The organism is Burkholderia sp. HI2714, assembly GCF_002223085.1.
Classification (GTDB): domain Bacteria; phylum Pseudomonadota; class Gammaproteobacteria; order Burkholderiales; family Burkholderiaceae; genus Burkholderia; species Burkholderia lata_D.
The window spans coordinates 345,367-400,821 of record NZ_NKFM01000067.1 but is presented as its reverse complement, the minus strand read 5'-3'; the positions used below and the strand labels follow the sequence as shown (position 1 = coordinate 400,821).

53 protein-coding genes and 1 pseudogene (1 of these 54 only partly in view) are annotated in these 55,455 nt (G+C 67.6%); 24 read left to right on the top strand and 30 right to left on the bottom strand.

Annotation, left to right across the window (positions count from 1 at the left end):
* Positions 1–4 precede the first annotated feature (4 nt).
* The 10 genes from CFB82_RS38420 to CFB82_RS38375 all read left to right on the top strand — a co-directional run bounded on the left by CFB82_RS38420 (position 5) and on the right by CFB82_RS38375 (position 9,202).
* Entirely contained in the window at positions 5–193 is a 189-nt protein-coding gene (locus CFB82_RS38420) for a DUF3008 family protein (protein ID WP_069250317.1), read from the top strand.
* Positions 194–239: 46 nt separating this feature from the next.
* Positions 240–401, top strand: coding sequence for a DUF1328 family protein (locus CFB82_RS38415; RefSeq protein ID WP_006767422.1), 162 nt, complete (start codon positions 240–242; stop codon positions 399–401).
* Positions 398–784 carry a DUF3022 domain-containing protein gene (locus tag CFB82_RS38410; protein ID WP_089487483.1) on the top strand — a complete coding sequence of 129 codons (387 nt, stop codon included), beginning with the start codon at positions 398–400 and terminating at the stop codon, positions 782–784. Before CFB82_RS38415 ends, CFB82_RS38410 begins: the two co-directional genes overlap by 4 nt.
* Positions 785–877: 93 nt before the next feature.
* Positions 878–3,022, top strand: coding sequence for a catalase HPII (gene katE / locus CFB82_RS38405; protein ID WP_089487482.1), 2,145 nt, complete (start codon positions 878–880; stop codon positions 3,020–3,022).
* Positions 3,023–3,034: 12 nt separating this feature from the next.
* On the top strand, positions 3,035–3,538 hold the full coding sequence (locus tag CFB82_RS38400; protein WP_069250016.1) for a DUF421 domain-containing protein: 504 nt from the start codon (positions 3,035–3,037) through the stop codon (positions 3,536–3,538).
* A gap of 39 nt (positions 3,539–3,577) precedes the next feature.
* A complete protein-coding gene (gene ku, locus CFB82_RS38395) occupies positions 3,578–4,570 on the top strand; it encodes a non-homologous end joining protein Ku (protein ID WP_089449150.1) in 993 nt (330 codons plus the stop codon).
* Between the two features lie 24 nt (positions 4,571–4,594).
* Complete coding sequence (ligD, locus tag CFB82_RS38390) at positions 4,595–7,342, top strand: DNA ligase D (protein WP_089487481.1); 2,748 nt, start codon at positions 4,595–4,597, stop codon at positions 7,340–7,342.
* A gap of 179 nt (positions 7,343–7,521) precedes the next feature.
* Complete coding sequence (locus CFB82_RS38385; RefSeq protein ID WP_089487480.1) at positions 7,522–7,950, top strand: hypothetical protein; 429 nt, start codon at positions 7,522–7,524, stop codon at positions 7,948–7,950.
* Positions 7,951–8,019: 69 nt separating this feature from the next.
* Positions 8,020–8,385 carry a DUF3022 domain-containing protein gene (locus tag CFB82_RS38380; protein WP_089487479.1) on the top strand — a complete coding sequence of 122 codons (366 nt, stop codon included), beginning with the start codon at positions 8,020–8,022 and terminating at the stop codon, positions 8,383–8,385.
* Between the two features lie 268 nt (positions 8,386–8,653).
* Positions 8,654–9,202: a type 1 glutamine amidotransferase domain-containing protein gene (locus CFB82_RS38375; RefSeq protein ID WP_069250318.1), complete on the top strand. Its 549-nt coding sequence runs from the start codon at positions 8,654–8,656 to the stop codon at positions 9,200–9,202.
* 135 nt (positions 9,203–9,337) lie between these two features.
* Here CFB82_RS38375 and CFB82_RS38370 read toward each other — a convergent pair whose 3' ends face one another.
* Complete coding sequence (locus CFB82_RS38370) at positions 9,338–10,585, bottom strand: phosphatidylserine decarboxylase family protein (RefSeq protein WP_089487478.1); 1,248 nt, start codon at positions 10,583–10,585, stop codon at positions 9,338–9,340.
* 110 nt (positions 10,586–10,695) lie between these two features.
* On the opposite strand from CFB82_RS38370, the gene CFB82_RS38365 reads away from it, so the two are divergent.
* The gene (locus CFB82_RS38365) at positions 10,696–10,941 is read left to right on the top strand and encodes a hypothetical protein (protein ID WP_089449155.1); all 246 of its coding nucleotides are present in this window, start codon (positions 10,696–10,698) and stop codon (positions 10,939–10,941) included.
* 192 nt (positions 10,942–11,133) lie between these two features.
* Here CFB82_RS38365 and CFB82_RS38360 read toward each other — a convergent pair whose 3' ends face one another.
* The 4 genes from CFB82_RS38360 to CFB82_RS38345 are packed head-to-tail and all read right to left on the bottom strand — an operon-like array spanning position 11,134 to position 14,604.
* Positions 11,134–11,943 (bottom strand): endonuclease/exonuclease/phosphatase family protein, encoded by an 810-nt coding sequence (locus CFB82_RS38360; protein ID WP_089487477.1) that lies wholly within the window; start codon positions 11,941–11,943, stop codon positions 11,134–11,136.
* The gene (locus CFB82_RS38355; protein WP_089487476.1) at positions 11,934–14,132 is read right to left on the bottom strand and encodes a VTT domain-containing protein; all 2,199 of its coding nucleotides are present in this window, start codon (positions 14,130–14,132) and stop codon (positions 11,934–11,936) included. Before CFB82_RS38355 ends, CFB82_RS38360 begins: the two co-directional genes overlap by 10 nt.
* Entirely contained in the window at positions 14,129–14,467 is a 339-nt protein-coding gene (locus CFB82_RS38350; RefSeq protein ID WP_089487475.1) for a hypothetical protein, read from the bottom strand. Before CFB82_RS38350 ends, CFB82_RS38355 begins: the two co-directional genes overlap by 4 nt.
* Complete coding sequence (locus tag CFB82_RS38345; RefSeq protein ID WP_420480867.1) at positions 14,464–14,604, bottom strand: hypothetical protein; 141 nt, start codon at positions 14,602–14,604, stop codon at positions 14,464–14,466. The genes CFB82_RS38350 and CFB82_RS38345 overlap by 4 nt, the downstream gene beginning before the upstream one ends.
* Positions 14,605–14,780: 176 nt before the next feature.
* Here CFB82_RS38345 and CFB82_RS38340 point away from each other — a divergent pair, with 176 nt between their 5' ends.
* Complete coding sequence (locus CFB82_RS38340; RefSeq protein ID WP_089487474.1) at positions 14,781–15,023, top strand: DUF6566 family protein; 243 nt, start codon at positions 14,781–14,783, stop codon at positions 15,021–15,023.
* A gap of 36 nt (positions 15,024–15,059) precedes the next feature.
* Here the strand turns inward: CFB82_RS38340 and CFB82_RS38335 are convergent, their stop codons facing one another.
* The 4 genes from CFB82_RS38335 to CFB82_RS38320 are packed head-to-tail and all read right to left on the bottom strand — an operon-like array spanning position 15,060 to position 20,722.
* The gene (locus tag CFB82_RS38335; protein ID WP_089487473.1) at positions 15,060–16,661 is read right to left on the bottom strand and encodes a cytochrome c; all 1,602 of its coding nucleotides are present in this window, start codon (positions 16,659–16,661) and stop codon (positions 15,060–15,062) included.
* The gene (locus tag CFB82_RS38330) at positions 16,652–17,053 is read right to left on the bottom strand and encodes a cytochrome C oxidase subunit I (RefSeq protein WP_089487472.1); all 402 of its coding nucleotides are present in this window, start codon (positions 17,051–17,053) and stop codon (positions 16,652–16,654) included. The genes CFB82_RS38335 and CFB82_RS38330 overlap by 10 nt, the downstream gene beginning before the upstream one ends.
* Positions 17,050–19,683: a cytochrome c oxidase subunit I gene (gene ctaD, locus CFB82_RS38325; protein WP_089487554.1), complete on the bottom strand. Its 2,634-nt coding sequence runs from the start codon at positions 19,681–19,683 to the stop codon at positions 17,050–17,052. Before ctaD ends, CFB82_RS38330 begins: the two co-directional genes overlap by 4 nt.
* A gap of 13 nt (positions 19,684–19,696) precedes the next feature.
* On the bottom strand, positions 19,697–20,722 hold the full coding sequence (locus tag CFB82_RS38320; RefSeq protein WP_373558907.1) for a cytochrome c oxidase subunit II: 1,026 nt from the start codon (positions 20,720–20,722) through the stop codon (positions 19,697–19,699).
* A 317-nt stretch (positions 20,723–21,039) separates the two neighbouring features.
* Here CFB82_RS38320 and CFB82_RS38315 point away from each other — a divergent pair.
* Positions 21,040–21,692, top strand: a pseudogene (locus CFB82_RS38315) (efflux transporter outer membrane subunit); the annotation flags it as partial.
* Between the two features lie 45 nt (positions 21,693–21,737).
* On the opposite strand, the gene CFB82_RS38310 reads toward CFB82_RS38315, so the two are convergent.
* The 3 genes from CFB82_RS38310 to CFB82_RS38300 form a co-directional block, all read right to left on the bottom strand.
* Positions 21,738–22,292, bottom strand: coding sequence for a phasin family protein (locus CFB82_RS38310; RefSeq protein WP_089487470.1), 555 nt, complete (start codon positions 22,290–22,292; stop codon positions 21,738–21,740).
* Positions 22,293–22,376: 84 nt separating this feature from the next.
* A complete protein-coding gene (locus CFB82_RS38305) occupies positions 22,377–22,574 on the bottom strand; it encodes a hypothetical protein (protein ID WP_089449164.1) in 198 nt (65 codons plus the stop codon).
* A gap of 101 nt (positions 22,575–22,675) precedes the next feature.
* Positions 22,676–23,065, bottom strand: a complete 390-nt coding sequence (locus CFB82_RS38300; protein WP_143751036.1) for a hypothetical protein — start codon at positions 23,063–23,065, stop codon at positions 22,676–22,678.
* 303 nt (positions 23,066–23,368) lie between these two features.
* Between CFB82_RS38300 and CFB82_RS42705 the strand changes: the two genes are divergently transcribed.
* From CFB82_RS42705 to CFB82_RS38290, 3 genes are all read left to right on the top strand, one after another.
* Positions 23,369–23,623: a chemotaxis protein CheB gene (locus CFB82_RS42705; RefSeq protein WP_143751035.1), complete on the top strand. Its 255-nt coding sequence runs from the start codon at positions 23,369–23,371 to the stop codon at positions 23,621–23,623.
* Positions 23,548–23,739 carry a helix-turn-helix domain-containing protein gene (locus CFB82_RS44295; protein ID WP_256990700.1) on the top strand — a complete coding sequence of 64 codons (192 nt, stop codon included), beginning with the start codon at positions 23,548–23,550 and terminating at the stop codon, positions 23,737–23,739. Before CFB82_RS42705 ends, CFB82_RS44295 begins: the two co-directional genes overlap by 76 nt.
* 376 nt (positions 23,740–24,115) lie before the next feature.
* On the top strand, positions 24,116–24,691 hold the full coding sequence (locus CFB82_RS38290; RefSeq protein WP_089487467.1) for a YbhB/YbcL family Raf kinase inhibitor-like protein: 576 nt from the start codon (positions 24,116–24,118) through the stop codon (positions 24,689–24,691).
* Between the two features lie 157 nt (positions 24,692–24,848).
* Here the strand turns inward: CFB82_RS38290 and CFB82_RS38285 are convergent, their stop codons facing one another.
* From CFB82_RS38285 to CFB82_RS38265, 5 genes are all read right to left on the bottom strand, one after another.
* Entirely contained in the window at positions 24,849–25,505 is a 657-nt protein-coding gene (locus CFB82_RS38285; RefSeq protein ID WP_143751034.1) for a hypothetical protein, read from the bottom strand.
* Between the two features lie 173 nt (positions 25,506–25,678).
* On the bottom strand, positions 25,679–26,509 hold the full coding sequence (locus tag CFB82_RS38280; RefSeq protein ID WP_089487465.1) for a lysozyme inhibitor LprI family protein: 831 nt from the start codon (positions 26,507–26,509) through the stop codon (positions 25,679–25,681).
* A gap of 100 nt (positions 26,510–26,609) precedes the next feature.
* Positions 26,610–28,481 (bottom strand): hypothetical protein, encoded by a 1,872-nt coding sequence (locus CFB82_RS38275; RefSeq protein ID WP_143751033.1) that lies wholly within the window; start codon positions 28,479–28,481, stop codon positions 26,610–26,612.
* Between the two features lie 172 nt (positions 28,482–28,653).
* A complete protein-coding gene (locus CFB82_RS38270; protein WP_143751032.1) occupies positions 28,654–29,484 on the bottom strand; it encodes a hypothetical protein in 831 nt (276 codons plus the stop codon).
* The gene (locus CFB82_RS38265; protein WP_218829087.1) at positions 29,475–30,587 is read right to left on the bottom strand and encodes a hypothetical protein; all 1,113 of its coding nucleotides are present in this window, start codon (positions 30,585–30,587) and stop codon (positions 29,475–29,477) included. Before CFB82_RS38265 ends, CFB82_RS38270 begins: the two co-directional genes overlap by 10 nt.
* Positions 30,588–30,678: 91 nt before the next feature.
* On the opposite strand from CFB82_RS38265, the gene CFB82_RS42700 reads away from it, so the two are divergent.
* The 3 genes from CFB82_RS42700 (at position 30,679) to CFB82_RS38250 (ending at position 33,186) form a co-directional block, all read left to right on the top strand.
* Complete coding sequence (locus CFB82_RS42700) at positions 30,679–31,050, top strand: hypothetical protein (protein WP_143751031.1); 372 nt, start codon at positions 30,679–30,681, stop codon at positions 31,048–31,050.
* Positions 31,051–31,136: 86 nt separating this feature from the next.
* Complete coding sequence (locus CFB82_RS38255; RefSeq protein WP_089487552.1) at positions 31,137–31,997, top strand: hypothetical protein; 861 nt, start codon at positions 31,137–31,139, stop codon at positions 31,995–31,997.
* A gap of 586 nt (positions 31,998–32,583) precedes the next feature.
* Entirely contained in the window at positions 32,584–33,186 is a 603-nt protein-coding gene (locus CFB82_RS38250) for a TetR/AcrR family transcriptional regulator (RefSeq protein WP_089487461.1), read from the top strand.
* Positions 33,187–33,335: 149 nt separating this feature from the next.
* On the opposite strand, the gene CFB82_RS38245 is transcribed toward CFB82_RS38250, so the two are convergent.
* A complete protein-coding gene (locus CFB82_RS38245; RefSeq protein WP_089487460.1) occupies positions 33,336–33,938 on the bottom strand; it encodes a LysE family translocator in 603 nt (200 codons plus the stop codon).
* Between the two features lie 749 nt (positions 33,939–34,687).
* On the opposite strand from CFB82_RS38245, the gene CFB82_RS38240 reads away from it, so the two are divergent.
* From CFB82_RS38240 to CFB82_RS38225, 4 genes are read left to right on the top strand one after another with little or no spacing between them, the layout of a single operon-like run.
* Positions 34,688–36,304, top strand: coding sequence for a tryptophan halogenase family protein (locus CFB82_RS38240; protein ID WP_089487459.1), 1,617 nt, complete (start codon positions 34,688–34,690; stop codon positions 36,302–36,304).
* Positions 36,304–37,389, top strand: coding sequence for a monodechloroaminopyrrolnitrin synthase PrnB family protein (locus tag CFB82_RS38235; RefSeq protein ID WP_089487458.1), 1,086 nt, complete (start codon positions 36,304–36,306; stop codon positions 37,387–37,389). Before CFB82_RS38240 ends, CFB82_RS38235 begins: the two co-directional genes overlap by 1 nt.
* 51 nt (positions 37,390–37,440) lie before the next feature.
* Complete coding sequence (locus CFB82_RS38230) at positions 37,441–39,141, top strand: NAD(P)/FAD-dependent oxidoreductase (RefSeq protein WP_089487457.1); 1,701 nt, start codon at positions 37,441–37,443, stop codon at positions 39,139–39,141.
* A gap of 23 nt (positions 39,142–39,164) precedes the next feature.
* Entirely contained in the window at positions 39,165–40,286 is a 1,122-nt protein-coding gene (locus CFB82_RS38225; protein ID WP_089487456.1) for a Rieske 2Fe-2S domain-containing protein, read from the top strand.
* 41 nt (positions 40,287–40,327) lie between these two features.
* Here the strand turns inward: CFB82_RS38225 and CFB82_RS38220 are convergent, their stop codons facing one another.
* The 12 genes from CFB82_RS38220 to CFB82_RS38165 form a co-directional block, all read right to left on the bottom strand.
* Entirely contained in the window at positions 40,328–42,343 is a 2,016-nt protein-coding gene (locus tag CFB82_RS38220; protein ID WP_089487455.1) for a glycoside hydrolase family 3 protein, read from the bottom strand.
* Between the two features lie 133 nt (positions 42,344–42,476).
* On the bottom strand, positions 42,477–43,406 hold the full coding sequence (locus tag CFB82_RS38215) for a LysR substrate-binding domain-containing protein (protein ID WP_089449180.1): 930 nt from the start codon (positions 43,404–43,406) through the stop codon (positions 42,477–42,479).
* Between the two features lie 49 nt (positions 43,407–43,455).
* Positions 43,456–44,181 carry an amino acid ABC transporter ATP-binding protein gene (locus CFB82_RS38210; RefSeq protein ID WP_089449181.1) on the bottom strand — a complete coding sequence of 242 codons (726 nt, stop codon included), beginning with the start codon at positions 44,179–44,181 and terminating at the stop codon, positions 43,456–43,458.
* 40 nt (positions 44,182–44,221) lie between these two features.
* Positions 44,222–44,878, bottom strand: a complete 657-nt coding sequence (locus CFB82_RS38205) for an amino acid ABC transporter permease (RefSeq protein ID WP_089449182.1) — start codon at positions 44,876–44,878, stop codon at positions 44,222–44,224.
* Complete coding sequence (locus CFB82_RS38200) at positions 44,875–45,639, bottom strand: amino acid ABC transporter permease (protein ID WP_089487454.1); 765 nt, start codon at positions 45,637–45,639, stop codon at positions 44,875–44,877. Before CFB82_RS38200 ends, CFB82_RS38205 begins: the two co-directional genes overlap by 4 nt.
* Positions 45,640–45,682: 43 nt before the next feature.
* Positions 45,683–46,507, bottom strand: a complete 825-nt coding sequence (locus CFB82_RS38195; protein WP_089487453.1) for a transporter substrate-binding domain-containing protein — start codon at positions 46,505–46,507, stop codon at positions 45,683–45,685.
* A gap of 49 nt (positions 46,508–46,556) precedes the next feature.
* Complete coding sequence (locus tag CFB82_RS38190; RefSeq protein WP_069250050.1) at positions 46,557–47,627, bottom strand: ABC transporter ATP-binding protein; 1,071 nt, start codon at positions 47,625–47,627, stop codon at positions 46,557–46,559.
* Between the two features lie 40 nt (positions 47,628–47,667).
* A complete protein-coding gene (locus tag CFB82_RS38185; protein WP_089487452.1) occupies positions 47,668–48,510 on the bottom strand; it encodes an ABC transporter permease in 843 nt (280 codons plus the stop codon).
* The gene (locus CFB82_RS38180) at positions 48,507–49,430 is read right to left on the bottom strand and encodes an ABC transporter permease (protein ID WP_089487451.1); all 924 of its coding nucleotides are present in this window, start codon (positions 49,428–49,430) and stop codon (positions 48,507–48,509) included. Before CFB82_RS38180 ends, CFB82_RS38185 begins: the two co-directional genes overlap by 4 nt.
* A gap of 4 nt (positions 49,431–49,434) precedes the next feature.
* The gene (locus CFB82_RS38175) at positions 49,435–50,532 is read right to left on the bottom strand and encodes an ABC transporter substrate-binding protein (protein WP_089487450.1); all 1,098 of its coding nucleotides are present in this window, start codon (positions 50,530–50,532) and stop codon (positions 49,435–49,437) included.
* A gap of 148 nt (positions 50,533–50,680) precedes the next feature.
* Positions 50,681–52,153 (bottom strand): aldehyde dehydrogenase family protein, encoded by a 1,473-nt coding sequence (locus CFB82_RS38170; RefSeq protein WP_089487449.1) that lies wholly within the window; start codon positions 52,151–52,153, stop codon positions 50,681–50,683.
* Complete coding sequence (locus tag CFB82_RS38165; RefSeq protein WP_218829086.1) at positions 52,150–53,844, bottom strand: 5-guanidino-2-oxopentanoate decarboxylase; 1,695 nt, start codon at positions 53,842–53,844, stop codon at positions 52,150–52,152. Before CFB82_RS38165 ends, CFB82_RS38170 begins: the two co-directional genes overlap by 4 nt.
* Before the next feature lie 265 nt (positions 53,845–54,109).
* Here CFB82_RS38165 and CFB82_RS38160 point away from each other — a divergent pair, with 265 nt between their 5' ends.
* A protein-coding gene (locus CFB82_RS38160; RefSeq protein ID WP_089487448.1) for an adenylate/guanylate cyclase domain-containing protein crosses the window boundary here: on the top strand, positions 54,110–55,455 show its 5' end (the start). 2,110 nt of this gene lie beyond the right edge of the window; only the first 1,346 of its 3,456 coding nucleotides appear in the window; its start codon is at positions 54,110–54,112; the stop codon falls past the right edge of the window.

Sequence of the window (55,455 nt, the reverse complement as noted above, 5' to 3'; positions counted from 1 at the left end):
GACCATGCCAGCAAAATCGCAGGCCCAGCAACGCGCCGCCGGGGCCGCCCTGTCGGCCAAGCGCGGCGAGACGAAAATGAAGGATCTCAAACCGCCTTCGAAGTCGATGGCCAAATCGATGAGCGAAAAAGAGCTCGAGAAAATGGCCTCCACGCCGGTCCACGGCAAACCGAAACACAAGCACGACGCCTGATCGATGCCGACGCATGTCGACGACCGCTGTCATCCAGGAGGGTTCCATGCTTCGATACGCCATCATCTTCTTCATCATCGCGATCATCGCGGCCGTGTTCGGTTTCGGCGGCATCGCAGCCGGCGCGGCGGAGATCGCGAAGATCCTGTTCTACATCTTCGTGGTGATCTTCCTGGTCACGCTGCTGCTGGGCGTGGTCCGACGATGAGCGTCACGCCCGACCGGTCGCAGCGCATCTCGGAACTCGAGCATGCGCTCGCGAACGGTTTCCCGTCGGAATCGACCGTCGTCGTGCATGCGGACGACGCGTCCGGGCGGCTGACCATCCAGGTGTCGTGGGTGCGCGTGCCGGCCGACGCAAGCGCGCGCGACTGGCGTTGCGCGGTCGACCTGCGGTTCGATCCGGACGTGATCGCCCGCTATGCGTCGCTTGACGCGGCCGACCGGCTGCGCGTGCGCACGCATCTGTGCGACGGCGCGCGACGCGCGGTGGACGCACGCAAGCCGCGCGTCGACGATGCGGCGATCGAGTGCAACGTGGCGCTCGACGTGACGCGCGCCGAACTCGACGCGGCGTTGCGCGCGCCCTGAGGCCACCGCCGGCCGGCGGGTGCGGTCGCGCCCGGCCGCGCCGGTTTTCCAGCTGTCCCCGCCACGTGCGCGCCGCAGCAACGCGGCGCGTGCATGGCGGATACCCATCCAAACGCCACGAGGACCCGATCGATGACCCTTTCCCCCTCTTCCGGCAAGACGCCGCCCGCCCAGCCGCAGGACAGCGCGAAATCGCGCCAGCTCGACGAGCACCGCTCGCGGCCCGACCACGAGGCACTGCGCACCAACCAGGGCGTGCGGATCGCCGACAACCAGAACACGTTGCGTGGCGGCCCGCGCGGCCCGTCGTTGCTCGAAGACTTCATCATGCGCGAGAAGATCACGCATTTCGATCACGAGCGCATTCCGGAGCGCGTGGTGCACGCGCGCGGCTCGGCCGCGCACGGCGTGTTTCGCGTGTACGAGCCGATGGCCGACTACACGAAGGCCGCCTTCCTGCAGGACCCGGCCGCCGAAACGCCGGTGTACGTGCGGTTCTCGACGGTACAGGGGCCGCGCGGCTCGGCCGATACCGTGCGCGACGTGCGTGGCTTCGCGGTGAAGTTCTATACCGAAGAGGGGAACTACGATCTCGTCGGCAACAACATGCCGGTGTTCTTCATCCAGGATGCGATCAAGTTTCCCGATTTCGTGCATGCGGTGAAGCCCGAGGCGCCGAACGAGATGCCGACCGGTGCGTCCGCGCACGACACGTTCTGGGATTTCGTGTCGCTGGTGCCGGAGACCACCCACACGGTGCTGTGGCTGATGTCCGACCGTGCGCTGCCCGCGAGCTTCCGCGCGATGGACGGCTTCGGCGTGCACACGTTCCGCTTCGTGAACGTGGCCGGCGCCGAGCGTTTCGTGAAGTTCCACTGGCGGCCCGTGAGCGGCGCGTATTCGCTGCTGTGGGACGAGGCGCAGCGGATTGCCGGCCACGACCCGGACTTCAACCGGCGCGACTTGTGGATGGCGATCGAGCGCGGCGACTATCCGGAGTTCGAACTCTGCGTGCAGATGATCGATCCGGCCGATGCCGGGAAGTTCGACTTCGACCTGCTCGACCCGACCAAGCTGGTGCCGGAAGAGTTGGTGCCGGTGCGGCCCATCGGCCGGATGACGTTGAACCGCAATCCCGACAACTTCTTCGCGGAAACCGAGCAGGTCGCGTTTCACCCGGGGCACGTGGTGCCGGGCATCGACTTCACGAACGATCCGCTGCTGCAGGGGCGGCTGTTCTCGTACACCGATACGCAGTTGAGCCGGCTCGGCGGCCCGAACTTTCACGAGATCCCGATCAACCGCCCGGTGTGCCCGTTCGCGAACAACCAGCGCGATGCGATGCACCGGCAGACGATCAACGTCGGGCAGGCGTCGTACGAACCGAATTCGACGAGCGGCGGCTGGCCGCGCGAGACGCCGCCCGCGCCGGCCGGCGGCGGCTTCGAGACCGTGCACGAGCCGCTCGAAGGCGACAAGGTGCGCGTGCGCAGCGAGACGTTCGCCGATCATTTTTCGCAGCCCGCGCTGTTCTACCAGAGCATGACCGAGATCGAGCAGCGGCATATCCGCGACGCATACTGCTTCGAGCTCGGCAAGGTGACGCAGCCGCACATTCGCGAGCGGGTGGTCAACGACATCATCGCCCGCTTCGACGCGGGGCTGGCCGCGCAGGTGGCCGAACGGCTCGGGCTGCCCGCGCCGCACGGAGGTGCGACGCCGGCGGTCGCGCAGCGTTCGCCCGCGCTGAGCCTGATCGGCCGCGCGAAGCCCGGCATCCGGTCGCGCAAGATCGCGCTGATCGCGACCGCCGGGACGAGCCAGGCGCTCGTCCAGCAGGTGCGCGATGCGCTGCAGGCCGCGCACGCGGTGCCGACGATCGTCGCGCCGACGCTGGCGCCGATCGGCAGCATCGTGCCGCAGGCGACGCTGGCCGGCATGCCGTCGGTGATGTTCGATGCGGTGTTCGTGTGCGGCGGCGACGGCGACGGCCGCGACCTCGCGCACAGCGCCGACGCGCGGCATTTCGTGCGCGAAGCGTTCAAGCACCTGAAGCCGATCGCGGCCGTCGGGTCGGGGCGGCAATTGCTGAGCGCCGCCCACTTGCCGGACCCGGCCGAAGGCGTGTGCGTCGGGCAGGCCGTCGATCTCGACGCAGTCCTGAACGACCTGTCCGACCACCTCGGCCGTCATCGCGTCTGGGCGCGCGAGCAGCAGGCCGCCGAGTTGCCGGCCTAGCGCCACGCGATCATGGACGTCGTCGTCGCACTGTTCGGACAGGGCCGGATGCTCGGCCCCGGGCAGATGGTACTGCGGGCGATCGTCGTGTTCGTGATCGCGCTGGTGCTGATTCGCATCGCCGGGCGGCGCGCGTTCGGCCAGCGTTCGCCGGTCGACTACGTGGTCGGCATCCTGCTCGGCGCGATCCTGAGCCGCGCGGTGGTCGGTGCGTCGCCGTTCGTGGCGACGGTGGCCGCGTCGCTCGCGATCGCGCTGCTGCATCGCGTGATCGGCTGGGCCTGCGTGCGCTCGAGCCGGCTCGAGCGGCTGCTGGTCGGCGCGGAGCGCGAGGTGTATCGCAACGGCCGCTTCGACGACGCGCAGATGCGCGCGGCGCTGATCACGCCGACGGACGTACGCGAAAGCGTGCGTCAGGCGCTCGGCGCGGACGACCTGTCGGACGTCGACGCGGCGATCCTGGAGCGCAACGGCCACGTCAGCATCGTGCGGCGCAGCCGTTGCCGAAGGCCCTGACGGCCGTGCACGGCGACGGACGCCGCAAGGAGGACATCGATGACACGCATGATCTGGAAAGGTGCGATCAGCTTCGGGCTCGTTCACGTGCCCGTGCAGCTGTTCCCGGCCACGCGCACCGTGAAGCCGTCGTTCCGGCTGCTCGACAAGCGCTCGATGGACCCGGTCGGCTATCGGCAGGTCAACAAGCGCACCGGCAAGGAAGTCACGCGCGAGGACATCGTGCGCGGCTACGAGTACGAGAAGGAGCGCTATGTCGTGCTGACCGACGACGAGATCCGCGCGGCGAACCCCGAGTCGACGCAGACCGTCGACATCGTCACGTTCGTCGACGAGGACGCCGTGTCGTTCCTGTATCTCGACACGCCGTACTACCTCGTGCCGGACCGCAAGGGCGAGAAGGTCTATGCGCTGCTGCGCGACGCGCTCAAAGACAGCGGCAAGATCGGCATCGCGCACGTCGTGATGCGCGACCGCCAGCATCTCGGCGCGCTGATTCCGGTCGGGCCGCTGCTCGCGCTCGATACGCTGCGCTGGCAGGAGGAACTGCGGCCGCTGGACGAACTGTCGGTGCCGGCCGACGACGCGAAGCGCGCCGGCGTCAGTGCGCGCGAATTCGCGATGGCGAAGAAGCTGATCGAGGACATGTCGGGCTCCTGGACGCCCGATGAGTATCACGACACGTTCCGCGACGACATCCTCGAGCTGGTCGAGCGCAAGGTGCGCGCGGGCCGCATCGAGGAAATCGAGGACCGGCCCGCGCAGACGGCGCGCACGGCGACCAACGTGGTCGATCTCACCGAGCTGCTCAAGCGCAGCCTGAAGGGCGGCGGTGCGCGTGCCGCACGCACGGACGACGACGAGGAGGCCCAGGAGCCTTCGCATGCGACGGGCACGCGGCGCAAGCCGGCGGCGAAAACGTCTGCGAAAGGCACGGCGAAGACGCCGGCGAAGCGCGCGGCCGCGAAGCGCGGCGCGACCGGCACGCACGCGGCGAAGAAGGCCACCGCGCGCCGCAAGCACGCCGCGTGACGGCGCGGGAAGGAGGGTGACGCGATGGCCGGCAAGCTCGAACCCTATCGCCGCAAGCGCCGCTTCGATGCGACGCCGGAACCCGAGGGAGCGCACGGACGGCGGCGCGCGCATGCGGATGCGGACGCGAGCGTGCAGAAGGCGCATAAAGCGCGACCCTCCGCGCGCACCGCCCGGCCGCTGCGCTTCGTGATCCAGGAGCATCACGCACGGCGGCTGCACTACGACTTCCGTCTCGAGCTCGACGGCACGCTGAAGTCATGGGCGGTGCCGAAAGGGCCGAGCGTCGATCCGTCGGTGAAACGGCTGGCCGTGCACGTCGAGGATCATCCGCTCGAATATGCGTCGTTCGAAGGCGAGATCCCGGCCGGCCATTACGGCGCGGGCTCCGTCACCGTGTGGGACGAAGGCACCTGGACACCCGATGGCGGCATTGCCCGGGCACGCGACGGTTATCGTGCGGGCAAGCTGACGTTCCGGCTCGACGGCACGAAGCTGCACGGCGGCTGGGCGCTGGTGCGCAGCGGGCGGCAGCAGGGACGCCAGGAGCAATGGCTGCTGATCAAGGAACGCGACGACGAGGCGCGCGATGCGGCGAGCTTCGATGTCGTCGCGCAGCAGCCGGGCAGCGTGCATGACGGCCGGACACGGGCGTCGCGCACGGCGCCTGCCCGTCCGCCGCCTGACGGCGGGGCGCGCACGACGGCGATCGATCCGTCGCAGGTGGAAGGCGCGGTGCGTGCTGCGTTGCCCGAGCGCGTGACGCCGCAACTCGCGACGCTCGTCGATGCACCGCCCATTCACGACGACTGGCGCTACGAAGTGAAATTCGACGGTTACCGGATCCTTGCCCGGATCGCGGGTCGCGGTGCGCGTCGGCACGTCACGCTGATGACGCGCGAAGGCCGCGACTGGACCGCGAAATTGCGCGTGCAGCGCGACGCGCTCGCGGCGCTCGATGTCGACAACGCGTGGCTCGACGGCGAGGCCGTCGTCCTGGGCGGGCACGGGCTGCCCGATTTCCAGGCCCTGCAGAACGCGCTCGGCGCGGGCCGTTCGGACGCGGTGACGCTGTTCGTGTTCGACCTGCCGTTTCTCGACGGATACGACCTGCGCGATGCGCCGCTCACCGCGCGGCGCGCGCTGCTTGAACCGCTGCTCGCCGGCAGCGATCCCGCGCGGCTGCGCTACTCGCCCGATCTCGGCGACGACGTCGCGTCGCTAATCGCGAGCGCCTGCGACACGGGGCTCGAAGGGTTGATCGGCAAGCGCGCGGATTCACGCTATCGCGGCGGCCGCTCGTCCGCGTGGATCAAGCTGAAATGCCGGCGGCGCCAGGAGTTCGTGATCGGCGGCTATACCGAGCCGTCGGGCAGCCGGCACGGCTTCGGCGCGCTGCTGCTCGGCGTGTACGAACCGGCCGCGGGCGGCAAGCGGCCCAGGCGGCCGCACGCGGCCCCGCCGTTGCGCTATGTCGGCCGGGTCGGCACCGGGTTCGATACGCGTTTGCTCGACCGGCTCGCGGCGACGCTGCGCAAGCACGAACGCGGCACGACGCCGTTCGATCCGCCGCCGCGCGAACGGTCCCGCACGCGCGTCCACTGGGTCGAGCCGACGCTCGTCGCCGAGTGCGAATTCGCGGAATGGACCAGCGACGGAATCGTGCGGCAGGCGGCGTTCATCGCGCTGCGCGAAGACAAGCCGGCGCGGCAGATCGTCCGCGAAGTGCCACGGCCAACCGAAACGGAGGCGACGATGAACGAATCCCGCGCGGCGCACGACGCATCCCCGCATGCCTCGCATACCGACACGGCGCACGGCCGCAAGCACGGCGCGCGATCGTCCGCGTCTTCCGGCGACACGCGGGGTGCGGCCGCCGCCGATCAGGTCGGCCGCGTGCGCATCACGCATCCCGATCGGGTGCTCGATCCGCAAAGCGGCACGCGCAAGATCGACCTCGCGCACTACTGGCAATGGGTCGCGCCGTGGCTGCTGCCGGACCTGAAGGGCCGGCCCGTGTCGCTCGTGCGCGCACCGGGCGACATCGCCGGCGAACTGTTCTTCCAGAAGCATGCCGAGCGCCGCGAGATTCCGTTCGTCACGCAGCACGAAGGGCTCGATCCCGGCCACGGGCCGCTGCTGTCGATCGACAGCGTCGATGCGCTGCTCGGTGCCGCGCAGATGGGCACGGTCGAGCTGCACACGTGGAACGCGCACGCGTCGAACATCGAGCGGCCGGACCGCATCGTGTTCGACCTCGATCCCGATCCGGCGCTGCCGTGGCGCGCGATGATCGACGCCGCGCAACTCGTGCGCGGGCTGCTCGACGAGCTGGGGCTCGTCTCGTTCTGCAAGACGAGCGGCGGCAAGGGGCTGCACGTCGTCGTGCCGCTCACGCGACATGCGGGCTGGGACGACGTGAAGGATTTCTCGCGCGCGGTGGCGCAGCACGTCGCGGGCGCGCTGCCCGACCGTTTCACCGCGACGATGGGGCCGCGCCACCGGCGCGGCAAGATCTTCGTCGACTACCTGCGCAACGGCCGCGGCGCGAGCACGATCGCCGCGTATTCGGTACGCGCGCGGCCCGGCATGGGCGTATCGGTGCCGCTCGACTGGGACGAGGTGCCCGACACGACGGGCGGGGCGCAATGGACGATCGACACGCTGCGCGAACGCCTCGATGCGTTGAAACGCGATCCGTGGGAAGGCTATGCGCGCGCGCGGCAGCGCATCACCGCGTCGATGCGCGCTCGGCTCGGCGCTGAAACGTGAATGCGTCATGGCCGATGCTGCGGCCCGTGATGCCCGTCGATCGGCGGCGTCGCGGACATCCCGCGTGCGATCACGGATGGCGACACGACCGCCGGCATGCGTGCCGACGGCGGCATGGGCCTTGCTGAAAGGAAGGGGCAGGAATTTCCTTCACGTGATCTCTATCAGGGAGAAAACTCATGAAATCCGCATCCGAATCGAAATATGTCGCGCCGCGCGTGCTTGCGTGCGCGGCTGTCGCGATCATCGCGGCCGCGCCTGCCGCATGGGCGCAGAACTCGCAGCGCCCGGACGAGGGCACCGGCGCGCCGAATCCGTCGATGGACATGTCGACGCCGGGCACCAACGGCAATACGGCCGCGCCGCCTCCGCCTGCACCCATCCAGCGGCAGGGTGCGACACAAGGCTCGCGTTCGCACAGCGGATCGGCCGGCCACGTGAAGCCGGGCGGTGGCCCCAACGGCGTGGGTGCGGGCGGCAGCGGCACTGGTACCGGCACCGGCGCCGGCGCCGGCGCCGGCGCCGGCAACGGCGGCTCGCCCGGGTCGACGGGCACGGGCGGCGGGGGTGCCGGCGGGGCGGGCAGCGCGGGCTCCAGCGGTTATTGACGGCGCCGTGCCGACGAGGGCGGCGAGGTTTCCCGGGACGGGCTCGCCGCCACGACACAGGAGGGCATCATGCGATCCAATTCCCGGAACGGGGTGGAGAACGACGAGATCGACGGCGACGCGATCGAGGCGGACGATCTCGATACGACGGTCCATGTCGACGTCGCGACGGGCAGGATCAAGTTCCATTCGACCTGGGCGCTGACGGCCGATGCGCCGCCCGAGTACGCGCGGCATGCGGTCGAACTTGCGCTCGACAGCGACACGATGGAGCGGTATGCGGCGCTCGACGACGGCGCGCGGATGCGCGTGCATGCGATTTTGCACGACACGGTGCAGGCGATGCTCGACCGTCTGCCCGACACGAATGAGAGCCTGACGCTCACGATCGAAGTGACCGACGCGATGCTGGACGCGGCGAGTCACCTGCAGTAGCGGGGTGAGCGACGCCGTCTCACGGTTCGTTCAGGCGCGCAACTGAGGCGAGCCCATTTGCGTTTGGTATGCGGTCAACGCGCCCCGACGTCATTGCAGGCGGCGGCCGCCGCCCGGATGGCATCGGCCCTTGCATGCAGGAAATCCGCGTGCCCGGCGCGCGAAATCGTTCCCGGATGGCGGGCACGTCCCGTGGGCGGAAACGGCACGCCGCTTGCTGCGACACCGGCGCGGCACGACGTGTGCCGCGTCACTGACGGAGGGCTTCATGAGCGGAAGGCTGGTTCATTGCAAGGTGGCGATCCTCGCGGTCGACGGCTTCGAGGAAGCCGAACTCGTCGAACCGCAGCGCGCGCTCGCGGCGGAAGGCGCGCAGGTCGACGTGATTTCGCAGAAGGGGGGCGAGATCCAGGGCTTCAGGCACGTCGAAAAGGGCAAGCGCGTGAAGGTCGACCGCACGTTCGACGATGCGCGCGAGGGCGATTACGACGCGGTCGTGCTGCCCGGCGGCGTCGTGAACGGCGACGCGATCCGGATGGTGCCGGCCGCGCGCGAGTTCGTGACGGCGGCCGTCGGCGCCGGCAAGCCGATCGCGGCGATCTGCCACGGTGGCTGGCTGCTCGTGTCCGCCGGCCTCGTGGAAGGCCGCACGATGACGAGCTGGCCAAGCCTTCAGGACGACATCCGTCATGCGGGCGGCAAGTGGGTCGACCAGGAGGTGGTCCGTGACGGCCCTTTCATCACCAGCCGCAAGCCCGACGATCTGCCCGCCTTCAACGGCGCGCTGATCGATTCTCTGGCGCCACGGGCGGCGTGAACCCGTGTCGGCCGCGCCATTCGTCGCGTCACGCTGACCGACGCTCCGCCGACGTTCGGCGGCATTACAAACCGTTGAAAACATTGCACCGATAGCCGGCGTGCGTCGAGCCTGCGAGCCCGACGCACGTGCGACTCACCGTGCGATCGCGACCGGTGAATTGACGTTCACGACGGAGGTGTCGTGGCCGAACGGCGGCGCAGGCACGAACCGGTCGATCACACCGGCTTCGAACAGCAGGCAGCAGGTCGAGCCGCCGAACTGGAAATAACCGATCTCGTCGCCCTTGTCGACGCGCTGTCCCGGCACGACGTCGATCACGCAGGACGATACGTCGCCCATCCCGACGAACACGGCGGCCACGGTGCCGATGCCGGGATCGTCGCAGGCGATCGCGACCACGGCGCGCGTCGCGACCGCCGTCATGTACCCCTGCGAGTCGTTCAGTCCGGCCGGGTCGGGGCCTTCCGCCTCGACGATGGAGTAGTAGGTGCCATGGACCCGGTACGCATGCGTGACGACCCCGCGCACCGGCGCGTGCCAGCGATGGTAGTTGTACGCGCTGAGATACGCCTGGTACAGGTCCCCGCCGACGAAGCGCTCGGCGAGCGACAGCCGGGCCGGCGTGAAGATGTCGCGCAGCGAATACGGCTGCGCCTTGATCCAGAACCGGTCGCGCAGCTTCACGTTCGATTCGACGTGGTACGGCGCGGCCTCGCACGCGCTGACGATCACGTGCGGATCGTCGGGCGCCGCGACGGGGCGCGCGCCGTCGCGAAAGCGCCGCGTGAAGAAGTCGTTCCATGAAGCGAAGCCCCCGTGCGGCTGGTCGTCGCGATACTGGAACTGCGACAGCCCGATGCGCGTGCGCGCCGCGTCGCAGAACCAGCCGTCGGGCGTCGACGTGTCGAGATGCGCGCGCGAATGCGGGCCGCCAAGGAAGCCGCACCACACGTTCAGCACGTTCTGCAGATGCGCGTTGACGGCGGCGTCGCGAAACAGCGCATGGCCCGACGGCATGCACATCGGCCAGTCGAGAAAGGCGTTGATCGGGCACACGATCAGGCTCGCGTCGCTGAACGGCGGCGTGTAGGTCATCAGGTGATCCAGGACGGTCATCAGCCCGTCGACCGACGTATAGCCGAGCTGGTGGCCCGATTCGACCGCTTCGTCGATCGCGCGGACCAGGCTCATGCGCAGCACGGCATGGTCGTCGAACAGCCGCGCGAGTTCCTGCACGGCCGGCGTGCGCAGCCGCTCGCCGGCATGCGTGCGCGCGTCTGCGGCGATTTTTTCGCGAAATGCGGCCATGTGCGCTTCTTCGCGGGCCATCCATTCGCCGAGCCGATGGCGCTCGGGCGGCGGGTTGAGGTCGGTCGGCATCGTGGTCTCCAGGGCGATGATCGGTAACCGACGCAAGGAGCAATCCGCCTGCCCGGAGGGGGCACCGATCTTGCGGATCGGCTGTTGTTTGATTCCTACCGGAGAAAACCATGAGCGCGGCTTCAACTGGACGGCCGAAGACGAAGGCCGAATCGACGGGCGACGGGCGCGGTGGCGCGCAGCACACCGTGGCGCCCACGCGGACGCGCCACGCAACGGCGAAGTCGCGCGGCACGCGGGCGGCCCGGGAGCAGGAAACGGGGCGCGGGACGGTGACCGCGGGCAGCGGCGGCGAGACGGGCCAGCCGTTGTGGGAGGACGACAGCGGGGCGTTGCCGCCGGAAGAGTGGTCGTGAGGCGCAAACGCGGCCCGTCTGCGCGATGTGACGGCGCGGACTGGTACGGCGGCACGTGAGGTGCATCGTGTTTTCGTCATCGGCACACGGCACACGGCACACGGCACACGGCGCACGTGCGCGTCATGACGCGTCATCGGTTCCCGCGAGTTTGCCGGTTCACATGGACGCGCGCTGCATTGCCGAAGCGGTTCATCGCGAATCGGGCGTGCGCATCGTGGCGACCCTTTCCGCATCGGACGGCAGCCGCATCCGCGCGACGAGTGGATAGTGATCCGACGCATGCCGCGCACGCACGCTGCGATGCACGACCACGTCGACCAGCCATTCGCCCGGATGAATCCAGATCCGGTCCAGCGAGAACACTGGGCATACGGTCGGGAACGTGCGCGGCGCCGGCGCGCGCCGGAACCGCGTGACGAGCGCCTGCAGCGCACGGCCGCGCACGAACCATTCGTTGATGTCGCCGAGCAGGATCACCGGCATCGCGCCCGTGTCGAAGGCCGCGAGCAGCCGTTGCACCTGCGCGCCGCGCTCGCTCGCCGACAGCCCGAGGTGGGTCGCGACCACGCGCAGCGTGAGCGCGCCGCAATCGATGTCGGCGTCGAGCGCCCCGCGCGGTTCGCGCGAGTGAAACGACAGGTCGAGCGTGCGTGCCGCGCGGATCGGGCAGCGCGACAGCACCGCGTTGCCGTAGCGGCGCTCCGGCGTGTCGATCGTCGGGCCGGCCACCGCATGCATGCCGGTGGCGTCGTGCAGGTGCGCGAGCACATCGGGCGCGCGCGTGCCGCCGAGCGGGACTTCCTGCAGCGCGATCACGTCCGCGTCGAGTTCGTCGATCACGGCCGCGATCCGGTCGGCCGCGCGCGCCGGCCACGCGCCATAGCCGCCGCGGATGTTGTACGTCGCGATCCGCAGGTCGCGTCCGCCCGGCGCGGCGGCCGGCGCGTCGTCGGTGGCGATGACTTGTGGCGGCGGCGCCGCACGCGTGCTCAGCGCCATCGTCGCAACACCCTGACGAGCAGCACCGACACGCCGACCAGCGCGAGGCCGATCGCCGCGAGCCACGCGAATGCGCCGGGCCGGGGATGGCTCAGCGCGGCCGTCAGCTGGTGCGCGAACGTGACGGTCAGCACGATGCCGGGCAGCATGCCGATCGCGGTGCCGACCAGGTAGTCGCGCAGGCCGATATGCGACGCGCCGGCGACGAGGTTCACGACGGTAAACGGCGCGATCGGCAACAGCCGCAGCACGGCCATCGCGAGCACGCCGCGCCGGCCGATGTGTTCGCTGAGCCGGTTCGCGCGTGCGCCGGCGAGCCGGCGCACCGCATCCCGCCCGAGCCAGCGGCCGATCCCGTAGTTCGCGGCCGCGGCCGCCATCGAGCCGACGGCCGCGTAAGCCACCCCCGGCCACGCGCCGAACACGAGCCCCGTCGCGGTGATCAGCAGCGTGACCGGCACCGCGAAGGTGGCCGCGACCACGTAGCCGGCCAGCAGCAGCGCAGGCGCGGCGGGCCGTTGCGCGAGCGTGGCCAGTGCATGCGCGAGCGACGCGACGTTCACCCGTTCGCCGAGCGGCGTGAAGCGCCATGCGAGCGCGAGCGCGGCGACCAGCAGCACGGCCAGGCCGAGCGCGAGAAACCGCGCGGTCAGCGGGCGATGGCGGTCGTGCGGCACGAATTCGCGGACGAACCGGTCAGGTTCGATCGGCTGCTCGGGGTCGAGCCACGCGCTGACCGGCACGAGTGCGTCGAGTTGCGGCGCGACGGCCGGGTCGAGCGTGCGCAGCGTGCGGCCCGGTTTCGCGCGCAGCCGATCGAGCGCGGCGTTCGGCCGCTCGATGCACGCGAATGCGTCGGCCACGGCCTCGGGCGTCGTGCCGAGATGTTCGGCCAGCACCCGCTCGCGCAGGGCGGCGATCGCGGCGCGGATGCGCGCGTCGCCGGCCGCGACGAGCGCGACGCAGCATTCGGTGTCGAGCAGCATCGAGCGGTTGTTCAGGTTCGCGCTGCCGATCACGAGGCATTCGTCGTCGGCGATCGCGAGCTTGCTGTGGACGTTCACGCACGCGTCGCCGAGCCCGTCGACGTGCGGATACAGCAGACGGTATCGGCCGAAGCGGTCCGCCGACACGAGCGCCGCGTGCAGCCGCGCGCGCAGCACGCCCATCGTCGCTTCCTGCAGCCAGCCGCTCTGCACGCGCGGCGCGACGACGGTCACGTCGGGCCCGTGCGCGTCGGCGAGGCGGGCGGACAACGTTTCGCGGACGACCGCCGCGGTGAAATACTGGTTTTCGACATACAGGTGCCGGCGCGCCGCACGGATCGTGTCCGCGACGAGCGCGCGCACCTGCCGCACCGGCTCGCGGCCGTCGTGGCGCGGCGCCGTGCAGGCGATGCCGAGCCGCACGTCGCGCACGTCCACGCGGGTGTCGGGCGGCCACGGATCATCGTCGTCCGGCCGCTCGAGGTGGCGTTGCGCGCGGATCGCGATCGGGCGGCCGCACGCCTGCAGCCAGCGCGCACGCGCCTGCTCGCCGATCGCGGCGGCCGCCTCGCCGTCGAACATCGCCTGCACGTCGTGAAACGGCGCGTACGGCGCGCCGTGTTCGTCGTGGCGGCGCGGATCGCCGGCCGCGTGCGCAGGTGTGTCCCAGCGCGCACGCGTCAGGTCGAGGCCGCCGACGAACGCGAGCCGGTCGTCGATCGCGACCAGCTTCTGGTGATGCGACGCGCCGCGGGGATGCGTGCCGTCGAGCCGGAACACGATGCCGCGATGGGCACGCCAGCCGGCGCGATACACGGGCGGCCAGTCGCGCTCCAGCGCGTAGATCATCGCGAAGTCCCACGCGAGCACATAGATGCGCAGGTTGTGCCGCCGGGCGGCAAGCGCGTGCAGGAACGCCGCGAGCGTGTCGGGGAGCGTGTCGTCGGGGCCACCCGGCGCGAGCCGCATCCGGCTGTCGACGTCCCAGCCGACGATGAACACCGTATGGCGTGCGAGCAGCAGCGCGGCGCGCAGCGTCGAGAAGTACGCATCGCCGTCGACGAGCATCGTGAAGCGGTCCGCATGGCGGATCGTGTCGCAGTTGCGGCCGCGTTCGAGCAGGCCATGCCGCGGGATATCGCTCGCCTGCGTGGCGTCGATGGTCGTCTCGTCGGTGCGTGTCGTGCGTTCCGCCACGGTCATCGGATGCGGACCTCCCGGTTGCCGTCGAGCTGCAGCAGCAGCGTATTGCCGTGCACGCACGGTGCCCGCAGCCCGGGCGAATGCGCATCGAGCCGTACGCGTTTGCTGTGGTCGCCATTGCTGCGCATGACGGCGACGTCGTCGATGCCTTGCGCCAGCATCGTCGCTGCATGGGCGACGCGGATTCGCTCGAGGCACCCGCACTCGGCGTGATGACGCGCGCGCCACGCACGCGGCGTGGCGATCGGCTGGCCGGTGGCGAACCCCGCGCCGGACCGCATGCGGGCGGTAAGCCGGCGCGTCACGAGATAACCGGGCAAATGGGGCTGGGTCACGCGAAGCTCCTTGACGAGGATTCGGGTTGACAGGTGCGGACGCAGGCGATGTTTCTCAGCGTCTCGCAGATGGCGTCGAACTCCGGGCCGCTCGTGCGCGAGAAGGACACCGAAATGTGTTCGAGATGGCCGATCATGACGTGTCCTCCTTCCGGTGGGCACGAGCCGTGCCCGGCGGCGATTCGACCCGCACAAGGCACGCAAGCCGCGTGCCGGCCGGGAACGGCGCATGCGCAGAGGGCGGGGGCGCACACAGCGACAGGCGGCGTGCATTTTTTGCATCGACATCGCAGATATGGACAGGAGACCCACCGTGGAGCATCAACAGGACGCGCAGGTTCGCAACCCGTATCGGGGTCACGAGATCCTCGTCTGGGCACGGCTCGACGAACGCGGCGCATGGCGTGACGAGGTGCAGGTGTATGTCGACGGCGCACGCATCAAGTTGACCGTGCCGGCGCCGGCGGGCCGCGCGTGGTCGACCGAGCTCGACGCGCTGCGCGGCGGCATCGAGCGCGGCCGCGACCTGATCGACCGGCGCCTGGACGGCCAGTGACGGCATGGCGCTTGGCGCTTGCGCGCCGGCCATCGCTCATCGGTGGATGGCTCCCCGCAACCGCCTGACGTCCTGCTCCGACACGGGGGCGGCACGATTGCCCCACCCGCCGCGCACATAGCTGACCACCGCTGCGATTTGGTTGCTGGTCAGCGTGTCGCGCATGGCCGGCATCCGCGTCGACGGGTCGTCCTTGCCGGGCGCCGGCCGTGCCCCTTCGACGACGATCCGGATCGTGCTGGTCGGATCGGCCGCGAGCACGACCGGATTGTCGGCGAGCGGCGGCCCGTGATCGCGCACGCCCTTGCCGTCCGCGCCGTGGCAGCGCGCACAGAATCCCGCATACACGCCGGCCCCCGGCGCCTGCTGGCCGCCTTCCGGGCGTGGGCCGGCCGCGGTCAGCCGCGCGGTGCCGACGCCGAGCGGGTTCGTCGCGGCGGTGGGTCGCGCCGGCAGCGATTTCAGGTAGACGGCGATCGCGTGGCGATCCGCGTCGGTAAGCAACGCGGTGCTCTCGCCGACGACGGGCGCCATCGCGCCGAACACCGCGCCGCGCGCCGCATGGCCGCTGCGCAGGAACGTGGCGATGTCGTCGGCCGACCAGCGGCCGAGGCCGTCCGCTTCCGCGCCCGTGAGGTTCGGTGCGAACCAGTGGTCGTTGATGCCGCCGGTCAGGAACGCCGCACTGCGCTCGTCGTAGCCGCGCTCGTTGAAACCGGGGCCGCGCGGCGTATGACACGCGCCGCAGTGGCCGAGCCCCTGCACGAGATACGCGCCGCGATTCCATTCCGTCGATCGCGACGGCTGCGGCTCGAACCGGTCGCCGCGCGCGAATGCGACGCGCCACAGCGCGAGCGCCCAGCGCTGGTTGAACGGGAACGGCAGGCGGGTGGCCCGCACCGCGTTCGCGGACGGCGCGACACCGCGCATGAAATACGCATACAGCGCGCGCACGTCGTCGGCGCTCAGCCGCGCGAACGACGGGTACGGCATCGCCGGATAGAGCCGGCTGCCGTCCGCGCGCACGCCGCGCCGCAACGCGTCGTCGAATTGTTGCAGCGTGTAGTGGCCGATCCCGTGGGTCGGGTCCGGCGTGATGTTCGGCGCATAGATCGGTCCGAACGGCGAGTTCACCGGCTGGCCGCCTGCGTACGGCGTGTGGTCGGCCGCGTCGTGGCAGGCCGCGCAGTCACCGGCGTGCGCGAGGTAACGGCCGCGCGCGAGCGTCGCGGCGTCGGTGTCCGCGGCGGCAGCCTTGACGACCGGGCGGCGGGTTGCGGCATCCGACGGTGCCGCGAGCGGTGCGGATGCTGCCGCGGCACCCGGTTGCGCGAGCCACGGATCCTGGCTCGCACGCGCGGACATCGACGCAGGGGGCGCTACGGCGTCTGCGGCCGATGCGCGAATCCGGATGTATCGCCAGCCGGTGTCGGGCTCGTCCGACGGCACCGAAGCCGACGACGCGGCTTCCGGCGTATCGTCGGTCCGCGCGGTGTCGTCCTGCGGGCTGCAGCCCGCGAGCACGCCGCAAACGGCGAGCGCCGCAAGCGCGCCGAGCGCGACGCCGGCGCGACGGCCCGGCGCATCAGGCCGCGCGAACCGGAGCGGGTCGAGGATCAGGTTCAGGATCAGTGCCATGGGCTGCAAGGCCCCACGAAAGCCGTGACGATCCCCGTGAACACGAGGCCGATCACGAAGCCGAGCGCGGCGAGCATCCCGCAGCGCGCGAGAAAGCGCGTACTGTCGTCGCGCGTCGCGCCGGATGCATCGGTATCGTGCCGATGCCGCCAGGCGCGCGCGACCCAGGTCGCGAAGGCGGTCGCCAATGCAAACGCGCACGCGGCGATCAGCGCAAGCCACACGCCCACGTGCGCCCAGCGCGGCGCGGCTTGCGCGACGCCGAGCGGATAGCACGCGGTCGATGCGAGCGTCTCGGAGACGAGCATCTGCGCGAACCACAGCGCCGGCGCACCGACGAGGCCCGCCGCGATCGCGAGCAGCGGGGTCCACGAGCGTCGTACGCCGTTCATCCCGGTCTCCTGAGCCAGTACGGCGACACATACAGCGCGGTGAAGATGAACAGCCACACGATGTCGACGAAGTGCCAGTAGAGCCCGCCGACCGTCAGCGCGACCCGCCGCTCGCGGCCGAAGAAACCGGCGGCCGTCCACCCGGCCAGCAGCGCGAGGATCGCGAGCCCGGCGACGACGTGCGCGAGGTGGAACCCGGTGATCGTGAAGTAGAGGCTGCCATACAGGTGCGCGGTCGGGCCATAGGGATGGTCGCGCCATTCGTGCAGCTGGACGAGCGCGAACGCGGTGCCGAGCGCCAGCGCGACGGCGAGCGCGGCCACCGCGCGCGGCCGCCGGCCGGCCCGCACGGCGCGCTCGGCGAGCCACACGAATACGCTGCTCGACAGCAGCACGACCGAGTTGACGGCCGCGAGCCCGATCTTCGGCATGCCTTCGGGCGGCCAGGGCGCGGCCGATTGCGACTGCAGGTAGAAGTAGGAGAACAGCAGGTAGCCGAACAGCCCGGCTTCGGTCACGACGAGCGTGATCACGCCCCACCAGCCGCCTGCGCGCTCGCCGCAACTGCCGACCGGCAGCGGTGCGATGCAGGCGGCCGGCGCGTCGTGCGGCACCGGGGCCGGCAGCGGCTCGTCGGGGCGGCTCGCGGCGGCGGGCGGGGCCGGCGCCGGTTCGCGACGGGGCGGCTCGTCGCGCTGCCACAGCGTGCGCCGCGGCCACAGCCACGCGGCGGTGGCGATCGCGCAGCCGGCCACGGCCGCGCAGACGAGCGCGGGCGAGCGCACCAGCATCGCCGCGAACACGGCCGTCGCGAGCAGCGCGAGCACGAACGGGAGGCACGTATCGTCGGGCATCTTCAGGATCGCGTCCGGCGTGGCCGCGAGCGGCGTCACGGCGAGCGCCTCGCGCCCGTCGGCGAGCCGGTAGCCGACGCGCACGCTGGTGCGGCGCGCATCGTCGCGCGTCTCCCACAGCGGATGCCGCGACGCGACGAGCGGCAGCACCGCGAAGTTGTAGACGGGCGTCGGCGACGCGACCGACCATTCGAGGCCGGCCGCGCGCCACGGATTGGCGCCGGCACGCGCGCCGCGCCGCGCACTCACGAGGGCATTGACGACGAACATCACGATGCCGATGCCGAAGATGAACGAGCCGATCGTCGTCAGCAGGTTCGACGTGTCCCAGCCCATCCCGGGCGGATAGGTGTAGATGCGGCGCGGCATCCCGAGCAGCCCCGAGACATGCATCGGGAAGAAGCCAACGTTGAAGCCGATCAGGACGACCCAGAAGGTCCAGCGGCCGAACCGTTCGTTCATCATCCGCCCGGTGAACTTCGGGAACCAGTACGTGATCCCGCCGAGCACCGGGAACACGTTGATGCCGAGCAGCACGTAGTGCAGGTGCGCGACGATGAAGTACGTGTCGGTGAGCTGCCAGTCGAGCGGCACGGCGGCCGTCATCACGCCCGATACGCCGCCGATCACGAACATCAGCACGAAGCCCGCGAAATACAGGAACGGCGTGCGGAATACCGGCCGGCCGGTCCAGATCGTCGCGATCCACGCGAATACCGCGACCGCGCTCGGGATCGAGATCAGCATGCTCGCCGCGCCGAAGAACGCGAGCGCGAGCGGCGCGATGCCGGTCGCGAACATGTGGTGAACCCACACCTCGAAACCGATCAGCATCGTCGCGACGGTCGAGACCGCGACCGCCTCGTACGCGACGAGCGGACGCCGGCAGAAGGCCGGCAACGCGTCGGACACGATGCCCATCGCGGGCAGCACGACCACGTAGACCCACGGGTGCGCGAACATCCAGAACAGGTGCTGCCACAGCAGCGGCCGGCCGTCGTGCGCGACGTCGAAGAAATGCGTGCCCGCATTGCGGTCGAGCCACAGCAGCAGGAACGCGAGGCTGACCGAGGGCACCGCGACGAGGTTCGCGACCGACGCGGTCAGCGTGCCCCACACGATGATCGGCAGCCGGTCGATCGACATCCCGTGCGCGCGCATGCGCAGCAGCGTGACGACGAAGTTCGCGGCGCCGCCGGTCGTCGAGATGCCGAGCAGGATCATTCCGAGCGCGTAGATGTCGATGTTCGCGCCGGCGCTGTAGTCGAGCGACGTGAGCGGCACGTAGTTGAACCAGCCGCCGTCGGGCACCGCGCCGAGCGGAAAGCTCGCGTACAGGAACAGCCCGGCGAACAGGAACGCCCAGTACGAGAACGCGTTCAGCCGCGGGAACGCCATGTCGCGCGAGCCGAGCATCAGCGGCCACAGGTAGTTCGCGAAACCGGACAGCACGGGCAGCGCGTACAGGAAGATCATCGTGACGCCGTGCATCGTGAACAGCGCGTCGTATTGCGCGGGCGTCAGCAGGGTCGCGTTCGGCCGCGCGAGCTGGATGCGCATCACGAGCGCCTCGACGCCGCCGAGCAGCAGGAACGCGAACGCGGTGACGATGTAGCGCAGCCCGATGCGCTTGTGGTCGACCGTGCCGAGCCAGCCGCGCCAGCCGGGCGCCGATTCCCACAGCTCGGCGAGCGCGCGCTCGTGTGCCGAGCCGGGCGGCGCGTCGCCGAGATCCGGCACACGGGCGGGGGCTGGCATGTCGCGGGCGATGGCCATCGGCATCCTCCGTTCAGTGCAGTGTCGCGAGATAGGCGGCGAGATCGTCGGCATCGCGCGGCGCGAGCGCGATCGACGGCATCAGCGTGTCAGGCTTGATCTGCTGCGCCTGCGCGATCCAGCGGCGCAGGTTCTCCGGTGTGTTGTCGAGCGTGCCGGCCGCGAGCAGCCGGCGCGACGCGACGTGCGTGAGATCGGGGCCCGCGTCGCCCGCCGCGTCGGTGCCGAGCACCGCGTGGCAACCCGCGCAGCGCGACGCGAAGACGCGCTCGCCGGCCCGTGCCGCGTCGGTGCCGGGTGCGGGGGCCGGCTGGCGTTGCGCGGCGAGCCACGCGTGAAACGCGGCGGGCAGCTCGGCCACGACCTCGAGCGCCATGTGCGCATGCTGAGCGCCGCAGTATTGCGAGCATTGGCCGCGATAGATGCCCGGCCGGTCGGCCTGCAGCCATTGCCGGTTGGTCTGGCCGGGAATCGTCTGCGTCTTGCCCGCAAGCTGCGGCACCCAGAATGCATGGATCACGTCGGCGCTCTTCAGCTCGATCGCCACGGGCTCGCCCACCGGGATATGCAGTTCGTTCGCGGTGACGAAACCGGTGCCGCTCGCGGGGTCCGGATAGCGCGCGGCCCACCACCAGTCGTGCGCGGTGACGACGATCGTCAGCGCGGGCGGGCGTGGTGGCGTCGCGACCGCGCCGAGCACGCGCAGCATGTAGACGAGCGCGCCGAACAGCAGCACGATCGACACGGCGCTGCCGGCGGCCACGAACATGACGCCATCGCGCGGGCCGCCGGCGCGGGTGCGGCGATGGAACAGCGCGACCAGCAGCAGCGCCGCGATCACGACGCTCACCGCCGTGCACAGCGCGAGCAGCGCCCAGCCGAGCACGAACACGGGCTGCGCGGCTGGCCCGGCCGCGTGCGCGACGTACGCGAGCGGCAGCGGTTCGCCGGCCGCGCATGCGGCGGCCGGCGCGGCAACGCACGCGAATCCGGCGAGGCGCGTGACGCGGCGCGCTGTCGATGGCGGCGGGACGGGCAACACGGCTCCTGCGAAAGGCGACGACATGGGTCGATGGCACCCGGCACCTGAGCAATTCCCGTGCGCGGTGGGCGCGCACCGTGCCGCCCGCGCGTGGCGTGTGCACGTCGTGCGCGTTACAGCCCCGTTGTAATTCGGCTGACCGTATGCGGCAGGTCGATCGACCCGGCGGCCGACGCGGGGCGTGGCACGTCGCATGCTACGGCTACGCCGAGACATCGACCATCCGGGCGAACGGAGCGCCCCCGTGAAGACCGTCGCGATCACGCGCGAGCGCCGGCGTCGGCCGTGCAACCGCTCACGCCTTTGCGCGATGCGGCGCGAATGTCGCGCTGCTCGCACGCGATCCGCGGGCGCTGCACGATACCGCGTGCGAAGTGCGCGCCTATGGCGTGCAGGCGCTGCCGATTGCCGTCGACGTCGGCGATGCCGCCGCGCACGGGCTGGCGAGCGACCTCGATGTGCGCAGCGCGGACGCGCGATTCGCACAGATCCGCGCGCAACTGCCGCAGTTCGACCAGCAGATCGTACTGCTGAGCAACGGCCTCGCCTACCTGGTCGGCGGCGCGCCGGGCGGGCTCGACGACTGCGTGCGTCGCACGTGCGCGAGCTTGCGCACTGGTCGCACCTGTTCTACGCATTCGGGCCGGCCGTGTCGCTGCCGATCTTTTCCGGCGGGGCGCTCGTGTCGAACCTGCGGCTGTCGCAGGCGCGCCAGGCCGAAGCGGCGCTGGCCTACCGGCAGGCCGTGCTGGTCGCGCCGCGCGACGTCGACAATGCGCTGGCCGTGTATCGCACCGACCAGGCGCGCGACCGCTATCGCAAGGGGTTGTCGCCGTTTCTCGACGTGCTCGATGCCGAGCGGCAATGGTCACAGGGGCGGCAACAGGCCGAGCAGGGCGCGCTGCAGACGACGACCGATCTCGTCGCGTTGTACAAGGCGCTGGGCGGCGGATGGCGGTCGCCGTAGATTCGATCCGCCTGCGGCAACCGGTCCCGCCGCCCGCATCGGCCGTTATCGTTTGGCCGCCTGCTGTTCCTGGTCGACCGCACGTTTGGCCTGCTTCGACGCTGCCAGGGCGGCGACGTCGAAGTTGCTGCGCGCGACTTCGACGGCTTGCTGCCCCGTGCTGCCGAGGGTCTGGTAGAGCGTGTTCGCGGCGACGATCGCGGAGTTCCAGGCCGCGACGGTCGCCTCGGAGCCGGACGGCGCGAATTTCACCGCATCATCGACGAACGCCGGGATCCCGTGCACGTATTGATCGCTGCCCGCCTGGGCGACCTTGATCACGTCGGCGTGGCCGGACGACACGATCTCGAGCCACTCGCGGCTGTAGGACTGCAGCTTCTCGGCCAGCGGCTCGGTGAACGCGCGCTGGACGGGCGTCCAGTCCTGCGGTTTGTCGATCGCGCTTTCGGCGATCGCCCACGCGTCCTTCAGGGCCGACCGTGTAAATCGTGCATTGAGTTCGGCCAGTTTCCCGACTTCATCGAGTAACGCACCGGCCAGACCGAATGCGAAGTCGAAATTGGCGCGCTGCGCGCTCGAAACCCGCTCCCGGGTTTTCATGATCTACGCTCTCCTGAATGGAAATAGCCACCGTGGTTTGATCGCCTCGTCGGCACATGCGTCGCTGCACCGTCAGGGCGCTTTTCAATACGTTTGCGTCACGATGCGAAGCAGCGTTTCGCCGTTGTGCGTCATGCGCAGGCGATGCGCGCCGGAAGCCAGGGTCTCGAGTTCCACGAGCCGCTGCGTGCGCAGCGTATCGAGTTCCTCGCTGCTCATGTCGATCTGGTCGGGCGCAGCCTTGACCAGCATGAGCGCCGCGATTTCGTGAGGGCTCAGCATGTTTGTCTCCTGGATTGCTTGACAGGCAATCTTTACCGTTTCGTTCTGAATGGGGGTGAGACGGTATTGCGTGGCGGACGCGGCTTGCGCGTCGAACGCACTCAGTCTCGTTCGGTGCGTGCGACGTGCCGGGTGATATCCCTGACCAGCGTCAGCCTCGGATGCGGGCGAGCGGTGGCGACCGAATTCGCTGCCTCGCGCAACCGTTCCTTGCCGCGTCCCTGCACGACTGCCGAATTCGGCACCACGGCCATATGAAACAACGTGACAGTCAATTGCAAGGATGAATCGCCGAGCATCACCATGACGTCGTCGGCAAGCAGCGAATCCGGCCCGACGATATCGACCGTCATCGATTCGACGCCCGACCGCTGGTCGACATGCATGCTCCAGCGGCACACACGTACGCCGCTTCGCCACAGGCATCGCCATACCGTGATGACTTGCAGCTTGCCCGCGACAGCGCGAAATGAAAGTCTCTGGACGACCATTCTTTCACCTGTGAAGTAATGAACCTGACTGGGAAATGACGGTAACCAAGCTTATGTCAGGGACGACGGGAAAGTACATTGGGGGAAGCATGTCCGTATATCGAGCTTGACGGACAGGCCCGACGAACCGTGGAGGTGAGCGGAATGCGATCCGACACCACGGCCTGGGCAGTGCGGTACAGGAATTGCGCGTCCAATTCCTCCGGGCCGACCGGGCGCGCGGTGAATACGTTTTCAATGAAATGAAGAATGCGCGGGCGATGCGGGTCTACCGCTTGAAGTAGCGGGAATATCGGAGGCACATTGGCTCATCGGGACTTCATCGCAATCGGTACGTCGTCGGGCGGCGTCGACACGCTTCGCACCCTCGTTTCGCGACTTCCGCGCGACTTGCAGGCGACGATCGCGATCGTTCTGCACGTCGGGGCGCATGACAGATCCGGCTGGAGACCGCGGCCCGGAGCCAGCGCGGTAAAGCGGGCGTGCAATCCGCACAAGAGAGCGGGCAGCACGTCGGTCGGCCCGCCTCGCTTGCGCGGCACGATCGAGAACGTGTGATGCGCTCACTCGACAAGGGGCTGTCGGTCAGTGAAGTCGCGCGCAGGTTCGGGACGTCCCGTCAGACCATCATGCGGATCCGCGCATCGCTTGCACTCGCCGCCGAAGAGAGTTGATCGATTTCGCGCGGCGTCGCGTGAAGCAAGCATTGGTCAGCGATCCTGAATGGTCGTGCGCACGATCTCATGATCGTCACGAATGCGCTCGATATCATCCGCGAGCGCTACGAGAGAAGGTCCGGCATACGGTCGCGGATTGTTCTGTTTCACGCAACATGCTTATGTTGTCTGCCGGCCTACTGCCGAATTCACGATGAACCTACGATGTGTCGCGCAGGCTGTCGCACAGGCAATCGGGTGAGCACGTCCTTGGTGCTACCCGTGTTTGAAGCGCGAGCCTGGAAACCGTGTCGGCGATCGTTGCATGCACTGCATATCGCGTGTCAATCCGGTCGTACGAAACACCACACCGCACCTATCTTGGGATCGTGCCATGAGATTTGGTATTTTTCTGCGATCGAGTATCTGCTCCACGGTACTTTTCGCAGTCGTGCCCGCAGTTGCTTTTGCTGATCCGCTTACTGTAACGGTTGACGATCTCGACCATGACGGTCAGTTCGAGAATGCTCAGGTGTACAACGGATTTGGATGTCGTGGCGACAACGTCTCGCCTCGCGTCTCGTGGGCACACGTTCCGTCTGGAACCAGAAGCATCGTCGTCACCATGTACGATCCTGATGCCCCGACCGGCGGGCTCGGGTGGACGCATTGGGCAGTCGTCAATATCCCGCCTTCGGAAACGTCGATTCGGAAAGGGGCATCGGGAGATGTGCGACTCATGCCGGTGGGCGCGCTCGAGACGCTGACCGATTTTGGCGAATCCCGGTACGGTGGGCCATGCCCGCCGCAAGGCGAGTCTCATCGATATATCGTGACGGTCTCCGCATTGTCCATTCCGCGTGTCGACGTGAAACCGACGTCGAGTCCGGCGGTCGTTGCCTATCAGATGCATGGAAACATTCTTGGACAGGCGCGATATATCGCGACCTACCACCGATCATCGAATTGACAGTGCGCGCCGGTTCGCTCGCGGGACGATGTTTCGTTTCAGGGGCCGCAGAGGAAAGCCTGACAGGCATTGGCTGACCGTACAGCCGCGATTCAAGGTTCAATGAATTGCGATGGTTTTCAGGCTGATCCGGCCGGCGCAAAGCATGCGGTTTGCCCTATCGCACCAATACCGCCTTCACGCAGGCCGGACCCAATGGCTCGCCGTTGTCGGAGAACGCCCTGAACGGATAGACCCGGATATCCATGCGTGGCCGCTCGAAAGCATCGAAGACCCACCGGCCGTGTTCGCCGTAATGGGTGTGGCGACTGAACCCCATGGACTCCAGTGCCTCCGTGAATTGAGCGAATGTGGGTTCACACGTCGTCAACGCAGAAGCCTGCGTACCGGGAATCGGATCAAATATCAGATCCACGCGCGGACCGGTATCACCGACCGTCACCCGCTGGAGACTGAATGCCCAGTTGCCCGGCAAGCGTTGACCATAGCCGAACTGATCCTTGCCGATCGCCGTGGTCTGCACGCCAAAGATGCGGTGTACCGTTTCGGGCGTGATGTCGGTAACCTGGCCGCTTGCCTGAATCAGCGCCAGCATGCGTTGTAGCGCTTGCGTCGTGCTCAGGTTGGCTGGCGCCCGGGATTCGACAGGCGAATTGCCGGCGGGGTCCGGCGTGGCCGCGTCTGCAGGCTGTCCGTGCACGCTGCCAAACGGGATGCATAAACTCAATGCCGCCACGACGATCCCCCGCGTGACGAACATGCTGTCGGTGCGCCGGACTGAACATTCCGGAATGCTGCTTCGGGGCGGCATCATGCTGAATCCTTGTGGCGGGCGATGATTGGTAAAGGGAGCGCTTCGCACTCCCGATGGCTGATAAGAGCGGACTTGTTCAGTTCATGTGCCGGGATGCTTCGCACCAGCAGAATCGTGCATGTCTTCATCCTGCGTGGGAATGACATCGCCGACGCAACCGATGCGCGCGGTACTCAGCGTGCCGCGCGAGGGTAGCGGCTATCGGTCAGGCAGGCATGTAGCCAGCCCGTGTCTTCCGTGCCCAGTTCGGCTTCGGCATCCAGCTTGGGCAGGGCCGTTGGCGTCAAGGCCGGGCGGCCTGGATGGAGATTCCAGCCGGCGGCCGACTTGCGCGACTCATCCGCGTCCGGACACGGGCTGCCGCCTTCGGAGCCGTCGCCGCACGCTGCAACGGTTTCCAGCCTGCCCTGGACGACGTTGCCGACCAGGCGTGTCACGTAGTAACCGCCGCTCGCCCAATCGTCCTGCAGGGTGCAGATCCTGTCGCGGTTCTGATAGCGGCGTTCGCTGAAGCATCCGTAGCTCAGTTGACCATCGTGGGGCAGGAAGTCGCATCGGGTCTCGAATCCGGCGAACGGGCCGCCCGTGAACTGCGTCAGAAAGGTGCGTTGCGCCAGGGCCGTTTCAAGCAGGCGCGGCGCGGCCTTGCCGCGTTCACTCAAGGTCCCGGTGCGCTGGCGGATCGCCTGGAGCAGGCTCGCACGCAGGGTCTTGGCATTCGGTGCGCCGGGGAAATCGACCGGATCCGCGAAACGCTTGTCACGCGCCGCGAGCCAGCGTTTCTGACTGCGGACCAGCATCGCGCGCAATTCGCTATCGTTGCCCGCCTGCTGCATGATGGCCGTATAGGTTTTGCCCATTTCCGCATCGGCGGCCTTGAGCTTTTCATCGGCACAGATCGTGTGCTCGACGCGGTTGCCGGCCTTCTTGCAGTCGATTGCATGTGCGGAAGCCGCGGTGACGAGCAGGGCGATACAGGCGACGTGCTGGAGGGTGGGTTTCATGCTGGTTTCCGTGCGATTCGGTTGTTCAAGGCCCGGGTGAGGCCGCGCTTCAGGTTTGGGCGGTCGTGGCAATGTCCGGAGCGATGGTCGCGACGTGCGCTCAACGCACGCCGAGCGAATAGTCCTGACCGTACACCGAGCGAAGTTCACCCGGCTTGCCCAGGAGCTTGAGCGGGCGATACCTGGCGTTGGACAGAATGCGGGTGGCGCGCGGGTAGAACCCCGGGTCGGATGCCAGGCCCTGCACGTGCGCCATGTCGGCCGGGATGCGGGTGAGGGTATAACGCGTCAGGTCGCACTGGATCTGGCCGCTGACGATCTCGCAGGCTTGCTTGTCGTAGTCCGCGTTGGGGGGCGTGGGGTACAGCCCGTCAATCACGACGGCTTCGCCCGCCGCGACGCTGAACGAAGCAAACTCGCGCTTCAGCCGGGTCGAGACCGCCAGCCCGTCGACGGACTTCTCCCGGGTGACGGTCTTCCAGCCCGCGGGCTCGGTCATCTCCGATACCGTTCTCTTCTCCGTCGCCCAGAATGCGCAGCCGCCGCTCTGGACGAAGACCGACGAGCAGTACGTATCCGTGACCTCACGGTCACGAAACTGTGCGTTGAACCATTCCTGCGACTGGATGAAGTCGGTGTTCTTCTTGGGCAGCAACGCGATCTGCCCCAGCGGCGAACGCCCCGGCTTCTGCTGGGTGCCGAGCTGCGACATCGCGTCGGCGGTGGTCTCGTAGGTGTTGCCGGCGACGGTGTAGGTACCCGGATTGACGATGTAGACGAAGTACTGCGCGTTGCCCGCCACGAAGGTCGAGACATAGCCGTGCAGCCCCACTTCGTTGAAGGGTTCGTCCGGCCCCACGCGTATCACGTCACGGGCGTTGGCCTTGTTTTGCCAGATGGTGGTGGCGGTCACGTCGGTACGGAACGCCCATTTCTTCTCGTTGACGGCTTCGTCGCCGGTGTACTTTCTGTCGAGATTGATGGCGGGCACGATCACGAGGGACTTGCCGGCCACCACGGCGCGGTTGATCAGCCAGTCGATGCCGGCGTGCCAGCGTTCCAGCTTCCGCTCGCGGGGCAGCGCCGGCGGCTCTTTCGATTCGCCCGGCGGCGCCGCGGTGGCGGCCGCGACGAGCGAGCAGATTTCCTTGCGCAGCGTGTCGTCGTCCATCTCCTGCTTCGGGTTGAGTCGGGCAACCACGGAGATCACGCCCAGCGACTCCTCCAGCATGAAGCGGATCGGGAACGCGCGCTTCTCGCCCTGATCCGGGAGCGGCTGGACGAGCGTGACTTCGGTCAGCGTGCCGTGCCGTTCGTTCGACGTCACGCTCAGGTTTGCCGCGGTGGCCGCTTGTGTCAGCCGGGCGGCCGCATCGGCCGGGCTCAGCGCCTTGATCGGCAACCAGGTGGTGTAGTGGCGGCCGGTGACGCCATCCAGCGCGGGGCGGAAGTTGTAGGTGCAGGTGGTAAAGGCGGGCGCGCCCGGAAAGGCGTCGCCGGACGACGCGGGCGCCGTAGCCGCCACGCCGGTGCTCACGGCGCTGCGGCTCATGTCGACGCGGCCGAGCATGCCGCACATGCCGCCCCGGATGGCTTCGGGTGCTGCCTGCATGCCTGGGGGCAACGTGGTCGCCACGGAAAGGGTTTTCGAGTCCTGATCGGCCGTCAGCGTAATGGCGAATCCGCGGGCGCGGTCACTTTGCTGTTGCTGGATCGTCAGCTGGCCGGTCGAACCGGTGTAGTGCTCGTCGCCGATCAGGAAGCCGTCGCCCGCGGCGATCTGCTTGAGTTGCGCGATGGCGTTGCGTGCATCCAGGCCCGGCACCGTGGCGAACGTCGAGAAGCGGGTGCCGGCACCGGTGTCGGCTTCACGCTTGAAATTGGCCTCGCAGCCGGCCGCGGCCGCGGCGTGGTGCCAGCCGAGACCCAGCATGAGTCCAAGAAAGGTCAGGCGCAGGCGTGCGGAATTCATGATGGTGCTTCCCCCGTGTAGTGATGGCGTCAAGCCGATGTCTTCCATTCGATCAGTAGTCCGGATGGGCGGCGATGCGCCCGAAACTCGCTGCTTCGGCCGCCTCTGCGGCGGCAAGCAGGCGCCGGGATGCACGGCGCGTGCGAGTGCCCTGATGCCCGCGCACGCGTGCTCAGGCGTCGGCGCCCTTGCACTTCATGCTCGCGATACGTTGGTCCGGCCGGGTGCGGGAGAACACGAAGTTCGTCGCCCCCGGGCCCTGATTGCCGCCCTCTTCATCGACGTAGGTTTCCGCAAACACCGGCACGGCGGCGTTGGCGATGCTGACCCGGAAGAACACGTTATTTTGTGTGTTCGGCGCGGTCGTGCCGTAGTCGAGCGCGCATCGGCCGGCGATGCGCTTGACCGTGGCACGGCGGCCGAGCTGGCGCAGCAGGATGTCCTGCGTGTCGTCGCTCGGGTAGAACTTGCGCAGCGCGATCGACAGGACGGTGGTCGCGTTGCCGTTGAGGACGACGCCGACGTGGCCTTCGTTGTCCATTTTGATGCCGGCTTCCTCGCCGACCTTGCCGTCCGGCACATCCACGTCGCCGAAGCCGGTGAGCAGCGTGCTGCCGCTACGGGTGTGCGTGGCCTCGGGGGAATGACCGTCCGGATTGCCGAGCGGCTTCGCGTCGCGCCATTGCACGCCGGGCAGGTTGTCGAACGCCGGCCAGGTTGCCGGCTTCGTCCCGCCGAATACGCCCAGCAGCGTTTGCAGCGGCGATGCCGGGGCTGTTTCCGGCACGTGGGCGGCCGGCAACGACACCGCGGATGCGGGGTCCGCTGTCAGGCTGGCAGGCGGCGTGGCGCGCTCGCACGCGCTCAGGCCGATCAGCAGGACGCCGGCGGATAGCGCACGCCGGACGGGGGGCGGGGGGCGCATGGGCAGACGTTGCATGAGGCGCTCCTGGTTGGCGCGGCGGCCTGAACGAAGCAGCCGACGACGGGCGATCAGCGGCATTTGACGTCGTAATCCGTGACGGGCGGGAAGTCCCCTTCGCCGACGGTGGTCAACGTCAGCGTGCCGGCAGCGCCTGCGTACCCGAAGTCGCAATAGCCGAGGCCGGTCCCCGCGCAGGATCCGATCTCGACGATGCCGCGCCTGACCAGGGCGGAATGTCGCGCCTCTCCGCTGGCGCTGCCTCGCACCGGTTTCCATCCATGGGCGACCAGCACCTTGCGGGCCTTGTCGATCGGCATGTTGTAGACGTTCGGCACGTTGGCGAGGCCTTTGCACACGGCGTCTTCGTCGGCCACCCTGGACAGGCGCAGCGTACCGTCGGCGTCAACGTGCAGGTCGCCGGCGGGCGAGGGGGGGATGTCGCCATCCCAGACGCGTACGGCACCGCCTTCGAGCGGGGCCAGTCGGCCGATGGCGGTTTCTTCCGCCGATTTGCCGTAGGCCAGTGCGATCAGCTTGCCGTTCTCGAATACGGCCACGTTGCCTTGCGTGATGCTGCAGGTACCGCTGGTTGCGGGCGCCAGCCGGCCTGCGAAGCTGACCGCGCGGTAGGGGCCCAGCGGCACGTCCGACATGACGGCCCAACCTTGCGCGACGACCAGTCTGGCTGCTGGCGACGTCGGCTGGATGACGCGTTGCCAGCAGCTTTCGCGATCGGTCGGGCTCGCTGCCCTGGGCAGATTCGCGAGCGCCTTCATGCGGATGTCCTTCAACTCGGACACCACGCGTGGCGCGGAGGCATGCGTTTGTGCGGCGGCTGGCACGGTGAGCGCGAGGCCAAGCACCAGGCCGGCGCCGTACAGGCCCTTCGATACGAACGATGCGGCAAGAAGCGGCGGAAAAGCGGCACGCGGCATGACAGAAGATCCGGAGAGATCGGTGGAAGCGGACTTCAAGGTACGGCGCACGGGTATCTGCCTGTCGCTGGCATGGCGGGCGTGTATTAACCGCCGAATAGCACTTTTGTGAAACGTGTTCATTTCCCAAATATTAGGAACGGAAAATATATCGAGAAGTAGAAACACGGCGGCCGTCGTGCGTGCGCCGATTGCCTCGGCCTTGCTGATCGCGATTCTAGTCAAAGTAGATCGACTAGTATACATTCATCATATCGTTCTTCACGCGTCGCCAAGGTGTGGGCCGGAGGCCAAGCGGTGCAAGGGCGCCGAGTGTGGTTTGGGCAGGAATTTCGCCATGACGCTGACAGCCAGTATCAATGAGATTGCCCGTAGCCTGAACGGGTTGGAGCCACCTTGGCTGCCCGCCTACGACATGCGGGCCTATGCAGAAAAGGTGGATTCGGAATGCGGATATAGCGCCGAAATGATGGTCGCCCTCGAGATCAATACGAGAATGTTCGAGGAAGTCGTTGCATACGTGCATTTGTGCGGCGCGTTTGCTTCGCTGCATCCATCCCGTGCGCGGCAGTACGAATGCGTGCGCAACGACAGGGCTGAAATCGACGATGTGCTCGCACACCATGCGACCGGCGCTTGCCCGACGTACACGGGGTTGCTGACGTCGTTCGTCGATCGGGGCATCGTCGTGCGATGTGCGCCAGGTTGATATCCAGCCCCAATAACGGCTTTGTGCCGCTTTCCTTTCGACGGCGACGCATCGCGTTCGCAGTCGCGAACAGGACCCAGCTCAAGATGATCACGCCTTCCGGACGCCCTGCCATGCAGACAAGAGCCATCAAGAAATCCACTGTTTTGTTCGCCCGGGTCAACCAGGCGATCGCCGACAGGTCGCGTCAATACCCGAGGGCGGTTCGCGCGACGGTCGGGCTATTGCTCGTCGCCAGCGTGCTTTCGGGGTGCGCGCCGCTATCGGCGTCCGCGCCGGCCGATCCTCAACAACAGGCTGTCGCGGAGCAGCGGAATGCGAATGCGTTGTATAGCCGGAAGGTATTGGCATACAAGCCGATGTTCGAGAATCCTGGCGGCTATGGTCGGGCGCAGATACTGGACACGTACGAGGCGGTCCTCCAGCAGTACTCCGTCGCGGCAATCGTGTATGCCCGCATCATCTATCCGGAGGCTCGACAGACGCTTCCGCCTGCCCTGCAGCCATTGCCGGCGCCGTCGGGGCCGGTCACGCTGGCGGTCGTCAATCGCGACTACGAACATGTACTCGGCATGAGCGCTGCGTTGTGGGAAATGGATATGGCGGCAAACTTCGGCCGGCCATCCAAATTGCCGATACCGAAATACACCGGCCCGGTGCTGATCATGCCGCCTTTGCCACCGTTTCCGCCGCTGCAGGATGTTCGTGATCCCAAGTTCGCGCGGCTCGTGACCATGACGAAGAAAGTGGACGATGCGCAGAAGGCGGATCTGGCACGAGAGCACGCCGCGATCGAGCAACAGTATGCCGAGCAGGCCGCGTGGCGGGCTCGGCACCCCATGGGGCAGTATGACAACATCGATCCGAGGACCGGACTACCGTACGCGCCCCCGCCACAGGAGACGCAGCGATGGTGCATGATGGGCGGTGGCCGGGTGCCCTGCTGAAAACGCTGCGCGCAACGGCAATGGTGGCATCCATTGGATGCCGGCCGGGCTGGCACCGGCTCCCTGGGTGGGGCCATCTGCTTCAAAACCCGTACTTGTGTTGGCCCGGGTGACGCTGTTCGCCGGTGGCGTATCGGTTGCGTATCCTGGTCAGTCGAGGCCGTAGCGGTGCCGCGATCGCGTGATGCTGAAGCTCGCAGTTTCCGTCGACGTCGCGGTAGCTGATGATGCTTTTCCGGTTTGCACGGCGCGCTCCGTCGCGGCGTTCCTGCCCGCGGACAGTCCGGACATCGTGCGTGATCGTGTTGCCCCAGGTACCCGGTACCGACGACTTGCTGTCCAGCCCACGACCCGCCGTGTCGCACGAACAGGTACCCACGTTGCCCCGTCCGGTGTTTCGCCGGGATTCCTGAACGACATTCTTCCAGTCAGGCACAAGACGAATGCGAGGCGCGCGGAGGACGCAGGATTCACTGCCCTGAAGCGCGGGATCGTATCCGGCAGCGGGCACACATGCCTGGCAGGCTGAAAGTAGTGGTGCTGGCGGCGGTGCTAAGATGCCGCCCTGTAGTCAGGAGATGCATGAATGCGCGCGAGCAAACGCCAGCAGGTGGTCGACAAGGCCGGTGAGTTGTTTTCCCTCCATGGCTTTCATCCGGTCGGCATCGACCGGATCATCGCCGAAGCGGACGTGGCCCGCATGACGCTCTACCATCACTTCGCGGGCAAGGACGATCTGATCAAGGCAGTGCTGGAACAGCGCTACACCTTCATCATGGAGAGCATCGCCGCCAAGCTCGGCCCCATGCCGCACGCCGCTGCGCGCCTGAAGGGAATTTTCGACTGGTACGGCACGTGGTTCAGCAGCCCGGCGTTCGCGGGCTGCCTGTTCGAGCGGGCGCTGGCCGAGTTTGGCGCAACCTGCCCGAAGGTGACCGACGTGGCGGTGCGCTATCGGGATGACTTGCTGGCCCTGATGGAGCAACTGCTCGCCGAGATCGTTCCGCGTCGCCGGGCACGTCAGCTGGCAGGCGTGTACGTGATGCTACTGAGCGGGGCCACGGCGGACGCGCGTGCGATCGGAGATCCGCGGGCTGCCGCAAGGGCATGGCAGGCGGCGGAGATGCTGCTGAACGAGTCCAAAGCCGCCGCTGAAAGCATGCGTAACGCCCGGAGCCGTCGCGCTTGATCGTTGGGGGTCCTTGTCTTTGGTCATGGCGCACCGTCGGCCGTAGCGGGTACGAACGCGGGCCAACGCCGGCAAGCATTCGGCGAATGCGCTGCAAGGTGCGCCCGGCATCCATGCCGATGGGTTCGACGAGAACGCGCCGCGCCCCCTCATCGATTGAGCACCGAACTGGCCAGCGTTGCTGCGAACGTCAGCAACACCAGCGAGGAGCAGCGCAACACGATGGAAGCCAGTCGGCCCTCCGAGCGATTCATCACCAGCAGCCGCCCCGACCGAGACCACAGCAGTCCGATCGGAATCAGGGTGATCAGAAATACACCTGTCGACGTCAAGAAAATCTCGAGCGACCTGAACGCTGCCTCCGGGAAAATCGCGCTTGAAAACAACAAGGCCTTGGGATTCATCAAGGTCGCAAAGAACAGCCCTCGGAACCCCAGCGGCGGCGAGTCGGTGGCGCCGAAGTCGGCGCCTTTGAACCACATCTTCACCGCGAGATAGAAGATGAACGTGGAGCTGATCAACTTGACGCAACTGACAATCCACGGATAGTGCGTCGCCAACGACCAGAGAAAAAATCCCCATACGGTGATGGCGATCACATAGCCTGACGCCTCCGCCGCGACCAGCCTGCACGCACCACGCAGATTCAGCTTGAGCCCGGCAGACAACAGCAGCGTGTTTGTCGGCCCGGGGACCAGCAGCACAAGGGCGGCGTAGAACGACATTTTCAGCATGGGACTCAATGTCAACATGGGCTAACCCCGTCTGACCAACGATTGGCTGGGTGAAATGGCCGATTACTGGCGAAGCGTGAATCTGTATGGGTCGTCGGAAGGCGACCCCGGCAGGATGGCGCCGGCAAAGCAGAAAGTGGCATGCAAGGCGACGGTGTCGGAACCCATCCTTGTCAGGTCAAGTAGCGTCCCGAAATACCTGCCGGATAATCATAAGTCGTGGAAATTATCACTGACAACTCTTATTCATCTTGTTTGAAATTCTGAAATTCCACGGGCGATTGCTTCATCCGCTCATCATGATATTCGAGTTTTTGGCGTGCTTTATCCGGTTCAAAAATAAAACCCTGGAATCTGAAATTATCGTTGTTATTGGGCCGGGAATTTGAAGGTTCCAGGTCGAAGTTACCGCAATAAGTCGGCTCATATTTTAATGGCGTAATTTTTGCGAGGTCACGTTCGTTAATGTAATGGCGGCTACCGATGCGTCTGGCCGGGGGGCAGGGCGAAAAATAGGGATAATTTAATGGTCATGCACTAACCATTAAATTGACAACAAATATAGTGTCTAATATGAAAACGATTAATTTTACGCGCGCATCGCATTCAGTATTTGGATCGCGCAACGGAGCCCGGTGTAAAACAAATAGAAATCCTGTCAAACATGCCAGTTTGATTAAATTAATCGACGGCCTATTCTAAACGCGGATCAATTGAGCACCATCGCGGAAGTCCATTCGGGTTTTAAATCCTATGGGAAGCGTGTCATGAGCAATCCGATCAAGCATATCGTCATCGTGGGCGGCGGCACCGCGGGCTGGATGTCCGCCTCGTACCTCGTCCGGGCGCTCCAGCAGCAGGCGAGCATTACGCTCATCGAGTCCGAGGCGATCCCCCGGATCGGGGTGGGCGAGGCGACCATCCCCAATTTGCAGAAGGTGTTCTTCGACTTCCTCGGGATACCGGAGCGGGAGTGGATGCCCCAGGTGAACGGCGCGTTCAAGTCCGCCATCAAGTTCGTGAACTGGAGGAAGTCCCCCGACCGCTCGCGCGACGATCACTTCTACCATTTGTTCGGCAGCGTGCCGAACTGCGACGGCGTGCCGCTGACCCATTACTGGCTGCGCAAGCGCGAACAGGGCTTCCAGCAGCCGATGGCGTACGCGTGCTACCCGCAGCCCGACGCGCTCGACGCCAAGCTGGCACCGTGCCTGCTCGACGGCACCCGCCAGATGCCCCACGCGTGGCACTTCGACGCGCACCTGGTGGCCGATTTCCTGAAGCGCTGGGCCGTCGCGCGCGGGGTGAAACGCGTGGTCGACGAGGTCGTGGAGGTTCACCTGAACGAGCGCGGCGACATCGCCAGCCTGTCCACCAAGGCGGGTCGGACGCTGGAGGCGGACCTGTTCATCGACTGCTCCGGCATGCGGGGGCTCTTGATCAACCAGGCCCTGAAAGAGCCCTTCATCGACATGTCCGACTACCTGCTGTGCGACAGTGCGGTCGCCAGCGCGGTGCCCAACGACGACGCGCGCGTGGGGATCGAGCCGTACACGTCCGCGATCGCGATGAACGCGGGCTGGACCTGGAAGATTCCGATGCTGGGCCGGTTCGGCAGCGGCTACGTGTTCTCGAGCAAGTTCACGTCGCGCGACCAGGCCACGGCCGACTTCCTCAAGCTCTGGGGCCTCTCGGACAAGCAGCCGCTCAACCAGATCAAGTTCCGGGTCGGGCGCAACGGGCGGGCGTGGGTCAACAACTGCGTCGCGATCGGGCTGTCGTCGTGCTTTCTGGAGCCGCTGGAATCGACGGGGATCTACTTCATCTACGCAGCGCTTTACCAGCTCGTGAAGCACTTCCCCGACACCGGGTTCGATCCGCGGTTGAGAGACGCGTTCAACGCCGAGATCGTCTACATGTTTGACGACTGCCGCGATTTCGTCCAGGCGCACTATTTCACCGCGTCGCGTGACGACACACCGTTCTGGCTCGCGAACCGGCACGACCTGCGGCTCTCGGACGCCATCAAGGACAAGGTCGAACGCTACAAGGCGGGGCTGCCGCTGACCACCACGTCGTTCGACGACGCCACGTACTACGAAACGTTCGACTACGAATTCAAGAACTTCTGGCTGAACGGAAACTACTACTGCATCTTTGCCGGCCTGGGGCTGCTGCCCGACCGGTCGCTGCCGCTCTTGCGGCACCGGCCGGAGTCGATCGACAAGGCCGAGGCGATGTTCGCCCGCATCCGGCGCGAGGCCGAGCGTCTGCGGACGAGCCTGCCGACGAACTACGACTACCTGCGGTCGCTGTGTGACGGCGATGCAGGGCGGGCGCGCAGCCAGCCCGGGCCGGCGGTGGTGGCGCCGGAGACCTTGTAGTGGAGCGCGCCCTGGGCCGGGTAGGCGAATTCGCGGCCGCGCACGCCGCGGTGGCGGCCTGCGATCCGCTGCAGGCGAAGGCGCTCGTGCTGCAGCTGCCGGGCCTGAATCGCAAGAAGGACGTGCCCGGCATCGTCGGCCTGTTGCGCGCGTTCCTTCCGGCGCACGGCGTGCCGTCCGGCTGGGGCTTCGTCGAAGCGGCCGCCGCGATGCGGGATATCGGGTTCTTCCTGGGGTCGCTCAAGCGGCACGGACACGAGCCCGTGGACGTGGTGCCCGGGCTCGAGCCGGTGCTGCTCGATCTCGCGCGCGTGACCGACCTGCCGCCGCGCGAGACGCTCCTGCATGTGACGGTCTGGAACCCCGCGGCGGCCGACGCGCAGCGGAGCTACAGCGGGCTCGACGACGAGGCGCATCTGCTCGAGAGCGTGCGCATCTCGATGGCGTCCCTCGAGGCGGCCATCGCGTTGACCGTGGGGCTGTGCGACGTGCCGCTGCGGTCGCCCGCGTTCGAGGAAGGGTGCGTCGAGCTGGCGGCCTGTCTTCAGAAAATGGTCGAGTCCATCGTCTACGCCTACCGCTTCATCTCGCCGCAAGTCTTCTACGACGAGCTTCGCCCCTTCTACGATCCGATTCGGGTCGGAGGCCAAAGCTACCTCGGCCCCGGCGCCGTGGAAATGCCCCTCTTCGTGCTGGAGCACGTCCTGTGGGGCGCGCAATCGGACCACCCGGCTTATCTGGAATTCAAGGAGACGTACCTGCCTTATGTGCTTCCCGCGTTCAGGGCCGTCTACGCCCGGTTCGCCGGGGAGCCGGCGCTCGTCGACCGCGCGCTCGCCGACGCGCAACAGGCCCGCGCGCGGGGCGAGCCCGTCGGGCCAGGGCTGGCGGCCCTCGAGCGGATCTTCGAGGTCCTGCTGCACTTCCGGGCGCCCCACCTCAAATTGGCGGAGCGGACGTACGAAGCCGGGCAGAGCGGCCCCACGATCGGCAGCGGGGGGTACGCGCCCAGCATGCTCGGCGATCTGCTCACGCTCACGCGTGCCGCGCGGGTCCGCCTGCGCGCCGCGCTCGCCGAACCCTGACGCCTGACGCGCTTGGCCATGTGTTCCATCTCACCAGGAGAGCTTGCCCCCATGACTCAGAAGAGCACTGCAAACGAGCGCGACGACCGCCACTTCGACGTGATCATCCTCGGCTCGGGCATGTCCGGCACCCAGATGGGAGCCATCCTGGCCAAACAACGGTTTCGTGTCCTGATCATCGAGGAGTCGTCGCACCCGCGGTTCACGATCGGCGAATCGTCGATCCCCGAGACGTCCCTGATGAACCGCATCATCGCCGATCGCTACGGCATTCCGGAGCTGGACCACATCACGTCGTTCTATGCGACGCAGCGTTACGTCGCGTCGAGCACGGGCATCAAGCGCAACTTCGGCTTCGTGTTCCACAAGCCCGGCGAGGAGCACGACCCGAAGGAGTTCACGCAGTGCGTCATTCCCGAGCTGCCGTGGGGGCCGGAGAGCCATTATTACCGGCAGGACGTCGACGCCTACCTGCTGCAGGCCGCCATCAAATACGGCTGCACGGTCCGCCAGAAGACGAGCGTGACCGACTACCACGCCGACAAGGACGGCGTCGCGGTGGCCACCGCCCAGGGCGAACGGTTCACCGGCCGGTACATGATCGACTGCGGGGGCCCCCGCGCGCCGCTCGCGACCAAGTTCAACCTCCGCGAAGAGCCGTGCCGCTTCAAGACGCACTCGCGCAGCCTCTACACGCACATGCTCGGGGTCAAGCCGTTCGACGACATCTTCAAGGTCAAGGGGCAGCGCTGGCGCTGGCACGAGGGGACCTTGCACCACATGTTCGAGGGCGGCTGGCTCTGGGTGATTCCGTTCAACAACCACGCGCGGTCGACCAACAACCTGGTGAGCGTCGGCCTGCAGCTCGACCCGCGTATCTACCCGAAAACGGACATCCCCGCGCAGCAGGAGTTCGATGAGTTCCTCGCGCGGTTCCCGAGCATCGCGGCGCAGTTCCGCGATGCCGTGCCGGTGCGCGACTGGGTCAAGACCGACCGCCTGCAGTTCTCGTCGCGCGCCTGCGTCGGCGACCGCTATTGTCTGATGCTGCACGCGAACGGGTTCATCGACCCGCTCTTCTCCCGGGGGCTCGAGAACACCGCGGTGACCATTCACGCGCTCGCGGCGCGCCTCATCAAGGCGCTGCGCGACGACGATTTTTCCCCCGAGCGCTTCGAGTACATCGAGCGCCTGCAGCAGAAGCTGCTGGACCACAACGACGACTTCGTCAGCTGCTGCTACACGGCGTTCTCGGACTTCCGCCTGTGGGACGCGTTCCACCGGCTGTGGGCGGTCGGCACGATCCTCGGGCAGTTCCGGCTCGTGCAGGCCCACGCGCGGTTCCGCGCATCGCGCAACGAGCGCGACCTCGATCATCTCGACGACAACGCCCCGTATCTCGGCTTCCTGTGCGCGGACATGGAGGGGTACTACCAGTTGTTCAACGACGCCAAGGCCGAGGTCGAAGCCGTGAGCGCCGGGCGCAAGACGGCCGGGGAGGCCGCCGCGCGGATTCACGTCCTCATCAACGAACGGGAATTCGCGAAGCCGATGTTCGGCTTCGGGTACTGCATCACCGGGGCCAAACCGCAGCTCAACAACTCGAAGTACAGCCTGGTGCCGGCGATGAAGCTGCTGCACTGGACGCAGACGAGCGCGCCGGCCGAGGTGAAAAAGTACTTCGACTACAACCCGATGTTCGCGCTGCTCAGGGCGTACGTCACCACCCGCATCGGCCTGGCGCTGAAGTAGCCGGCCGACACTGCCACGAAAACATGGACGACGTTCAATTTCAATTGCATCAAGCGGATGCCAGGGAGCAACCGTCGGGGGCGTACGAAGCGACCACGCGCGTGGCCGCGAGCTGGTACGTCGCGATGCGTTCGGACGACCTCAAGGACAAGCCGCTGGCGCTGACGCTCTTCGGCCGGCCGTGCGTGGCGTGGCGCGGCGCGACGGGGCGGGCCGTGGTGATGGACCGCCACTGCTCGCACCTCGGCGCGAACCTGGCCGACGGGCAGGTCAAGGACGGGTGCATCCAGTGCCCGTTTCACCACTGGCGGTACGACGAGCAGGGCCAGTGCGTTCACATTCCGGGCCACAGCCAGGCGGTGCACCGGCTGGAGCCCGTCCCGCGCGGGGCGCGCCAGCCGACGCTGGTCACCGCCGAGCGGTACGGCTACGTGTGGGTCTGGTACGGCTCCCCGCAGCCGCTGCACCCGCTGCCCGAGATCGCCGCGGCCGATGTCGACAACGGCGACTTCATGCACCTGCACTTCGCGTTCGAGACGACGACGGCGGTCTTGCGGATCGTCGAGAACTTCTACGACGCGCAGCACGCGCACCCCGTCCACGCGCTGCCGATCTCGGCCTTCGAGCTCAAGCTCCACGACGACTGGCGAGCGTGGCCGGAGGTCGAGCCGCTGGCCCGGGCGGGCGCGTGGTTCGGCGCCGGGATCGACTTCACCGTGAACCGGTACTTCGGGCCCCTCGGCATGCTGTCGCGCGCGCTCGGCCTGAACATGTCGCAGATGAACCTGCACTTCGACGGCTACCCCGGCGGGTGCGTCATGACCGTCGCGCTGGACGGACACGCCAAATACAAGCTGCTCCAGTGTGTGACGCCGGTGAGCGACGGCAAGAACGTCATGCACATGCTCATCTCGATCAGGAAGGCGGGCAGCCCCTTGCGCCGCGCGATCGACTACGTGCTGTTCGGGCTCCAGACGAAGCAGGCCGCGGGGTACGACGTCAAGATCTGGAATGGGATGAAGCCGGACGGCGGCGGCGCGTACAGCAAATACGACAAGCTCGTGCTCAAGTACCGCGCGTTCTACCGGGGCTGGGTCGATCGCGTCGCCGCAACCGAGCGGCCAGGCGTGAGCCGGCGGCCCTAGTCGATGCCGGCCCCGATCGGCGAGCCGGCATCGACGACGCATCAATACGAGAGACCGTATCCGAACGGATACAACGGATGCGCGGTATCGTGCGGCACGTCTTCCCGCTGCGCCGCGACCTCCGCCATCGACGACGGCAGCTCGAACGGCAGCTTCCCTTGCGGTTGACCTTTCCCGGTCAGCACGTCGAACAGCGCGGCATCGGTCACGCCGAAATTGGCGAGGATCGCGGTGGCCTTGTCCTGCACGTTGGTCAGGATCGCGGGACGATCCATGTACACCGAGACGATCGACTTCGGCGCAAGCGCGGCCTGCTTGATGGCTTCGTAGTCCGCACTGCCGTCGACGAACGCAAGACTGCCTTCATGCTGCATCGAGCCGAACATGTAGTTCGGGTGCAGCGTTTGATAGGGCGTGCTCACGCGGAGAATCGCAACGTCCGCGGCTTGCGGCGTATCGACGACCTGATAGCCATATTGCCGTGCGACGGCGGGGTCGATGCCGTACAGCCAGACTTTCTTGCCGGACGCCGTCATCGGCAGCAGCTTGCCGTTGTTCTGCAGCAGCACCATCGAGCGGCGCTGCGCATCGAGCGCCTGGGCCTGGAAGTCGGCGTTTCCGACGATCTTGCCGGCCGCGTCCGCATCGACATACGGATGGTCGAACAGGCCTTGCTGGAATTTCTGCAGCAGGACGCGATAGGCCGACTCCGACAAGCGGTCTTCCGACAACTGCCCGCGGTTGACGGCGTCGATGAGGTCGCTCGGATCGTCGTCGCCGCCGAACTGGTCGATGCCGGCGTTGACCGCTCGCGCGAAACGCTGCACGCGGGTCGCGCCTTCCATCCCCCAGGGCATGCCCAGCCCGACGAACGACGGGGACCCCGACGACACGCCGTTGATGCAGTTCGCGTCGCAGTCGTCGGCGATCAGCCAGTCGGACACGATCACGCCCTTGAAGCCGTATTTCCCGCGCAGCAGGTCGGTCAGCAACGCCTTGTCGTAAGCCCCGCCGACCGGCTCCAGCGTGATGCCGTCGACCGTCACCGTCGTGTCGGGTTCGGAATAGGTCGGCATGACCGAGCCGACGTTGGCGGCAAAGGCGCCTTCGAACGGTTTCAGGTGATAGGCGAAATTGTTGCCCGGATAGGTCGCATAGCGGCCGTAGTAATTGTGGCTGTCGAAGCCGAGTTTCTGCGCGCCATATCCGGCCCAGTGCTTGACGACGGCGATGACGCTCTTGGCCTGGATGCCGTTGCTGCCGCCCTGGAAGCCTTCGATATAGGCCTGGACCTGCGTGCGGGCGAGATCGGCGTCCTCGCCGAAGGTGCCGTTGATGCGTGCCCAGCGCGGCTCGGTCGCCAGGTCGGCTTGCGGCGAGAGCGCTTCGGTGATGCCGACCGCGCGATACTCCTGGCGCGCGATATCGCCGAAGTTTCGCGTGAGTGCCGCGTCGCCAATCGCGGCGAAGCCGAGCGTTTCCGGCCATTGCGAGAAACCGCTGCTGCCCGCGCTTGCGCCGAGCGTGTACTGGAAATGGTTGCGCGGATCGGAACTGATCGACACCGGGATGCCGAGCCGGGACTGCTCGGCCAGCTTCTGAATCTGGTTGCTCTGGTCGGCCATGGTGTGCGCATCGGCACTCATGCGCGTGATGTAGGTGTTGACGCCCCGCTGATTGATGAGCGTCTTGAGCGCGGCCAGGTCGTACGCGGAGCCGGTGCCCGCACCGGTCGTGTCGTTCAGCACCGGCGCGGTGCCGTGCATCATCAGGCCGGCTTTCTCGGCCAGCGTGAGGCGGCCGACCAGGTCCCGTGCACGCACTTCGGCACTCAGCCGCCAGTCTTCGTAGGGTTCGAGCTGGCCGCTCTTGTCCATGTCCTTGAACTTCAGGCCGTCCCGGGTGATCAGGTTCAACGTCGTGTAGCCGAAGTCCTGCTGCGTGACAGGCGTGGAAGAGGAGTCGACGCCGCCGCAGGCATACAGCCCCAGGGTGAGCGCTGTGCCGGATGCGGCCCATGCCGATCGGCGAATGGCGGATCTCGTGATGCGTTGCATTGCTTGTCTCCTGAATCGGATTTTTTTGGCGCGGCCGTGATGCATGACGCATGGCCGCCGGCCACTTTACCGAGCTGTTTCAGGGGACGTTTTGCCGCCGGGTGCAGTTTTTGCCCCGCTGGGGCGCGATGTGTCAGGTGGCGTGCGGCGCCGAGGTGTCGGGGCGGGCAGGCGTGCCACCCGACGACGCGCCCTTGCGTTCGTCCGCGATCCAGCCGCCGAACAGCTGGATCTTCTGCTGCTGTTCCGCACCGTCCGGATACACGAAGTAATAGCCCATCCCCGTCGGCAACGAGATGTCGAACGGCATCACCAGCCGGTGCGCCGCCACGCTTTCGTCCGCGAGCGTCCGGTCGCCGATCGCGACGCCGTAGCCGTCGATCGCCGCGTGCGTCGCGAGATCCAGCGTTTCGAAGCTCAAGCCGCGCGTCGAGTCGACGTGCGGCGCGCCCGCATGGTCGAGCCACCGCTTCCAGTCGCGATGATCGCGCGTCGGATGCAGCAACGTGTGACCGGCCAGGTCGTCGAGGCTTGCGAGCGGCTGCCGCGCCGGCAGGCTCGGGGCACAGACCGGCGTGAGCCGTTCCTCGAACAACGGGATCGCATGCGTGTCAGGGCCGGCGCCGGCCGCGTAGATCACCGCGGCGTCGAACGGCTCCATGCGGAAGTCGACCTGGTGATCCCAGGTGGTGGTGATCTGCACCTGCAGTTCGGGGTGCTCGGCCTGGAACCGCATGATGCGCGGCAGCATCCACTGCATCATGCAGGTCGGCACCTTCAGCGCGAGTTCGGTCCGCCGGCGCGACAGGCGCATCGAGACCTCCTCGATGCGCGCGAAGCTTTCGCGCACGGTCGGCAGCAGGAGTTCGCCTTCGGCCGTCAGCGTCAGCCCCTTGGGCGTGCGCTTGAACAGCGCGAACTGATAGAAGCTCTCGAGCGCGAGGATCTGCCGGCTCACGGCCCCCTGGGTCAGGCACAGATGCTCGGCGGCGCGCGTGAAGCTGCCGTGACGGGCAACGATGTCGAAGACCTGCAGCGCGTTGAGGGAGGGAAGTCGTTTCATCGGGAGAGTCGGGGTGGAACGGGCGCGCGACGGCGCGCCACGGTATCGCTCAGTGCAGGATCTTCGCGAGGAAGTCCTTCGCGCGTTCCGATTTCGGATTCGAGAAGAAATCGTCCTTGCGGTCGTCCTCGACGATCGCGCCCTTGTCCATGAAGATCACGCGGTGGGCGACCTTCTTCGCGAAGCCCATCTCGTGCGTGACGACCATCATCGTCATCCCTTCCTGCGCGAGTTCGACCATCACGTCGAGCACTTCGTTGATCATCTCGGGGTCGAGCGCGGACGTCGGCTCGTCGAACAGCATCGCGATCGGATCCATCGACAGCGCACGCGCGATCGCAACACGCTGCTGCTGGCCGCCTGACAGCTGGCCCGGGAACTTGTGCGCATGCGCCTTCAGGCCGACGCGATCGAGCAGCTTCAGGCCCTTCTCGTTCGCTTCGTCCTTGCCGCGGCCGAGCACCTTGACCTGCGCGAGCGTCAGGTTCTCGGTGATCGACAGGTGCGGGAACAGCTCGAAATGCTGGAACACCATCCCGACCTTCGAGCGCAGCTTCGACAGGTTCGTCTTCCTGTCGCCGACCGACTGGCCGTTCACGAGGATCCCGCCCTGCTGGAACGGCTCGAGGCCGTTCACGGTCTTGATCAGCGTGGACTTGCCCGAACCCGACGGGCCGCACACGACCACTACTTCGCCTTTCCTGACCTCGGTCGTGCAGTCGGTGAGGACCTGAAACGGGCCGTACCACTTCGAAACGTTGCTGATGGAAATCATGGAAGTTCCTGGATCGTAATGACGCGCACGCGGCGCCGGTTCAGCGTGCCTTCGCGACGCGATAGCGACGTTCGAGCACGCGGGCATACCACGTCAGCGGGAAGCACGTCGCGAAGTAGAGCAGCGCGACCATCGCGTAGATCGGAAACGGCTTGAATACCGCGTTGGTGATGATGTTGCCCGTCTTGGTCAGTTCGGTCAGCCCGATGATCGACGTCAGCGCGGTGCTCTTGACTGCCTGTACGAGGAAGCCGACGGTCGGCGGCAGCGCGATCTTCCACGCCTGCGGCCACACCACGTAGCGCAGTTGCTGGGCCCACGTCATGCCGAGGCTGGCTGCCGCGTTCCACTGGCCGCGCGGTACCGCGTCCACGCAGCCGCGCCAGATGTCGGTCAGGTACGCGCTGGCGTTCAGCGTCAGCACGACCGACGCGGCAACCCAGGGCGTCACGTCGATGCCGACGAGCGGCAGGCCGAAGAAGCCGAGGAACAGCTGCATCAGCAACGGCGTGCCCTGGAACACCTCGACGTACAGGATCACGAAGCGACGCAGCGCGGCCGACGCCGAGATGCGCATCGCCAGCAGCGCGAACCCGGCGACGCTGCCGCCGACGAACGTGATCAGCGACAGCAGCAGGGTCCAGCGCGCGGCGAGCAGCAGGTTCCACGCGATGTCCTGGAAGGTGAATTCGATCATCGTGCACGCTCCGTCGACAGGCGGGTTTCAGGGGAACGGGCCCGCCACGCGAGGCGGCCAAGACAGCCGCGCCGAGGCGTGGCCGCCGCACCGCGCTGCGTGCGGCCCGAGAACAGGCGCCGGCCGATACGATTGAGCAGCATGCGCAGCGCGATCGACAGCAGCAGGTAGATCGCGGTCACGACGATGTAGATCTCGAACGCACGGAAATTGCGCGACTGGATGAAGTTCGCCGCATAGGTCAGGTCGGGCACCGAGATTTGCGACACGACCGCGGAGCTGAGCATCACGATCAGCACCTGCCCGAGCAGCGCGGGGTACACGTTCGCGAGCGCCTGCGGCAGCACGACGTGACCGAACACCTGCCGGCCGTGCAGCCCGAGCGCGCGCGCCGCCTGCACCTGCCCGTGCGGCACCGATTCGATGCCGGCGCGCAGGATCTCGACTGCATACGCGCCCAGGTTGACCGTCATCGCCAGCACGGCCGCCTGGGCTTCGTCGATGTGCACGCCGATCCCGGGCAATCCGAAGAAGATGAAGAACAGCTGGACCAGGAACGGCGTATTGCGGATCAGCTCGACGTAGGCCGCGACGAGCATGCGCGCCCAGCGCGGGCCGGCGAGCGCGACCCACGCGCCGGTGGTGCCGATCAGGCCGCCCAGCACGGTGGCGGCCGCGGTGAGGCCGAGCGTCACGCCAATGCCGCGCGCGAGCATGCCGGCGTACAGGCCGAAATCGCTGAAGTCGAACACGTAGGTCATCGCGATGCCTTTCGTCGTGAATGCGGGGCGGGGGCGGCGCGCATTACAGGTCGGCCGGCAGTGCCGCGTGCAGCCACTTCTGCGACAACGCGTTCAGCGTGCCGCTCTTGCGGGCGCCGGCGATCGCATCGTTGACCTTCTGCATCAGGCGCGGCTCGTTCTTGTTCAGGCCGACGTGATCGGGCGAGCTGAACAGCGAGAACTTCTGCTCCGGATCGATCGACGGATGGCGCGCGATGATCGTCGCGCCGACGTCGTTGCCGACCACGAGCAGTTGCGCCTGTCCCGACAGGAACGCCGCGATCGCGCCGTTCGGGTCGTCGAAGCGCTTGATCGTCGCGCTCGGCGGCGCGACCTTGCTGACGCTCAGATCCTCGAGCGTGCCGCGCGCGACCGCGACCGATTTGCCGGCGAGATCTGCGTTGCCCTTCACGGCCAGCGATTTCGGGCCGAACACCGCGAGGTAGTACGGTGCATACGCGCTCGAGAAGTCGATCACCTTCGCGCGTTCCGGCGTCTGCCCGACCGACAGCAGCATGTCGGTCTTGCGGTCGGCGAGATACGCCATCCGGTTGTCGCCGGTGACCTGCACGAGTTCGACTTTCGCGTTGAGCGCCTTGCCGATCAGGTTCGCCATGTCGATGTCGTAGCCTTGCGGCTTCATGTCGGGGCCGATCGAGCCGAACGGCGGGTAGTCCTCGAACACGCCGATGCGCACGACGCCCGATTTCGCGATCGTGTCGAGTGCGTCGGCATGCGCGAGCGGCGCGAACGCGGCAAGGGCCGCGGTGCCGGCGCAGGCGCAGAGGAGGACGGTACGGGCGAGCAGGCGCTGCTCGTGACGGGTGGCTTGGGACGTTGCGTTCATGGTGAGATCCTCGTGGCTGTGCTGGAGTGCGCGGGAGAAACGAAGGGAATCAGGCGCCGCGGGCGGCGATGAGCTTGCAGGCATGGGCGGGCAGTTCCGCGAGCACCGGCATGCCGACGTGGAGGTCGGGCGTCTCGCGCGGCGTCGTCGCGGCCGTCAGCGTGAAGCCGCGGCAGTCGATCGTCGCTTCGATCGACGCGCCGACGTCGCGCACGAACGTGATCGTGCCCGCCAGCGTATTCGGCGCCGAAGCCGGCTGGCCGGGGCGCACGCAGACGTCCTCGGGACGAATCAGCAGGCGCACGGCGTCGGTTGCGCGCGGCGTGTCCGGCGCGCGCCGGATCGCGAGACGCTGCCCACCGGGCAGCACGATGGCGTCGTCGCCGTCGCACGCGACCGGCAGGATGTTGCCGAGGCCGATGAAGTCGGCGACGAATTCGTTGACCGGATCGCGATAGATGTCGAGCGGCCGGCCGACCTGCTGGATCCGGCCTTTTTCCATCACGACGATCTCGTCGGCCATCGTCATCGCTTCGCGCTGGTCGTGCGTGACCATGATCGTCGTGATGCCGAGCCGTTGCTGGAGCAGCCGGATCTCGACCTGCATCGCCTCGCGCAGCTTCGCGTCGAGTGCCGACAGCGGTTCGTCGAGCAGCAGCAGGCGCGGCGACGATGCGATCGCACGCGCGATCGCGACGCGCTGGCGTTGCCCGCCCGACAGTTGCGTGACGAGCCGGTCGGCCATGTGCGGCAGCTGGATCAGCTCGAGCAGCTCGGCCACGCGCCGCGCCTGCGCGGCCTTGTCCGTCTTGCGCAGCCGCAGCGGATACGCGATGTTCTGCGCGACCGTCATGTGCGGAAACAGCGCGAGCGACTGGAACACCATGCCGAAGTCGCGCCGGTTGGCGGGTACGTGCGTGAGGTCGCGGCCGGCGAACGTCAGCGTGCCGGAGGTCGGCGTTTCGAGGCCGGCGATGATCCGCATCAGCGTGGTCTTGCCGCAGCCGGACGGGCCGAGAAAGCAGACGAGCTTGCCGTCCGGCACCGACAGGTCGACGTGATCGACCGCATACGCGTGATGGAAGCGCTTCGTCACGTTCTGGAGGATGAGCTGGGTCATGAGGGTTCCTTGCACGGGCGAGGGCGAGGCGGCGCGCGCGTCAGAGCGCGACACCCTTGTCGCCGACGAGTTTTTCGAGCATCCAGATCAGCGCGAAGTCGATCGCGACGGTGAACACGGCGAAGCAGAACACGGTCGGGTCGAGCGACGAGACGGTGCGGCTGTAGAGCCAGACCGGCAGCGTCATCGTGTCGATGCTGTACAGGAAGAACGTCACCGTGAATTCGTTGAACGACACGATGAAGGCGAACAGCATCCCGGCGAGGATGCCCGGCCGCATCAGCGGCAACACGACGTCGACGAGCGCGCGGCGCGGGCTCGCGCCCATCAGGCACGCGGCTTCCTCGAAATCGGGGCCGATCGATGCGACCGAGGCCGCGCAGTTCTTCACCGTGAACGGCAGCGTCAGGATCACGTGCGCGACGACGATCCGCACGATGCCGAGTTCGACCGGCAGCGCGTTGAACACGATCAGCAGCGCGAGGCCGAGCATCACGAGCGGATAGACGATCGGCAACGCGACGAGCTGCTCGACGAGCGTCCTGCCGCGAAAGCGGTAGCGGGACAGCGCGTAAGCCGCGGGCACCGACACGGCGGTCGCGATCAGCATCGTCGCGACCGCGACGACGAGGCTCGTCGTCAGCGCGGCGCCCATCGATTGCGCGCTGCCCGCATCGGACGACACGAACGTCTGCCACGCGGCGCGATACCAGTGCAGGCTGAATTCGCGCGGCGGGAATTCGAGCGTGCCCGATGCGCCGAACGACATCGTGATCATCGTCAGGATCGGCAGCGACGCGAGCAACAGCACGAGCGTCGCGAGCGCGCCGGTCACGCGTCCGAGGCGGCCGGGCATGGGCGCGCGCAGGAGCAGGGCATTCATCGGTTCACCTCGCCGGCACGTTGCAGGGTGCGCACGAGGCGCTGCGAAACCGCCATCACGACGAGCGTCGCGCCCATCAGCACGACGCCGGATGCCGACGCGGCGGGCCAGTTGAGCAGCGGTGCGACCTCGTCGTGCACGAGCACGGCGAGCATCGGCACGCGCCGGCCGCCGAGCAGCAGCGGCACCGCGAACGCGCTGGCGTTGTATGCGAACACCAGCAGCGCACCGGAGATGAGGCCGGGCATCGCGAGCGGCAAGGTCACGTGCCGCAGCGTCTGCCAGCGGCTCGCGCCGAGCGTGGCGGCGGCTTCGTCGTAGGCGCGGGACACCGCGCGCAGCGCGCTCGACAGCGGCAGCACGGCGAGCGGGAACGCGGTCTGGATCAGGCCGAGCAGCACGCCGTGCTCGCGGTACAGCAACTGCAGCGGCCGCCCGATTACGCCGCTGGCCAGCAGCGCGCGGTTGAGCAACCCGGCCGGGCCGAGCATCACGAGCCAGCCATAGCCTTGCAGCAGCAGGTTCACGAGCAGCGGCAACAGGACGCCGGCGAGCAGCAACCGGCGCGCGAGCCGCGATTCGGTCCGCGCCATCGCGAGCGCCACCGGGATCGCCAGCAGCACCGCGCACACCATGCTCTGGAACGCGAGGCGCAGCGTGAGCCACAACGACGTCGTGAAGTACGGGTCCGCGAGGTCGACGTAGTTCTGCAGCGTGAAGGTCCGCCATTCGTCACCGGACACGCCGACGCTCATGCGCAATACCGTGACCGTCGCGGCGGCGAGCACCGCGAGGAACGCGAGGATCGGCGCGAGCAGCAGCCAGGGCGGCACGCCGGGCAGCGCGGGCGCATCGGCGCCCGCGCCGGCCGTGCCGGCGACGGCCGGCGCGGCGTCTCGGGGAGAGGGCAGAGAGGCCATGTCGTTAAGCCGAGAAGAGGCCCGTGTAGCGCTTGATCCAGGCCGGCTGGACGGCCGCGAGCGCCTTGTCGTCATGCAGCACCGCTTTCTCCGCGATCTGCTGCGGCGACGGCACGAACGCGCGGCTTTCCGCGGGAATCACGGCCTTGCCGTTCACGGGGCCGTTCAGGACGTCGGCCGCCATCCGGCCCTGTACGCCGGCGTCGAGCGAATGATTGATGAACGCGTGGATCAGGTCGAGGTCGCCCGGGTGCGCCTTCGGGATCACGGTGAACATCAGCTGCGTCGCGAAGCCTTCCTTCATCCCGTACGTCACGCCCATCTTGTAGTCGGGCTTGCGGATCTGGTCCGGGAAGAATGCGGGCGAATAGATGCCGCCGAGGTCGAGCGAGCCCGTGCGGAACAGGTCGGCGACCTGGTTCGGGTTTTCGCCGAGGGTCATCACGCGGTCCTTCAGTTGCGCGAGCTTCCGGAATCCCGGGTCGATGTTCTGCTGCGACCCGCCGGCCAGCTTCGCCGCGATGATCGCGAGGTCGACCGCTTCGGCCCACTCGGGCGGCGGCAGGAACAGGCGGCCCGCATACTTCGGATCCCACAGCGCCTCGTAGCTCGACGGTGCGCTCTTCACGGTCGCCGTGTTGTAGATCAGCCCGTCCGACCACAGCAGGTAGCCGATGCCGAAGCCGTTCGCGCCGGTGCGGTACTGCGGCGCGACGTCCTTCAGGTTCGGCAGCCGGTTCAGGTCGGGCTTCGCGAGCAGGCCCGCTTCCGCGAGACCGGCCGCGCCGACGCCGGCGAGCGTGATGACGTCGTAGGTCGGCCGCTCGCCCGCGGCCTTGACCTTCGCGACCATCCCCGACGTGCCGTCCGCGCGATCGGCGATCACGCGTGCGCCGGTCTGCTTGCTGAAGCTCTCCGCGATGTTGCGCAGCGCGGCCGCACCGGTATCGTCGGACCACGTGAGCAGGCGCAGCGTCTTGCCCGCGAAGCGGCTCGTCTGTGCCTTCGCAGTACTGATGAATGGCATCGGAAGGGCAGATGCAGCGAGCGCCGTGCCGAGGGTTTTGATCACCTGCCTTCTGCCCGCCTTGAAGTGTTGCATGGCCGTCTCCTGATGAACGATGCCGTGTGGTTCGATGCCGGGCGCCGACTGCGGCGCGGGGTGTGGATGAACTGTAGGGAGGTCAAATTTCCGCAACAAACGAAATATCCGCATGCGCGGCATGACATAAACGCATGGCCCGGCGACCTCAGCCGGTCGGCATCATGACCTGCTTGATCTCCTGAAACGCGGCGAGCCCGAACGGGCCGAGTTCGCGTCCGATGCTGCTGCGCTTGTAGCCGCCCCATGAGGTTTGCGGATAGATCAGCTGCGGCGTGTTGATCCACACGACGCCCGCCTCGAGCGCGTCGGCCACCCGCCTGGCGCGTGCCGTGTCACACGTGACGACGGTGGCAACGAGCCCGTATTCGGTATCGTTGGCGGCCGCGATCGCATCGTCCTCGGTGTCGAATGCGCGGACACACAGCACCGGGCCGAAGATTTCTTCACACCATAGCGGGCTGTCGGCCGGCACGTCGGCGAACAATGCCGGTCGGATGAAATAGCCGGGGCCGTCGAGCGCATGGCCGCCCGTCACGAGCCGCGCGCCGTCGGCCCGGCCCTGCGCGATGTGGCGCTTCACCCGTTCGTATTGCGCGCGATTCGTCAACGGGCCCATCTGCACGCCCGGGGCGAACGGCGGGCCGACAACGGTCGCGTCGATGCGCCGTGCGACGCGCGCGATCAGGTCGTCGGCGAGCGGCGCGGCGACGAGTACGCGCGAGGTCGCCGAACACATCTGCCCGGCGTTGAACAGGCCGCCGCCCGTGACGAGGTCGACCGCGTGATCGAGATCGGCGTCGTCGAACACGATGATCGACGACTTGCCGCCGAGTTCGAGGCCGACGCTCTTGATCGTGTCGGCGGCCGTCTTCATGACCTGCGCACCGACTGCGGTGCTGCCGGTGAACGACACCTTCGCGACGAGCGGATGCGCGCACAGTCGGGCGCCGACGTCGTGGCCGGTGCCCGTCACGACGTTCAGCACGCCGGGCGGCAGCCCCGCTTCGGCGGCGATCGCGGCGAGTTCGAGCTCGGGCAGCGGCGTGATCTCGGACGGCTTCAGCACCACGGTGCAGCCGGCCGCGAGCGCGGGCGCGAGCTTCCACGCCGTCGTCACCATCGGGAAATTCCACGGCACGATCAGCGCGGCGACGCCGGCCGGCTCGCGCCGGATCCACGCGCGATGGTCGGCATCGGGCAGCGCGATCTCGGTTTCGCCGTCGGTGTCGAGGCGGTCCGCGAGGCTCGCGTAGTAGTCGAACGTGGCGATCACGTCCGCGACGTCGATCGCGGCTTCGGCGAACGGCTTGCCGTTGTTGAGCGACTGCAGGGTGGCGAGCCGCGTGCGGCGTGCATCGACGCCGCGCGCGATCGCGCGGAGCAGCGCCGCACGCGTGGCGCCCGTCGTGCGTTTCCAGCCGGGAAACGCGCGCGATGCGGCCTGCACGGCGTGCTCGACGTCCGCCTCGCCGCCTGCGCTGACGTTGGCGAGGACGGCTTCCGTCGACGGATCGACGACGGGCAGCGTCGCGCCGTCGGCGCTCGCACGCCAGGACCCGTCGATGAAATGGCGCGTGTGCAGCGGCGGATCGAATGCGAGATCGGGTGTCGTGCTCATCGCTGCACCTGTTCGAACCAGGTTGCCTCGTCGATTTCGATCACGGTCGGGATCGCGCGCGCCGCGGCGTCGCGCAGCGCGGCGGCCAGCGCGCCGGGTGTCGCGGCCGTGTGTGCCGCGCAGCCGAAGCCGCGTGCGAGCACCTGGAAATCGGGCGTATACGGATCGACGCCGACCGGCGTGATGTCGCGCGCCACCATGTATTTGCGGATCTCGCCGTAGCCGCGGTTGTTCCAGACGATCACGATCACCGGCAGCCGTGCCTCGACCGCGCTCGCGAGCTCTGGCAACGTGAACTGCAGGCCGCCGTCGCCGATCAGGCATACGACTGGGCGCGCGGGCGCGGCGAGCTTGGCGCCGATCGCGGCGGGCAGCCCGTAGCCGAGCGTGCCGTAGCCGGTCGACGAGTTGAACCAGCTGCGCGGCGCCGGTGCATCGTGGGTGAAATTGCCGACGTAGACGGGGCTCGTCGAATCGCCGGCGATGATCGCGCCGGGCAGCGTGGCGACGATCGTATCGATCAGCCGCGCCTGCGACTGCGCGGCGCCGTCGTGCATGGACGCGATCGCGGCGCGCACGGCGGCCACCCGCTGCGCGCCCCAGTCGGCGTCGGGTGTCGGCGCCGGCGTTTCGTGCAGGCGGGTCGACAGCGCGCCGAGCGCCAGCTGAGCATCGCCGGCGATGGCGATCTCGGCGCGGGCGTTGCGCATCAGCTGCTGCGCGTCGATGTCGATGCGGATCAGCCGGCCATCGATCGCGAAGCCGCCGTCGAACGTGACGTCGTAATCGGTTTCGCCCAGCTCGGTGCCGACGGCGAGCACCACGTCGGCATCACGGATCGCCGCACGGGTGGGCGGCAGCGACTGGGTCGAGCCGATCAGCAGCGGGTGGCCGGCCGGCAGCAGCCCCTTCGCGTTGATCGTCAGCGCGACCGGCGCGTGCAGGCGCTCGGCGAGTTCGCGCAATTCCGCCGCCGCGTGGATCGCGCCGCCGCCGGCGAGGATCAGCGGCCGGCGCGCGTGCGCGAGCAGGTCGGCGGCCGCGGCGAGCGCGTTCGCATCCGGCGCGGGCCGCGCCGGCAGCGCGGGCGCGGCGTCGGACAGCGCGGGCGCCGGCATCACGATCACGTCGAGCGGAATCTCGATATGCACGGGCCGCGGCCGCGCGCTGGCGAAGACCGCGAAGGCGCGCGCGAGGACCTGCGGCAGGTCGGCCGCGTCGAGCAGCGTATGCGAGAACGCGGTGAGTCCCGCGAACACGTCGCGCTGGGACGGCAGCTCGTGCAGGCGGCCGTCGCCGCGGCCGAGTTCGCGCCGGGCGTTGACGCTCGAGATCACCAGCATCGGGATCGAATCCGCGTAGGCCTGTGCCATCGCGGTCGCGATATTGGTCATCCCCGGCCCGGTGATGATGAAGCAGACGCCCGGCCGGCCCGTGACGCGTGCATAGCCGTCGGCCATGAAGCCGGCCCCCTGTTCGTGGCGCGGCGTCACGTGGCGGATCGACGATGCGGCGAGCCCGCGATAGAGCTCGACGGTATGCACGCCGGGAATGCCGAACACGCATTCGACGCCGTGGCGTTCGAGGAGGTCGACGAGCGCTTCGCCGCACGTGCGGGGGCGGGCATGGCAGGGCGCTGCCGTGGCCTTGCGGGCCCCGGCGATGGAGGAAACGGTGGCGGGATGGTTCATGGATCGTGGTGTGTCGATTGGGAGGGTGAATGGCCCGAACCGCAAACGAGGGGGCATGACGCGGATTGTCGGCGTCGATCCGGGGTGCCAACAATCGATTAGTTTTCATGCGCGGCATGCGTGCCGTGCATGGCGCAGTCGCGTGCGCGCGGGGGCGCTGTGCACGCGACGCCGGTCGCCATGCGAAATCGCATAGTCACCCTGAATATCCGTAGAGAGTGGCGCATAATATTTTGATGTCGACCCTTGGCTGGAAGAGGGTTTTATGCGCTGCGCCCTATGCGGTTCCGAGAATCCTCCCGGTGCGAGGTTCTGCCAGGAATGCCAGGCCGTGCTGTCCCGCACGTGTCCGCAATGCGGACACGACGTGGCGCCGGCGGCCCGCTTCTGCAGCCACTGCGGTGTGCCGCTGGCCGCGCCCACGGCCGCACCGACGCCGTCCCGGCCATCGGGACGGGAGCCGCCGCCCACGCCCGTTCATTACACGCCCGACCATCTTGCCGAGCGCATCCGTGCCGAACATGCGGCCATGGCAGCGCGCGGCGAACCCGCCGGCGAGCGCAAGACCGTGACCGCGCTGTTTGCGGACATGGCGGGGTCGACCGCGCTGATCCACGATCTCGATCCCGAAGTGGCGCATCGCCTGATCGTGCCCGTGGTCGAGCTGATGATGGAAGCGGTCCATTACTACGAAGGGTACGTCGCCAAATCGCTCGGCGATGGCATCCTCGCGCTGTTCGGCGCACCGATTGCCCACGAAGACCATGCGCAGCGCGCGCTGTTCGCGGCATTGCGCATGCAGCAGGCGATGCGGCAGCACGGCGATCGCATTCGTCTGCAGGAAGGCATTCCGCTGCAGATTCGCGTCGGCGTCCATACCGGCGAGGTCGTCGTGCGTTCGATCCGCACCGACGACCTGCACACCGATTACGATCCGCTCGGGCATACGATCCACATCGCGTCGCGGATCGAGGGCATCGCTGCGCCGACGTCGATTCTCGTCAGCGAGTCCACCCACAAGCTGGCCGAAGGCTATTTCGAGTTCAAGGCGCTGGGCGCGACGCAGCTCAAGGGTATTCCCGCACCGTTGCGCGTCTACGAGGTGCTTGGCCTCGGTGCGTTGCGCACGCGCCTGCAGCTGGCGGCGCACCGCGGTCTCGCGCGCTTCGTCGGCCGTGAGACGGAAATGGAACACCTGAACCGGGCGCGGGAGACCGTGAGCGCCGGGCAGGGGCGCGTGGTCGGCGTGGCGGGGGAAGCCGGCGTCGGAAAATCCCGCCTGTTCCACGAGTTCAAGGAGCGATCGCGGCGAGGCGCGCTGGTGCTGGAGACGTTTTCCGTATCGCACGGCAAGGCGTATTCGAATCTGCCGCTCATCGAACTCCTGAAGAACTATTTCCAGATCACGACTCAGGACGACGAGCGGCGCTGCCGGGAAAAGGTCATCGGCAAGGCGCTCGCGCTCGAGCGCAGCGTCGAGGATCTCGTACCGTACGTCCTCTACCTGCTCGGCATCGGCGAAGGCGAGCCGGTACTCGTCGAGATGGATCCGCAGATCCGCCGCGAGCGTACCTTCGACGCGATCAGGCAGCTGCTCGCGCGGGAGAGCCG

Excerpts from the sequence above, each read along its gene's own strand:
- CFB82_RS38420 (WP_069250317.1), top strand. The coding sequence starts at position 5 with ATGCCAGCAAAATCGCAGGCCCAGCAACGCGCCGCCGGGGCCGCCCTG.
- CFB82_RS38415 (WP_006767422.1), top strand. The coding sequence starts at position 240 with ATGCTTCGATACGCCATCATCTTCTTCATCATCGCGATCATCGCGGCC.
- CFB82_RS38410 (WP_089487483.1), top strand. The coding sequence starts at position 398 with ATGAGCGTCACGCCCGACCGGTCGCAGCGCATCTCGGAACTCGAGCAT.
- katE (WP_089487482.1), top strand. The coding sequence starts at position 878 with ATGGCGGATACCCATCCAAACGCCACGAGGACCCGATCGATGACCCTT.
- CFB82_RS38400 (WP_069250016.1), top strand. The coding sequence starts at position 3,035 with ATGGACGTCGTCGTCGCACTGTTCGGACAGGGCCGGATGCTCGGCCCC.
- ku (WP_089449150.1), top strand. The coding sequence starts at position 3,578 with ATGACACGCATGATCTGGAAAGGTGCGATCAGCTTCGGGCTCGTTCAC.
- ligD (WP_089487481.1), top strand. The coding sequence starts at position 4,595 with ATGGCCGGCAAGCTCGAACCCTATCGCCGCAAGCGCCGCTTCGATGCG.
- CFB82_RS38385 (WP_089487480.1), top strand. The coding sequence starts at position 7,522 with ATGAAATCCGCATCCGAATCGAAATATGTCGCGCCGCGCGTGCTTGCG.
- CFB82_RS38380 (WP_089487479.1), top strand. The coding sequence starts at position 8,020 with ATGCGATCCAATTCCCGGAACGGGGTGGAGAACGACGAGATCGACGGC.
- CFB82_RS38375 (WP_069250318.1), top strand. The coding sequence starts at position 8,654 with ATGAGCGGAAGGCTGGTTCATTGCAAGGTGGCGATCCTCGCGGTCGAC.
- CFB82_RS38370 (WP_089487478.1), bottom strand. The coding sequence starts at position 10,585 with ATGCCGACCGACCTCAACCCGCCGCCCGAGCGCCATCGGCTCGGCGAA.
- CFB82_RS38365 (WP_089449155.1), top strand. The coding sequence starts at position 10,696 with ATGAGCGCGGCTTCAACTGGACGGCCGAAGACGAAGGCCGAATCGACG.
- CFB82_RS38360 (WP_089487477.1), bottom strand. The coding sequence starts at position 11,943 with ATGGCGCTGAGCACGCGTGCGGCGCCGCCGCCACAAGTCATCGCCACC.
- CFB82_RS38355 (WP_089487476.1), bottom strand. The coding sequence starts at position 14,132 with ATGACCGTGGCGGAACGCACGACACGCACCGACGAGACGACCATCGAC.
- CFB82_RS38345 (WP_420480867.1), bottom strand. The coding sequence starts at position 14,604 with ATGATCGGCCATCTCGAACACATTTCGGTGTCCTTCTCGCGCACGAGC.
- CFB82_RS38335 (WP_089487473.1), bottom strand. The coding sequence starts at position 16,661 with ATGGCACTGATCCTGAACCTGATCCTCGACCCGCTCCGGTTCGCGCGG.
- CFB82_RS38330 (WP_089487472.1), bottom strand. The coding sequence starts at position 17,053 with ATGAACGGCGTACGACGCTCGTGGACCCCGCTGCTCGCGATCGCGGCG.
- ctaD (WP_089487554.1), bottom strand. The coding sequence starts at position 19,683 with ATGGCCATCGCCCGCGACATGCCAGCCCCCGCCCGTGTGCCGGATCTC.
- CFB82_RS38310 (WP_089487470.1), bottom strand. The coding sequence starts at position 22,292 with ATGAAAACCCGGGAGCGGGTTTCGAGCGCGCAGCGCGCCAATTTCGAC.
- CFB82_RS38305 (WP_089449164.1), bottom strand. The coding sequence starts at position 22,574 with ATGCTGAGCCCTCACGAAATCGCGGCGCTCATGCTGGTCAAGGCTGCG.
- CFB82_RS38300 (WP_143751036.1), bottom strand. The coding sequence starts at position 23,065 with ATGGTCGTCCAGAGACTTTCATTTCGCGCTGTCGCGGGCAAGCTGCAA.
- CFB82_RS38290 (WP_089487467.1), top strand. The coding sequence starts at position 24,116 with ATGAGATTTGGTATTTTTCTGCGATCGAGTATCTGCTCCACGGTACTT.
- CFB82_RS38285 (WP_143751034.1), bottom strand. The coding sequence starts at position 25,505 with ATGATGCCGCCCCGAAGCAGCATTCCGGAATGTTCAGTCCGGCGCACC.
- CFB82_RS38280 (WP_089487465.1), bottom strand. The coding sequence starts at position 26,509 with ATGAAACCCACCCTCCAGCACGTCGCCTGTATCGCCCTGCTCGTCACC.
- CFB82_RS38275 (WP_143751033.1), bottom strand. The coding sequence starts at position 28,481 with ATGAATTCCGCACGCCTGCGCCTGACCTTTCTTGGACTCATGCTGGGT.
- CFB82_RS38270 (WP_143751032.1), bottom strand. The coding sequence starts at position 29,484 with ATGCCGCTGATCGCCCGTCGTCGGCTGCTTCGTTCAGGCCGCCGCGCC.
- CFB82_RS38265 (WP_218829087.1), bottom strand. The coding sequence starts at position 30,587 with ATGTATACTAGTCGATCTACTTTGACTAGAATCGCGATCAGCAAGGCC.
- CFB82_RS42700 (WP_143751031.1), top strand. The coding sequence starts at position 30,679 with ATGACGCTGACAGCCAGTATCAATGAGATTGCCCGTAGCCTGAACGGG.
- CFB82_RS38255 (WP_089487552.1), top strand. The coding sequence starts at position 31,137 with ATGATCACGCCTTCCGGACGCCCTGCCATGCAGACAAGAGCCATCAAG.
- CFB82_RS38250 (WP_089487461.1), top strand. The coding sequence starts at position 32,584 with ATGCGCGCGAGCAAACGCCAGCAGGTGGTCGACAAGGCCGGTGAGTTG.
- CFB82_RS38245 (WP_089487460.1), bottom strand. The coding sequence starts at position 33,938 with ATGTTGACATTGAGTCCCATGCTGAAAATGTCGTTCTACGCCGCCCTT.
- CFB82_RS38240 (WP_089487459.1), top strand. The coding sequence starts at position 34,688 with ATGAGCAATCCGATCAAGCATATCGTCATCGTGGGCGGCGGCACCGCG.
- CFB82_RS38230 (WP_089487457.1), top strand. The coding sequence starts at position 37,441 with ATGACTCAGAAGAGCACTGCAAACGAGCGCGACGACCGCCACTTCGAC.
- CFB82_RS38225 (WP_089487456.1), top strand. The coding sequence starts at position 39,165 with ATGGACGACGTTCAATTTCAATTGCATCAAGCGGATGCCAGGGAGCAA.
- CFB82_RS38220 (WP_089487455.1), bottom strand. The coding sequence starts at position 42,343 with ATGCAACGCATCACGAGATCCGCCATTCGCCGATCGGCATGGGCCGCA.
- CFB82_RS38215 (WP_089449180.1), bottom strand. The coding sequence starts at position 43,406 with ATGAAACGACTTCCCTCCCTCAACGCGCTGCAGGTCTTCGACATCGTT.
- CFB82_RS38210 (WP_089449181.1), bottom strand. The coding sequence starts at position 44,181 with ATGATTTCCATCAGCAACGTTTCGAAGTGGTACGGCCCGTTTCAGGTC.
- CFB82_RS38205 (WP_089449182.1), bottom strand. The coding sequence starts at position 44,878 with ATGATCGAATTCACCTTCCAGGACATCGCGTGGAACCTGCTGCTCGCC.
- CFB82_RS38200 (WP_089487454.1), bottom strand. The coding sequence starts at position 45,639 with ATGACCTACGTGTTCGACTTCAGCGATTTCGGCCTGTACGCCGGCATG.
- CFB82_RS38195 (WP_089487453.1), bottom strand. The coding sequence starts at position 46,507 with ATGAACGCAACGTCCCAAGCCACCCGTCACGAGCAGCGCCTGCTCGCC.
- CFB82_RS38190 (WP_069250050.1), bottom strand. The coding sequence starts at position 47,627 with ATGACCCAGCTCATCCTCCAGAACGTGACGAAGCGCTTCCATCACGCG.
- CFB82_RS38185 (WP_089487452.1), bottom strand. The coding sequence starts at position 48,510 with ATGAATGCCCTGCTCCTGCGCGCGCCCATGCCCGGCCGCCTCGGACGC.
- CFB82_RS38180 (WP_089487451.1), bottom strand. The coding sequence starts at position 49,430 with ATGGCCTCTCTGCCCTCTCCCCGAGACGCCGCGCCGGCCGTCGCCGGC.
- CFB82_RS38175 (WP_089487450.1), bottom strand. The coding sequence starts at position 50,532 with ATGCAACACTTCAAGGCGGGCAGAAGGCAGGTGATCAAAACCCTCGGC.
- CFB82_RS38170 (WP_089487449.1), bottom strand. The coding sequence starts at position 52,153 with ATGAGCACGACACCCGATCTCGCATTCGATCCGCCGCTGCACACGCGC.
- CFB82_RS38165 (WP_218829086.1), bottom strand. The coding sequence starts at position 53,844 with ATGAACCATCCCGCCACCGTTTCCTCCATCGCCGGGGCCCGCAAGGCC.